Source organism: Pantoea sp. GL120224-02, from assembly GCF_900215395.1.
Taxonomy (GTDB): Bacteria; Pseudomonadota; Gammaproteobacteria; order Enterobacterales; family Enterobacteriaceae; genus Pantoea; species Pantoea communis.
In genome coordinates, this window is sequence record NZ_OBEC01000001.1 from 1015838 (window position 1) to 1066399 (window position 50562).

Annotated in this window: 42 protein-coding genes (1 of these 42 running past the window's edge); 22 read left to right on the forward strand and 20 right to left on the reverse strand. The window is 55.4% G+C overall.

The annotated features are described in order from the left end of the window. Positions 1-671, reverse strand: partial view of an ABC transporter substrate-binding protein gene (locus CRO33_RS04665; RefSeq protein ID WP_097117206.1) — the 5' portion only. The gene continues 262 nt to the left of window position 1, outside the view; only the first 671 of its 933 coding nucleotides appear in the window; the start codon lies at positions 669-671; its stop codon lies beyond the left edge, outside the window. 299 nt (positions 672-970) lie between these two features. On the opposite strand from CRO33_RS04665, the gene leuA reads away from it, so the two are divergent. Then, entirely contained in the window at positions 971-2656 is a 1686-nt protein-coding gene (leuA, locus tag CRO33_RS04670; RefSeq protein ID WP_097117207.1) for a 2-isopropylmalate synthase, read from the forward strand. Here the strand turns inward: leuA and CRO33_RS04675 are convergent. Together CRO33_RS04675 and CRO33_RS04680 are read right to left on the reverse strand one after the other, a co-directional pair. Further along, on the reverse strand, positions 2607-3389 hold the full coding sequence (locus CRO33_RS04675; protein ID WP_097117208.1) for an AraC family transcriptional regulator: 783 nt from the start codon (positions 3387-3389) through the stop codon (positions 2607-2609). The genes leuA and CRO33_RS04675 overlap by 50 nt on opposite strands. Beyond that, positions 3390-4253 (reverse strand): NAD(P)-dependent oxidoreductase, encoded by an 864-nt coding sequence (locus CRO33_RS04680; protein WP_097117209.1) that lies wholly within the window; start codon positions 4251-4253, stop codon positions 3390-3392. Positions 4254-4553: 300 nt separating this feature from the next. Between CRO33_RS04680 and CRO33_RS04685 the strand changes: the two genes are divergently transcribed. The 4 genes from CRO33_RS04685 (at position 4554) to pqqU (ending at position 8445) form a co-directional block, all read left to right on the forward strand. Further along, entirely contained in the window at positions 4554-5171 is a 618-nt protein-coding gene (locus CRO33_RS04685; RefSeq protein ID WP_097117210.1) for a TetR/AcrR family transcriptional regulator, read from the forward strand. A gap of 89 nt (positions 5172-5260) precedes the next feature. Next, the gene (locus CRO33_RS04690) at positions 5261-5500 is read left to right on the forward strand and encodes a hypothetical protein (protein WP_097117211.1); all 240 of its coding nucleotides are present in this window, start codon (positions 5261-5263) and stop codon (positions 5498-5500) included. A 278-nt stretch (positions 5501-5778) separates the two neighbouring features. Further along, the gene (locus CRO33_RS04695) at positions 5779-5985 is read left to right on the forward strand and encodes a DUF3606 domain-containing protein (protein WP_072017020.1); all 207 of its coding nucleotides are present in this window, start codon (positions 5779-5781) and stop codon (positions 5983-5985) included. Between the two features lie 336 nt (positions 5986-6321). After that, entirely contained in the window at positions 6322-8445 is a 2124-nt protein-coding gene (pqqU, locus tag CRO33_RS04700; protein ID WP_176505724.1) for a TonB-dependent receptor PqqU, read from the forward strand. A gap of 110 nt (positions 8446-8555) precedes the next feature. Here pqqU and CRO33_RS04705 read toward each other — a convergent pair whose 3' ends face one another. From CRO33_RS04705 to CRO33_RS04715, 3 genes are all read right to left on the reverse strand, one after another. Then, positions 8556-9110 carry an isochorismatase family protein gene (locus CRO33_RS04705; RefSeq protein WP_097117212.1) on the reverse strand — a complete coding sequence of 185 codons (555 nt, stop codon included), beginning with the start codon at positions 9108-9110 and terminating at the stop codon, positions 8556-8558. A 17-nt stretch (positions 9111-9127) separates the two neighbouring features. After that, positions 9128-9553, reverse strand: a complete 426-nt coding sequence (locus CRO33_RS04710; RefSeq protein WP_097117213.1) for a MarR family winged helix-turn-helix transcriptional regulator — start codon at positions 9551-9553, stop codon at positions 9128-9130. A gap of 88 nt (positions 9554-9641) precedes the next feature. Further along, positions 9642-10187 (reverse strand): helix-turn-helix domain-containing protein, encoded by a 546-nt coding sequence (locus CRO33_RS04715; protein ID WP_097117214.1) that lies wholly within the window; start codon positions 10185-10187, stop codon positions 9642-9644. Between the two features lie 97 nt (positions 10188-10284). Between CRO33_RS04715 and CRO33_RS04720 the strand changes: the two genes are divergently transcribed. The 4 genes from CRO33_RS04720 (at position 10285) to CRO33_RS04735 (ending at position 18304) form a co-directional block, all read left to right on the forward strand. After that, a complete protein-coding gene (locus tag CRO33_RS04720) occupies positions 10285-11463 on the forward strand; it encodes a benzoate/H(+) symporter BenE family transporter (protein ID WP_101749436.1) in 1179 nt (392 codons plus the stop codon). Between the two features lie 153 nt (positions 11464-11616). After that, positions 11617-12960, forward strand: coding sequence for an SrfA family protein (locus CRO33_RS04725; protein ID WP_097117215.1), 1344 nt, complete (start codon positions 11617-11619; stop codon positions 12958-12960). Positions 12961-12962: 2 nt separating this feature from the next. After that, positions 12963-15935, forward strand: coding sequence for a virulence factor SrfB (locus CRO33_RS04730; protein WP_097117216.1), 2973 nt, complete (start codon positions 12963-12965; stop codon positions 15933-15935). Beyond that, positions 15932-18304, forward strand: coding sequence for a virulence factor SrfC family protein (locus tag CRO33_RS04735; protein WP_097117217.1), 2373 nt, complete (start codon positions 15932-15934; stop codon positions 18302-18304). The genes CRO33_RS04730 and CRO33_RS04735 overlap by 4 nt, the downstream gene beginning before the upstream one ends. Here the strand turns inward: CRO33_RS04735 and CRO33_RS04740 are convergent, their stop codons facing one another. The 3 genes from CRO33_RS04740 to CRO33_RS04750 form a co-directional block, all read right to left on the reverse strand. Beyond that, entirely contained in the window at positions 18305-18571 is a 267-nt protein-coding gene (locus tag CRO33_RS04740; RefSeq protein WP_058959999.1) for a barstar family protein, read from the reverse strand. It abuts the gene before it with no gap. 2 nt (positions 18572-18573) lie between these two features. Beyond that, complete coding sequence (locus CRO33_RS04745) at positions 18574-19008, reverse strand: ribonuclease domain-containing protein (RefSeq protein ID WP_097117218.1); 435 nt, start codon at positions 19006-19008, stop codon at positions 18574-18576. An 88-nt stretch (positions 19009-19096) separates the two neighbouring features. Next, positions 19097-19444, reverse strand: a complete 348-nt coding sequence (locus tag CRO33_RS04750; protein ID WP_034827340.1) for a helix-turn-helix domain-containing protein — start codon at positions 19442-19444, stop codon at positions 19097-19099. A 295-nt stretch (positions 19445-19739) separates the two neighbouring features. On the opposite strand from CRO33_RS04750, the gene CRO33_RS04755 reads away from it, so the two are divergent. Both CRO33_RS04755 and oqxB read left to right on the forward strand, forming a co-directional pair. Further along, the gene (locus tag CRO33_RS04755; RefSeq protein WP_058960001.1) at positions 19740-20894 is read left to right on the forward strand and encodes an efflux RND transporter periplasmic adaptor subunit; all 1155 of its coding nucleotides are present in this window, start codon (positions 19740-19742) and stop codon (positions 20892-20894) included. An 18-nt stretch (positions 20895-20912) separates the two neighbouring features. After that, a complete protein-coding gene (oqxB, locus tag CRO33_RS04760) occupies positions 20913-24065 on the forward strand; it encodes a multidrug efflux RND transporter permease subunit OqxB (RefSeq protein ID WP_097117219.1) in 3153 nt (1050 codons plus the stop codon). A gap of 45 nt (positions 24066-24110) precedes the next feature. Here the strand turns inward: oqxB and CRO33_RS04765 are convergent, their stop codons facing one another. Both CRO33_RS04765 and CRO33_RS04770 read right to left on the reverse strand, forming a co-directional pair. Further along, positions 24111-25553 carry a sensor histidine kinase gene (locus tag CRO33_RS04765; protein ID WP_097117220.1) on the reverse strand — a complete coding sequence of 481 codons (1443 nt, stop codon included), beginning with the start codon at positions 25551-25553 and terminating at the stop codon, positions 24111-24113. Continuing rightward, on the reverse strand, positions 25550-26269 hold the full coding sequence (locus CRO33_RS04770) for a response regulator transcription factor (RefSeq protein WP_237449323.1): 720 nt from the start codon (positions 26267-26269) through the stop codon (positions 25550-25552). Before CRO33_RS04770 ends, CRO33_RS04765 begins: the two co-directional genes overlap by 4 nt. A 137-nt stretch (positions 26270-26406) precedes the next feature. Between CRO33_RS04770 and CRO33_RS04775 the strand changes: the two genes are divergently transcribed. Genes CRO33_RS04775 through CRO33_RS04785 form a run of 3 tightly spaced genes read left to right on the forward strand, consistent with a single transcriptional unit; the run spans position 26407 to position 28081 of the window. Continuing rightward, positions 26407-27021, forward strand: coding sequence for a cytochrome b/b6 domain-containing protein (locus tag CRO33_RS04775; protein WP_097117222.1), 615 nt, complete (start codon positions 26407-26409; stop codon positions 27019-27021). A 2-nt stretch (positions 27022-27023) separates the two neighbouring features. Beyond that, entirely contained in the window at positions 27024-27812 is a 789-nt protein-coding gene (locus CRO33_RS04780; RefSeq protein WP_097117223.1) for a molybdopterin-dependent oxidoreductase, read from the forward strand. A 29-nt stretch (positions 27813-27841) separates the two neighbouring features. Then, the gene (locus tag CRO33_RS04785) at positions 27842-28081 is read left to right on the forward strand and encodes a pentapeptide MXKDX repeat protein (RefSeq protein WP_097117224.1); all 240 of its coding nucleotides are present in this window, start codon (positions 27842-27844) and stop codon (positions 28079-28081) included. Between the two features lie 45 nt (positions 28082-28126). On the opposite strand, the gene CRO33_RS04790 is transcribed toward CRO33_RS04785, so the two are convergent. Then, positions 28127-28612, reverse strand: coding sequence for an RrF2 family transcriptional regulator (locus CRO33_RS04790; protein ID WP_097117225.1), 486 nt, complete (start codon positions 28610-28612; stop codon positions 28127-28129). Positions 28613-28771: 159 nt separating this feature from the next. Continuing rightward, positions 28772-29971, reverse strand: a complete 1200-nt coding sequence (locus CRO33_RS04795) for an MFS transporter (protein WP_097117226.1) — start codon at positions 29969-29971, stop codon at positions 28772-28774. Positions 29972-30126: 155 nt separating this feature from the next. Between CRO33_RS04795 and tus the strand changes: the two genes are divergently transcribed. Beyond that, positions 30127-31053: a DNA replication terminus site-binding protein gene (gene tus / locus CRO33_RS04800; protein WP_097117227.1), complete on the forward strand. Its 927-nt coding sequence runs from the start codon at positions 30127-30129 to the stop codon at positions 31051-31053. A gap of 82 nt (positions 31054-31135) precedes the next feature. Here the strand turns inward: tus and fumC are convergent, their stop codons facing one another. Further along, the gene (gene fumC, locus CRO33_RS04805; RefSeq protein WP_034827360.1) at positions 31136-32533 is read right to left on the reverse strand and encodes a class II fumarate hydratase; all 1398 of its coding nucleotides are present in this window, start codon (positions 32531-32533) and stop codon (positions 31136-31138) included. Between the two features lie 196 nt (positions 32534-32729). Between fumC and manA the strand changes: the two genes are divergently transcribed. Both manA and CRO33_RS04815 read left to right on the forward strand, forming a co-directional pair. Beyond that, entirely contained in the window at positions 32730-33905 is a 1176-nt protein-coding gene (gene manA / locus CRO33_RS04810; RefSeq protein WP_097117228.1) for a mannose-6-phosphate isomerase, read from the forward strand. 128 nt (positions 33906-34033) lie between these two features. After that, a complete protein-coding gene (locus CRO33_RS04815) occupies positions 34034-35533 on the forward strand; it encodes a YdgA family protein (RefSeq protein ID WP_097117229.1) in 1500 nt (499 codons plus the stop codon). 34 nt (positions 35534-35567) lie between these two features. On the opposite strand, the gene malI is transcribed toward CRO33_RS04815, so the two are convergent. After that, positions 35568-36593, reverse strand: a complete 1026-nt coding sequence (gene malI, locus CRO33_RS04820; RefSeq protein ID WP_097117230.1) for a Mal regulon transcriptional regulator MalI — start codon at positions 36591-36593, stop codon at positions 35568-35570. A 179-nt stretch (positions 36594-36772) separates the two neighbouring features. Between malI and malX the strand changes: the two genes are divergently transcribed. From malX to add, 3 genes are all read left to right on the forward strand, one after another. Next, positions 36773-38362 (forward strand): maltose/glucose-specific PTS transporter subunit IIBC, encoded by a 1590-nt coding sequence (malX, locus tag CRO33_RS04825; RefSeq protein ID WP_097117231.1) that lies wholly within the window; start codon positions 36773-36775, stop codon positions 38360-38362. Next, entirely contained in the window at positions 38359-39537 is a 1179-nt protein-coding gene (locus CRO33_RS04830) for a MalY/PatB family protein (protein ID WP_097117232.1), read from the forward strand. The genes malX and CRO33_RS04830 overlap by 4 nt, the downstream gene beginning before the upstream one ends. Before the next feature lie 118 nt (positions 39538-39655). Further along, entirely contained in the window at positions 39656-40654 is a 999-nt protein-coding gene (add, locus tag CRO33_RS04835) for an adenosine deaminase (RefSeq protein WP_034827380.1), read from the forward strand. A 112-nt stretch (positions 40655-40766) separates the two neighbouring features. Here add and CRO33_RS04840 read toward each other — a convergent pair whose 3' ends face one another. The 5 genes from CRO33_RS04840 to CRO33_RS04860 form a co-directional block, all read right to left on the reverse strand. Continuing rightward, the gene (locus CRO33_RS04840) at positions 40767-41807 is read right to left on the reverse strand and encodes an oxidoreductase (protein ID WP_034827382.1); all 1041 of its coding nucleotides are present in this window, start codon (positions 41805-41807) and stop codon (positions 40767-40769) included. Positions 41808-41884: 77 nt separating this feature from the next. Beyond that, positions 41885-42802 carry an arabinose operon transcriptional regulator AraC gene (gene araC, locus CRO33_RS04845; RefSeq protein WP_097117233.1) on the reverse strand — a complete coding sequence of 306 codons (918 nt, stop codon included), beginning with the start codon at positions 42800-42802 and terminating at the stop codon, positions 41885-41887. 87 nt (positions 42803-42889) lie between these two features. After that, positions 42890-43876, reverse strand: a complete 987-nt coding sequence (araH, locus tag CRO33_RS04850; RefSeq protein WP_097117234.1) for an L-arabinose ABC transporter permease AraH — start codon at positions 43874-43876, stop codon at positions 42890-42892. 17 nt (positions 43877-43893) lie between these two features. Beyond that, entirely contained in the window at positions 43894-45414 is a 1521-nt protein-coding gene (gene araG / locus CRO33_RS04855) for an L-arabinose ABC transporter ATP-binding protein AraG (protein ID WP_097117235.1), read from the reverse strand. A gap of 144 nt (positions 45415-45558) precedes the next feature. Further along, the gene (locus CRO33_RS04860; RefSeq protein ID WP_034827390.1) at positions 45559-46542 is read right to left on the reverse strand and encodes an arabinose ABC transporter substrate-binding protein; all 984 of its coding nucleotides are present in this window, start codon (positions 46540-46542) and stop codon (positions 45559-45561) included. A gap of 366 nt (positions 46543-46908) precedes the next feature. Here CRO33_RS04860 and CRO33_RS04865 point away from each other — a divergent pair, with 366 nt between their 5' ends. Together CRO33_RS04865 and araA are read left to right on the forward strand one after the other, a co-directional pair. Next, a complete protein-coding gene (locus tag CRO33_RS04865; RefSeq protein ID WP_097117236.1) occupies positions 46909-48594 on the forward strand; it encodes a ribulokinase in 1686 nt (561 codons plus the stop codon). Positions 48595-48605: 11 nt separating this feature from the next. Further along, entirely contained in the window at positions 48606-50096 is a 1491-nt protein-coding gene (araA, locus tag CRO33_RS04870) for an L-arabinose isomerase (protein ID WP_097117237.1), read from the forward strand. Positions 50097-50562 lie beyond the last annotated feature (466 nt).

Below are 50562 nucleotides of genomic sequence, written 5' to 3' on the forward strand. Positions count from 1 at the left end.
ACGTAATCCTGCAGCGCTGCACGTTTGGCCTCGTCATTGATTGCCGCATCGGTGGCCGCGAGGAAGCTGTTGCCGCTGGAGAGGCCAACGCCATTGATCAGCACACGTCCAGTATGCGTGACTTCCGCCAGCGCGGTATAAGGATCCCAGGTTGACCAGGCATCTACCGATCCATTGGCTAATGCGATGCGCGCATCGGCGGGTGTCAGGAAACGAAAGTTGGCGTCCTTATCCGTCAAACCGGCCTTTTCCAGTGCTTTCAGCGCTTCAAAATGGCCGATGGATCCACGCCCGGTGGCAATATTTTTCCCTTTGAGATCGGCCACGGTTTTAATTTTTGAATCCGGGCTAACCAATACCGCTAAGCCTTCAGGCACAGATTTACTTACCGCCACCGCTTTCACCTGCGAACCGGCCGCCAGCGAGAACAGCAGCGGCGCATCACCAATAATACCCGCATCGACGGCGCCCGCATTCAGTGCCTCCGCCAGCGGTGCCGCTGCCGGGAACTCCGCCCATTCGATTTTATAATTGAGATTATTGAGCTGCTGCGCCGCTTCCATCTCGGCATGCATATTGCCCTTCTGGTCGGCAATGCGCAGTGTGACGGTTTCCGCCGCAGCGGTTCCACTGGCAAGCATCACTAACAGGGCTAAAGCTTTTCTTTTCATTCTATTTTCTCTTATAGCGCAAAACCCCAGACTACCCTGTTGTGCTAAAAGCCCAGATGCCGATTTCGTCTGAGGAAAATCATCCTGCGCATAAGCAGCACAACGCTTTTGGCCGTCGATTCTCATCATCCCACATTTGTTGTGAACGGTTGGGATAGCGAGGGTTCACAGAATGTGGGCCCGGCTGCTGCGGCAACTTCGCAACGAAATGTCAGTTACGCAATGTGGCTTGTCAGTTATGCGTGAGCAGCGTGCGGCGATGTGGTCCAGACTGAGTACAGACCCATAAGGAGAACCTCATGCTGAACCACCCTGCTGAAAAATACCGCCCCTTTCCGGTGATTGAGTTGCCTGACCGTCAGTGGCCCTCGCGCCAGCTCACCCAGGCACCGCGCTGGCTGTCCACCGATCTGCGTGACGGCAACCAGGCGCTGGCGACACCCATGGACAGCGCCCGCAAGCTGGAGTTTTGGCAGCTGTTACTGCGCTGCGGCTTCAAAGAGATTGAAGTGGCGTTTCCTGCCGCCTCACAAACTGATTTCGACTTTGTACGCCTGCTGATTGAGCAGCATCATATTCCGCAAGGCGTTGCGATTCAGGTACTGACGCAAGCACGCAGCGATCTGATTGATCGCACCTTTGAAGCCCTGCGCGGCGCACCGCAGGCGATTATTCATATGTACAACGCCACGGCACCGTTGTTCCGCGAACGCGTATTCCGCCAGAGCAAAGCAGAGATCATTGAGCTGGCCTGCGCTGGGGCACGGCAAATCCGCGCCCAATGTGAAGCACAAAACGACACCGCCTGGACCTTCCAGTATTCACCTGAAACGTTCTGCTTTACCGAACCTGAATTCGCGCTGGAGATTTGTGAAGCAGTCGCAGCGATCTGGCAGCCGGGGCCTGAACGCCCGATGATTATTAACCTGCCCGCCACGGTGGAAGTGAATACTCCGAACGTGTATGCGGATCAGATTGAGTATTTCTGCCGCCACTTTAGCCAGCGATCGCAGGTGGCGATTTGCGTGCATCCGCATAACGATCGCGGCACCGGCGTGGCCTGCGCCGAACTGGCGATACTGGCCGGAGCCGATCGCGTTGAAGGCTGTTTGTTCGGTAATGGTGAGCGCACTGGCAATGTCGATATCGTGACGCTGGCTCTGAATTTATATACTCAGGGCGTAGCGCCGGAACTCGATTTCAGCGATATCCAGCAGGTGCTGGAAGTGGTGACACGCTGCAACCAGTTGCCGGTGCATCCGCGCCATCCGTACGCTGGTGAGTTGGTGTTTACCGCGTTTTCGGGTTCGCATCAGGATGCGATTCGTAAGGGCTTTGCCGAACGCAATGAGCGTCAGGAGGCGATCTGGCAAATGCCGTATCTGCCACTTGATCCGATCGACATCGGTTGCAGCTACGAAGCGGTGATTCGCGTCAACAGTCAGTCCGGTAAAGGCGGTGCCGCCTGGCTGCTGGAGCAAAACCATGGCCTGCAGTTACCGCGCGGGTTGCAGCAGGAGTTCAGCCGCATTGTGCAGCAGCAAACCGATGCTCACGGACAGGAGATGACGCATCACGCACTGTGGCAACTGTTCTGCCAGCATTACGGCTTAACGCAGCCTGCACGCCGCTTGCTGGACGCGGAAAGCCATAGCGATGAGAAAGGTGAAACACGATTTAAAGCGCGCCTGCAGGATGGCGGACAAACGCTGACGCTGGAAGGCAAAGGCAACGGACTGCTGTCGGCGGCGGTCGCGGCACTGCGTCAGCGCTATGATCTGGCAATCAGCATTGAGGATTACCACGAGCATACGCTGGGTAAACGCAGTGATAGCCGCTCTGTTACCTATATTAGCTGTACCAATGCACGCGGCGAACGTGCCTGGGGTGTGGGCATCGATAATGATGTGACACGCGCCTCATTACAGGCGCTACTCAACGCAGCCCACGCTTTTCTGCCGCAGGAAAGTAGTTTGCCGGTGTAACGCCGAGCACGCGGCGGAACATCGCACTGAAGGCGCTCGGGCTGTCATAACCGAGTTCGAGCGCCACCGTTAACACCGTTTCGCCCTGCGCCAGCCGCGCCAGCGCCACGCTGAGGCGTGCGCGGCGCACCCAATCGCTGAACTGCAAGCCCGTTTCGCGGTTAAAATGACGCGCCAGCGTGCGTTCAGCGACACAGAGTTCGCTGGCCGCTCTCGCGAGTGTCCAGCTCTCGCCCGGTTGCTGATGAATTTGCTGGCACAGTGCACGCATCCGCTCACTTTCCGGCCACGGCAGGCCGAAGGGCAGCACATCCATTACGCGAATTTCATCGAGAATCAATTCATAAATGCGTTCCGCACGACTGCCAGAGGCGTAAGCGTCCGGCAATGCCAGAGCACTGACGATCAGCTCTCGCAGTAGCGGGGAAATCTGCACCACCTGACAACTGGCAGGCAGATCCGCTCGTGCGAGCGGATCGACAAACAGCGTGCGTGCCGCCACGGCACCCACAATCTGCAGTGCATGCCCGGTGCCCGCCGGTAACCACACGCCACGACTCGGCGGCACAATCCAGCTGCCCTGCCGGGTTTCGACTTTCACTACGCCGCTTAAGGTATGGATCAACTGTGCACAATCGTGGTGATGCCATGACTCAGCATCACCGTGCACATAATCGTGCGCATAAGGCACCAGCGGACGCTGGCTAAAATCGAAGTTGAGGCGCTGGCTCATTTAGCGCTTCAGGTATTGGTAAACCGCCGCCAGGTCCTGCTCGCCGTAACCGGCATCGACCGCCTGCTGCCAGACATCGACGATGTTCTCCAGCGCGGACAGTTTGGTCTCACCCGCAGCATCCAGTGCCAGTCTGGCATCTTTCAAGGCCCACACCAGATGCATCTGCGGGGTGAAATCACCACTGGCGATCATACCCAGTTTCATTTTGGCGTACGGGGCTGCCAGCGGGCCACCATCCAGCACTTTCCACAGATCGTCGGTGCTGAAACCAAACTGCTCCGCCAGGCGTGTACTCTCCGCCAGACTTTGCATCAGGCCAATCAGCCAGCTGTTGACCACCAGTTTCATACGCGAGCTGGCACCCGCCTCACCCAGCCACTGTGTGCCTTTTCCAATTGCAGCAAACACCTGCTCAGCGGCCTGCGCTTTGCTTTGATCGCCGCTGGCCATCACCAGAATCTGCGCATTTTCGGCAGGCGCTTTGGTACCGGAAACCGGCGCATCGATAAAGAGCACGTCCGGACGTGCGTGTTGCAGGTCGGCAATCAGCGCATCAGTCGCTTCCACGCCAATAGTCCCCATCTGGCAGACGGTCGCGCCCTGCCTCAGTGCGCTGCTCGCTTCGGTCAGGGTCTGGCGCGTGGTGTCGCCGTCAGACAGCATGGCGATCACCACATCTGCGCCTTCCACCGCCTGTGCCGCGCTGTCGCTAAGCTGCAAACCAGCATCCAGCAGGTCTTCACCTTTGGCACGCGTGCGATTCCAGCCACGCACCACGAACCCTTTTTTCAGTAAGTTGGCGGCAAAAGCGTGCCCCATTGCGCCTAAACCTAATACCGCGACAACCGGTTGCTGACTCATCTTGATTCCCTTTTATGCATTCAGACAAAACAGTCAGACTGACAGAAATTTCTGCGCGCAGCCAGGCGAGAGGTGCGCCGAAAGGCATTTTTTAATCTCAACCCCGACAAGGCACAGGGTTAATCAGCATGCTTTTAAACAACCCTGGGCGCTTTCTGGCGAGTAGGATGGGATAACGATTTACCGGGTTAATTTTATCATTGCGGCAATGACACAAGAATTCGTATTCATCGCTATTCGATTATTGGAAAAAGTTCGCATATGATAAATGGGAAACTAACACTCTATAAATAATTACCGATGTCATCAGAAAACCAAAGTTTAAAAGTCACTCGAGAACGTGGAAGACCCCGAGTCTTCGATATGGACGACGTTTTAGATAAAGCAATGATAGTATTCAGAAAGAAAGGTTATCACGCTTCATCAATAGCCGACCTGGGCGAAGCCATGAGTTTAACGGCTGGAAGTATATATAAGGCGTTTACTGATAAGCGCACCCTTTTTTTGCGGGTATTTGAACGCTACATTGCCCTCCGTAATGCCGATTTACGTCAGCGGTTGCAACATTTCCCGGATGGCAGATCGCGGATTGAGGAATTACTGCAATTTTATTTAGACTCTGCGGTTGAGATTGAAGGGCGTAGAGGTTGTTTGGTTGTTGGGAGCACGGTTGAACTGCAAACGCTGGATGAAGAACTTTCAGCGTTAGTCAGGCAGGCCGTGTTGCGTAATCAAAACTTTCTCGTTTCGCTTATTATTGAAGGCCAGAAAGACGGATCTATTTCCTCTCAACTGGATGCTGAAACTGCGGCAGGCTTATTGCTGTGCGTGGCATTCGGCATGCGTGTGGTAGGTAAAGTTCAGGATGTGACTAATGGGAAAAAAACCATTACTATGGTGATGAAGGTTCTGGAATGATTCATTTGCCATATTAGGAAATAGTCATTTCCTAATTAAATTTAATCATAGCGCTCTCCTGACGCCTGTGATCCCTAAGAGGAATTGATATGTGCATCAATGATGTAGCGAAGAATCACAGAATGGCTATGGAGCAGGATGTGGCACCTCCAAAAGATATTTCAGAAGAGGAAGCCCTGGGGCGCGTTGTGGGCGAAATTTTAAGCGCGGGAAAAACGCTCAGTCGTAAAACACTGTGTTTTGAATTGCTCAAAAAGCTGGATGAAGCTGAAGAATCATCAGTTAAAAGGCACTATTCAAATATTTTTAAGAAATTATTGTCTTGTTAGCTTATAAATAAAAAGCGCATCCGTTTGATTGCTTTTAATATCTCTATTTTGAGCAATCATCGTTTCGTGTCGCCGACATCCTTTTTGTATTCGATAACATCATGAGCCAGTGCTTGCCGTTACGCTTATTCTTCTCGTTTCTGTATAAGAAACATCTCAATCATGGCTCAAACAAAGTAATAGGGAATAATCTGCTTTCCCCAGCGCAGAAAAAAAACAAAATCACCTCCTCATCAGATAAGAATTAATTATGTTTTTAAGTCATGAGGATAATAAAAATGAAAGACCCTATACAGCGTCGCATCCCGTCAAATTTGTCGCGCATTGAATTATCTGAACAGTGGCAAATCACTTACTGGACGCTCACTCTGCATACGACTCAGGAAAGACTTACCCGGGCGGTGCGAGAAGTAGGATCAGAGACCGAAGCTGTTCGCCGATGGCTCACTGAGCATCCTCCTGCCCGACAACCTCAGTCTTATTAAGGTGATAGGCCATCGTCATGACACTGGCGGGATAGACGCATAAGGACAACGTGAGCGCAGTTTCATTATCGTTATGGCTTATGAATCCATCCGGCAGCCGCTCAGTCGTTTGCGTTGTCCCTGTTCAGCCCATAGCCAACAAAATAGCCATGAGTCAACGGCCTTTACACATCAAACGTCACAGCCCTCTCCCTGCCTGAGGTATAAAACGCTAATAACAGCATTTATTTAATATAATGCGTGAAAATGTAATACCATTTATCGGCAAAACTATTAACATATGCGCGATTAATGTTCCATTTGGTTCATTCCACGTCTTTTATACGGTCTTTCATAATGAAAATTGCTTTACTGCGACAGGCACCGTTGCTGATGCTGCCTGCATTATTCCCTTTGCAATTGATGGCGGCGGATAATGCCAGCAATACCATGGTCGTCAGTGCCGCGCCCGCGGACACCGGTTTGTCAGAGCTGGATACGCCCGCGGCGGTGAGTGTGGTGTCTGGCGAGGATATGCGTCATGCAGCACCACGCGTCAACCTCTCGGAAAACCTCGCCAGCGTGCCGGGCATGCAGATTCAGAACCGTCAAAATTATGCGCAGGATTTACAAATTTCCGTGCGCGGATTTGGCTCGCGATCAACCTTTGGCCTGCGCGGTATCCGTCTGTATGTCGACGGTATTCCCGCCACGATGCCAGATGGTCAGGGACAAACCTCAAATATCGACATTGGTTCGATTGATCACGTTGAAGTACTGCGCGGCCCCTTCTCAGCCCTGTACGGCAACTCGTCGGGCGGTGTCATTAATGTTGAAACCCAAACCGGTCAGCAACCCACCACGCTGGAAGCCAGCACCTGGTACGGTAGCTACGGCAGCTGGCGCAACAGCGTCAAAGCCAGCGGTGCCACCGGTGATGGCACGCACGCCGGTGACGTGAATTACACCGTGTCGGCCTCGCGCTTTACCACCCATGGCTATCGCGATCACAGCTCGGCAGAGAAAAACCTCGGTAACGCCAAACTCGGTGTGCGCATTGATGATGTCAGCACCCTGACGCTACTGTTTAACAGCGTTCACGTGGATGCGCAGGATCCCGGCGGTTTGACCGAGGCGCAATGGAAAGATAATCCGCGTCAGGTTGCAAGTAACGTGACGCTTTACAACGCGCGCAAAACCGTCGACCAAACGCAGGCTGGGCTGCACTATCAGCGCCAGATGAGCGAGAATGACGATCTCAGCGTGATGATGTACGCCGGTGAGCGTGAAACCACGCAGTATCAATCGATTCCGATGGCGACCCAGCTGAAAGCAGGCTATCCCGGCGGCGTGATTTCGCTGGCTCGCCACTATCAGGGGATTGATACGCGCTGGACCCATCGCGATACCGTGTTCACCCTTCCTGTGACGCTGACCGCCGGTCTCGACTATGAAACCATGACCGAAAAGCGTAAGGGTTATCAGAATTTCACCACCAGCAATGGCGTGACGGATTACGGCGTGCAGGGTGATATGCGCCGCAATGAACGCAACCTGATGTGGAACCTCGATCCTTATCTGCAAACGGCGTGGCAGTTCACCGATAAGTGGTCACTGGATGCTGGTGTGCGTTTGAGCACGGTGAATTTCGACTCCAACGATTATTACGTCACTTCCAGCGATCCCGATGACAGCGGTAATCGACGTTATCACCGCTGGCTGCCTGTCGCCTCACTGAAATATGCGATTGATAATAGCTGGAATGCCTATGTGTCTGCGGGCCGTGGCTTTGAAACGCCTACGCTAAATGAGTTGTCTTATCGCTCAGCCGATCAGTCTGGCCTGAACCTCAATCTGAAGCCGGCGACCAGCGATACGGTTGAGCTGGGCACTAAAAAGCGTATCGGTAACGGTTTAATTACCGCCGCCGTGTTCCAGACCGATACCAAAAACGAAATCGTCTCTGACAGCAGCTATGAAGGTCGCACCAGTTATAAAAATGCCGGTGAAACCCGTCGTCGCGGGCTGGAGTTGGGTCTGGATCAGGAGTTTGGTTATGACTGGCACCTGAAAGCGGCGTGGACCTTGCTGGATGCGCGCTATCGCTCTAACGCCTGTGGCACTGAAAGCTGTGACGGCAACCGTATTCCAGGCATCGCACGTAATATGGCCTATGCCGGGTTAGCCTATGCGCCGGATCATGGCTGGTATGCCGGCGGTGATGTGCGCTACATGAGCGACATTGCAGCGGACGATGAAAATGATGTCAAAGCACCCTCTTATACCGTATTTGGCCTGAACTCGGGTTATAAGTGGCTGGTACAGAACTGGACGCTGGACTTGTTTGGTCGCGTGGATAACCTGTTTGACCGCACCTATGTGGGTTCAGTGATCGTCAATGAGAGCAACGGTCGCTATTACGAGCCGGCGCCAGGACGCAACTACAGTGTTGGTCTGACGGTAAGTTATGCGTTTCAGTAACTGACATCGCGCCTGATAAAAAGCCCTGCAACCTTATTCGGATTGCAGGGCTTTTTTTATGCCGTTTTGACAATGCGCATGCAGTGCATGAGCATGCCTGACCAGTCGTTTTACTTCAGCAGAGCCAGCACGTCGGTGGTTGAGCCGGTTTCGCCCAGACGCGGGAAGATACGCTCAACGCTGTTTTGGTGGGTATCAGCGTTCAGACAGGTCATCGCATCTGTTGCCAGCGTGACGTTGTAACCTAGCTCGTAAGCCTGACGCGCAGTGGATTCCACGCCAATGCTGGTGGCGATACCGCACACCACCACCTGAGTGATACCACGCTGCTGCAACTGATCGTGCAGATCCGTATTGTGGAAACCACCCCAGGTCTTTTTCGTCACGGCAATTTCATCGGCTTTCAGCGCCATTTCCGGTACCAGCACAGCCCAGTCGGCTGGCAGTTCGCCACTATGACGCGCCTGCTCGTTACGGCCTGGTGCGCCACCGGCGACATTTACTTTCACCACCGGCAGGTTTTTGTCATGAAACGCCTTAACCAGCTGTGCACAACGCTCAACCACGACATCGGCTGACAAAGGCGCAACAGGAAGACGGACAATACCGTGCTGCAGGTCAATCACAATCAGGGCGGTTTTTGCGTCTAAGGTCGTTAAAGCCATGGGAATTCCTCTCAGGATTATTGGTCGGCAATACGTTGCAGTAAGGGAATAGCGGCCATTAAAATTTTCTGCTCCGCACTATTAAGCGTGGTTGCCATGCTTTGGAGTAGCCAGTCATCACGTTGTGCACGATTGGCGGCGATCAGCCTCAGGCAGCTTTCGGTCGGTAGATAGCGGGTTTTACGGCCGTCCAGCGGATCGGCTTCCCCTTTCACTAACCCCTGCGCCTGCAAGCTGGCAACGGTCGCACCCATCGACTGGCTGCGCACGCCTTCTAACCCGGCCAGTTCAGTTACTGTCATTGCGCCATCGCGCACCAGATATCCCAACACAGAAACCTGCGGCCAGGTAAGATCGCCCGGTGGGGCCGATTCGCGCAGACGTCGCGCCAGTTTGCCATTCACGCTGCGTAGAGTCGCAGCCGCGCTATTCAGGTCGCTCATGGCACCTTCTCCTTACTGATGAAGCGCGAGTATATAAATACGAAGGCAAACTGTGTAGTTTACCTTCGTATCAATTTGTAATTGGCACTCACGGCCGCTTGATGTAATGAATCAAACTGTGAAAACGCAGAGGTGTGCTGAGGGGATTGCGATAACTGTGCGCGACATCCGCCGCAAACTGGTGCGCTTCGCCGTTGAGCAGACGACGCCAGGTTCCCTCCACGCACAGCAGCAGCTCACCTTCCAGCACCACCACCTGCTCAATCACGCCACTTTCGTGTGCGGAAGAGTCGCTTTGTGCACCGCCAGCAAGGGTGACTTCCAGCAGATCAAAACGCAACGCGGCATCATATGGCAGCAGCGGCTTCACCTGCATTAGCGCATTGGGTTGGCTAAAAGTCGCGGCGATACCCGGCGGTTGATCGCTACCCTGAACAAAAAACGAGAAAGGCACATTGAAACCGGTAGCGATTTTCCACAATGTCGCCACCGTCGGGCTGGATTCACCGCGTTCGATTTGGCCCAACATCGCTTTGCTGACACCGGTGCGATCCGCTGCCAGTGTCAGGCTCCAGCCGTTCGCCTGACGCAATTGTTTTAACGCCTGGCTCAAATGTTGATGCAGATTTTCCATGATATCTCCTGGCAAATTCGCGCGCAGTGTAGCACTTGTGCGTTATAACACACTCGTGCGATAGTGTGCGTTATAACGCACAGCAGGATGCAAACCGATGATCACCGCCACTTCGCGCAACGCTTTCTCTTTCCCTATGCTGGTTTCCGGCTTTATTGCGGTGCTGGTGGGATACAGCAGCACTGCCGCATTGATTTTCCAGGCCGCTCAGGCTGCAGGCGCCTCGCCGGAACAGATCGGCGGATGGCTGTCGATGCTCGGCATTGGCATGGGTCTCGCCTCTTTCGGTCTTTCGGTGTGGACACGCATGCCGATTCTCGCTGCCTGGTCGACGCCGGGCGCAGCACTGTTGGCCACCAGCGTGCAGGGCCTGACCTTAAATGAAGTGGTCGGCGTGTTTGTAGCCACCAATGCGCTGATCGTACTGAGTGGCGTGACCGGACTGTTTGCCCGCTTGATGAACCACATTCCGCAATCTTTGGCAGCAGCGATGCTGGCGGGGATTTTACTGCGCTTCGGGATCGGCACCTTCACCGGTTTACAAGGCAACTTTGCGCTGTGCGGCAGTATGTGTCTGGTGTGGCTGTTAAGCCGACGCTGGCTGCCGCGCTATGCCATCATTCTGGCGCTGATCGCTGGCGTGCTGGTGGCGGTGGGTCAGCAGGCGATTCATTTCCCGCCGCATGCTCTGACGCTGAGCGTGCCGGAATTTATCATGCCGCAGTTCACGCTGGCATCGCTGATTGGGGTTGGATTGCCCTATTTTCTGGTCACCATGGCCTCACAAAATGCACCGGGCATTGCGACCTTACAGGCGCATGGCTACCAACCGCCGGTTTCCGCTCTTACTGGCTGGACCGGTTTTATTGCGCTGATCTTGTCTCCTTTCGGCGGCTTTTCGGTGTGCATAGCGGCCATTACCGCTGCCATTTGCATGGGAGAGGATGTGGATGCCGATCCGAAACGACGCTGGATGGCCTCCGCGATTGCCGGGATTTTCTATCTGCTGACTGGCTTTACCGGCGCGCTGATTGCCATTCTGTTAAGTGCCTTGCCGCAGGTGCTGATCGCCACGCTGGCCGGGCTGGCGCTGCTGGCTACCCTCTCCGGCAGCCTGCAACGCGCTCTCGCCGAGCCCGATCACCGTGACAGCGCCATCGTCGCTTTTCTGATCACCGCCAGTGGTATCTCTCTGCTGGGGATTGGTTCTGCCTTCTGGGGATTAATCGGCGGCATGTTCACCCATCTGGTGCTGAGCCACCGCGCACGCGCTTAAAATTTCAGCAACCGACGCTTACACGCGGGAAAAACACCCTGTTTTTCCCCCTTTATCAGCCGTTTGATTCCCCTGCATTTGGCTTAAGATCACCAGTATCGCCAAATACACACACTATTTTGCTTCAGGCAACCACCGATAAGGGCCCTACGAGTGGCAAAAACTTTTCTGCGCAGCGGCAATCTGGATTCGGTACTGGCACTGGGTGAAAACGGCCAGCCGGTCTGGGCTTCTGCCCTGCAAATCCGTGAAACACTGCGTTTACGTCGCCAGACGGCGCTGGCAAACTGCCTTGCCATTCCCCAGGCTAACGAACGTGGGGACCGCCTCGACTGGTATGCGCCCTTTAACGGCAAAGTAAAATCCTGGCGCGGTGCCAGCGATCATGAGCGGCAAAAAGCGCTGGAACTCCTGACGCTCAACCAGCAGGATTTACTGGCCGCAAGTTTACGCGCGCGTGACGCGGAGAATCCGGCGATGCGCCTGTTTGGCGCTTTACTGAGCAAGACGTTGCAGTTCCCGGATCAGCAATATGTTTATCTGGTTGATGGCAAACCCGTCATCACCTTCTGGGGCTTTGTCGATCCGCAGGCGCGCTCACGCGATGACGCACTGGCCTGTCTGCGCGACAGCCTCGAAGAGGATTTACCGCCGTTGCTGCCAGAACCACCGGCTGCGGTTATCGTGGCGCCGGTTATTGCGCCTTTGATTGAAGTGCCTGCCGTTGTGGCTGCACCCGTGGTGGAAGAGCCCGTTGAGATCGCCCAGCCTGAACCCGAAGCGCCACAACCCGCACCTGAGCCTGAGCCTAAAGTTGAACAGCCGCCTGTTCTCCGCCCTTCCGCATTGCGTCCATTGGCATTGCTGCTGCCGGTTGCCGCCGTGGTTGCGGCTGGCGTAGCGTTCTGGGTGCACAGCTCAGCGCCTGAAGCCACACCGCCAGCCCAGGTTGCCGATGCACCGGCTCCCGTTTTCACGCCACCGCCAGTGGTCGCGAAAGCTGAGAAACTGGCCGCCACGCTGCCGCAAAAAACCGCCACGGTCACTGCTGCGCCTGTGCCTGCCGCGCCTCCTGCGCCGCCTGAGGTGATTGCTGAACATACGGAACCGGCCAAGGCCGATGACCTGGTGATGACCACCGAAGATGCGCGTATTGGCTCCGTGAAGTTTATCAACGGCACCTGGCGCGTGATATTACGACAAACTAACCTGCCAACCGGTAAGCCACCGAGCCTGCGTTACCAGCTGCGTAACGGTAAAGGCATCGCTACCATTACACAGGGCGACAATATCCGCTGTAAAGCCGATGTGACTGCCGCAATGACGGTGGACGGCACCATGGTGGTTCGCAGCCGCTATACTGCGACCTGCAGCGACAAATCGCGCTACCGCATGCCGGAACTGGTGTGTAAAGCCGGTGATGGCATTGCCAGTTGTACTGCGCAGTACGGCGCAGATCAGGTCTTCCCGTTGACGATTAAGCGTGAGAGTAAGTAAACATGTTGGCTCCCCTCATCGATGACAAACAAAAAATCACGCTGATTGAAGATAGCGGTGTGCAGTTTCTCGATTTTGGCTTACGTCTGCCTGCCTTGCAGGCGCGCCGCCAGTTCGTTCGTCAAACCGCTAACGGTCCGCTGCTGCGTCTGAACGTGGACGGTAACAGCGGCAAATTTTTGCTCTATCCCGAAGATGGCGGTGCAGCAGAGGTGGTACGTCCCGAGTCGGACATTGCACTGGCAGATTCGTTAACGCTGCTGGCACACCAGTGGCTGCCGCTGCCGGTGCTGCGCTGCACCAGCGGTCGCCGTTTTATTGGCGGCCCGGATAACTGGGCACGCCTGCACCTGGCACCGCTGGCACAGCCCGATGCCGCAGGTAACACCCATCGCATTACGCTGGCGTTTGACACCCGTATCGTGCCGGAACAGGACGGCGGCGAACAGCACGGTCTGAGCAAAGCCGATGCGCAAAACGGCGTGAGTTTCGCCCTTGCCTGGCACAACTATGAACTGGGTGAGTTTCTGGACCACACCTGGGTGGATGGCTGGCTGCGTGAAACCTTTACTCAGCAGGTCAACGCGCTGGAATCTCGCCGCGAGCAGGAGCTGAATCAGGCGCTGCGTGAGTTTGAGTATCAGGCACACTATCTCAACCTGCTGGAGCTGCTGGGTGAGCAGTTGGATCTGGCCGAGATCTACATTCAGGCCACCTCGCTGCAAACCCCGGCGGTGAATGTCGATATCATCCTCGACGTTGGCAACTCGCACACCTGCGGCATTCTGGTGGAAGACCACGCTGAAGAGAGCAACGGTCTGCGCCAGACTTACGAACTGCAACTGCGCGACCTTTCTGAGCCACATCAGGTCTACAACGAGCTGTTTGACAGCCGTCTCGAATTCGCAGAAACCCGCTTTGGTAAAGCAAACTTCTCACTGGAAAGCGGCCGCGAAAACGCCTTTATGTGGCCATCGCTGACGCGCGTTGGCCGTGAAGCCAGCCGCCTTGCCCTGCTGCGCGCGGGTACCGAAGGCAGCACCGGTCTCTCCAGCCCGCGCCGCTATCTGTGGGATGAAGCACGATATCAGCCAGGCTGGCGCTTTAACGCCCATGGCAGCAGTGATGAGCCACAGGCAACTGCGCTGCCTTTCACCCTGTTGCTGAATGACGAAGGCCAGCCGCTGCACGCGCTGGCGGAAGACGATCGCCTGCCGGTGTTCTCTGCCAGCTACAGCCGCAGTTCGCTGATGACCTTTATGCTGTGTGAGCTGCTGGCTCAGGCGATGATGCAGATGAACAGCGTGGCACAGCGTCAGCGCATGCCGCAGAGCCAGGCTCCGCGCCAGCTGCGTCATGTGATCCTCACGCTGCCTTCCGCGATGCCGAAACCGGAACGCGAGATTTTCCGTCGTCGCATGCAGGAAGCCATCGCGCTGGTGTGGAAAGCCGAAGGCTGGCATCCGGCTGAGGAAGATTTCAGCGTGCAGAGTCAGGCGAAAAGCCTGCGCCCGGTGCCGGATGTGCAGATGGAATGGGATGAAGCCACCTGCGGACAAATGGTGTGGCTGTTCAATGAAACCCAGGTGAACTTTGCCGGGCGTGCGGAAGATTTCTTCAGCAGCATGGCGCGTCCGGATCGTCCACGTGAAGTCGACGAAGTACCAGGCAAAAGCCTGCGCATCGCTTCTATCGATATTGGCGGCGGCACCACCGATCTGGCCATCACCCAATATCGTCTCGATGACGGCCAGGGTAATAACGTTAAAATCACCCCGCGCCTGCTGTTCCGTGAAGGCTTTAAAGTCGCAGGCGACGATATTCTGCTGGATGTGATTCAGCTTTGGATTCTGCCTGCACTGCAACAAAGTCTGCAGAAGGCTGGGCTGACGCTGGCTGAACCGCTGATGAACAAGCTGTTTGGTCACGACAGCCGCATGGATGGGCAAGCCACGCTGCGTCAGCAAGTCACCCTGCAGCTGTTCATCCCGCTGGCGCAGGCCGTGCTGGAACGCTACGAAAATTGGGATCCGCTCGACAGCCACAGCGAAATCAATGCGCTGTTCGGTGAGCTGGTGCCACAAAAACCGGCCAGCAGCGTGCTGGCGTTTGTTAACGGTGAGATTCAGCGCACGCTGGGCGGCGACAACCGCTTCGATCTGCTGGATGTGCCTTTGGTGGTCAGCATGGCGCAGCTGCACGGTGAGTTCCTGCAGCATCGTATGGCGATCATCCCGGCCCTGCGTGCCATGTGCGAAGTGGTGTCGCTGTATCAGTGCGATGTACTGCTGTTAACCGGCCGTCCTTCGCGCTTCCCCGGCATTCAGGCACTGGTACGCCATCTGCAGCCGCTGCCGGGCAGCCGTATTTTGTCGCTGGAAGGCTATCACACCAGCGACTGGTATCCGTTCAACAAACAAGGCCGCATTGATAACCCGAAATCCACTGCTGCCGTCGGCGCGATGCTGTGCCTGCTGGCGCTCGATCTGCGTCTCAGCAGCTTCTGGTTCCGTGCGGGTGATTTCGAGCCTTACTCCACCATTCGCTATCTCGGCGTGCTGGATGAAACGGCCACGCTGAGCGATGACAACCTGTGTTACAGCGAGATCGACCTCGACAAAGGGGATTTCGCACTGGATCGTAAAAGCGGCTTCCGCATTCGCGGCAATGTCTGCCTCGGTTTCCGTCAGCTGGATAATGACCGCTGGCCAGCTTCACCGCTGTACAGTCTGAGCATCACCGATCCGCATCTGGCACGTAAAGTCGCCGGCGAAAGCATCCTGCGTATCAAGCTGGCGGTACAGCCGGGGCCGGACAACTTTGGTCCGGAGCGTCTGGTGCTGAGCGATGCCCGCATGGATGACGGCACTCGCGTGCCGCTGGAACAACTGAGTCTGAAACTGAATACGCTGTCAGCGACCGGCAATGCCAACGCGCAGTATTGGATTGACAGCGGGAGTGTCTGCAAACGATGAGAACTGCCAAGAGAGCCACCTCTGTTACGCCCGCCAAACGTCTGAGCCTGATGCAGGAGACGCTGGACGGCGCACTGAACTGGATTGAAACCCATCAGGCGCAGGCACCGCGTCTGGCACTGGAAGCGGATACGCTGCGGCTGCAACTGCGCCGCGCGCGCGTGGAAAGTCATGCGCTGGCGCGTCAACTGGCACGTCCGGTGACGCTGGCGATGTTTGGCCAGTCACAGGCGGGCAAAGCCTGGCTGTTGAGTGAAATGGTGGGCGATGCGCAGGGCCAACTGATGGCGCGTCTGGGCGATAGAATTGTGAACCATTTCCAGAACATTAATCCCGGCAATCTCGATTTTGCCATTGCCACCCGCTTCAGCCACCAGCGTGAAACCCAGTCCAGCGCCTGGCCACTGGAGATGACGCTGCTCAATGACGTGGAGCTGATTCGTCTGGTGCTGGCCTGTGCCAAAACTGAAGCACAGCCAGACAGTGCGGTGATCGATGCCGCGCTGCAGCGTTTACAGCGCCATCGTCAGGACGAGCCACAGCCGGGCCTCGACAGCGATGCTTTGATTACATTGTGGGCGTGGAGCCGCCGCCAGCATCGTCACGCCGAGGTACTCGATCGTCACTTCTGGCCACAGGCGGTGGAACTTGCTCCGTGGTTAAACGTCGATGACCGCATTCAGCTGTTTGCGTTGCTGTGGCCTAATCAGGTGGCACTCAACGAACAGCTGCGTAATCTGATGCACCTGCGTCATCAGCTGCGCCAGGCACCGCGCCTGCTGGCACCTCTGAGCCTGTTAACCGATGACGCCTCGCTGCCTGCGGAAAAACTGATCAGCAACGATGCCGACTGGCAGGAAATGATTGAAGTCTGCCCGATTGTCGCCAATCGTGTCGCTAAACCACAGCAGGTGCCGTTGGGCCTGCTGGCGTTGCTAACGCTGGAAATCACCGTTCCGCTGAATTCAACGCCGCGTCAGGCACTGTATGACGAAGCCGATATGCTGGAGCTGCCAGCGCCCGGCCAGCCTGCCGACGTGGGTCAGCAAGAAGATTTAGCCCAGCTGCGCAAACGCGATCCTCTGCGGGCGGCGCTGCTGGAGCAGAAACGCGCACTGCTGCCGGGACTGTATGCCGCGCGTCAGGGCATCGACCTTATGCTGATCTGTACCGCCGCCAGCCAGCGTCAGGATACCGACATTGCGGTTAACGCACTGCGTGAATGGCATATCCATCAAACCGTAGCGGCCAGCGGCGAGAAGCCACGCCTGATTTGGGCGATTACCCCGCACGATGCGCGCTATCAGCAGCAGCAGATTAATGTTGATGAAGCCGTACAACGTCAGATCGGGCAACCAGGACAGAGCTGGGGTTCCATGCTGGCACTCGATCGTGCCGGTGTCGATCGCATGGGCAGTTGGTTGCAGGATGAAATGCAGCCAGAAGCACGTCGTGATCGTCTGGCCCAGCAATTAAGCACTTTGCAGCAAAAGCTGGTAGAGCGTTTGCAACCGTGGACCGAATCCACTGCCACGCCAGAACAGGCGGCACGCAAGCAGGCGATTTCCGATACCTTGCTGAAATGCTTGCAACATCGCACTGGCCTGCACGGCGAACTGCTGGAGCGCTTGCAGCCTTCGCGCGAAGCGGTGCGTCAGCTGTGGCTGAGCCAGAGCAGTGGCACTGTCGTGCAGCACAGCGCGAAAACCGCTGCGGCTGAGCAGAGCTATTTTGGTATTGGCTTTGAGTTTGACCTGTTTAAAGATGAACCGGTGGCCCCTGCGGAACCGCGTAACAGCAGCGGCCAGCGCGATCAGCAATTCCCGCAGCAGGTGTTTGCGCTGTGGCTTGAACATCTGCGACAGTTGCCGGAAAGCCGGAGTTTGCTGACGCTGCTGAACGTGGATAAGCCGACCATGGAATTGCTGGTAGAAGAGCTGATTACCGCCAGCTTCCGCCTGAAGGTATTAAGTAAGCTGCAAAGCGCGCTTAACGAACCGGATGCGCAGGCCAGCGCGCATGAAGCGCGTACCGATCGTCAGGTCTCGCGCGCGATGACGGTGTTGGGTGATTTTGTCGCCTGGCTCGGCTTCCTGCAGCGTCCGGAGAGCGAGCGGCCTGAGAGTCGTGTTAATCGCGGACAAACTATCTTCGCCCGACCACCTGCGCCGAGCGTGAGCTTCTCGCCAGGTCAACGTTTAACACGTTTGTCAGCCGCACCCGCCAATCATACCGCCTATTATATCTATGACTGGCTGGTGGGATTAAATTCGGTCATTGTGGAAAACAACGGCTATACCGGCGGCAGCGACCTGCCCGCCAATGCCCGTCAGATGCTGGCGATTCTACTGCTGCCGCTGCACGCGTAATCAGTCATGAATCAGGCGCAGCTCGCCTCGCAGCTGCTGCGCCGCCTCTTCCATCAGCGCCAGCACCGGCGCAAATTCCGCCTCACTGGCCAGTGCAACATGACGTAAATGCAGTTCAGCCGGCAACGCAATCCCGCCCGTCAGCCAATCCCACAGCGCATCCAGATTACAGCCAAACTCCCCGCTGCAGCCGCTTTGCGCCACAAACTCACTGTAAAACGCCTGGCGATCGGCCAACTGCTGGAAATCAAAAGAGAGGGTCAACATGGTTAGTTCACCTGTTTGAAGCTGCGATAGTGATCGGTGGTGAGAAAGATCAGCCCATCTGAAGAGTAAAGCAGACGATCGGCATCGCGGTGGCCGCAGTCGTAATTCACATCGGCTTCATACCACTGACGCCCTTGTTTCATCGGCAGACGCTGCTCACGATTGCTAAAACGATCGCCACCAATCGCCCGGCCAGGCAATACGTTGCACAAGTCGCCTTTGCTCGGGTTCCAGCCCTGACGACGCGCTTCATTTTTGGTGAGATAAAGATCCGGCAACTGATGATTTTGCTGTAACCACTGCGCCACCGTGTGGGCATCGGTGAGTTTGGCAATATCTGTGCCCTGTGCGGCGGTTTTACCGGTGAAATGCGGCTTAAGCCCGGCCCATGTGGCGGCCAGCGCGAGAATGAGTCCAATCCAGAGTTTCTTTGACATAGTGACATCCCGAAGTGCAGGACGCCGATAATAGCAGGATTATCGTGAAGAAGAACGCGGGCCAGCATGGCTGGCCCTGGCGGAGGTGTTACTGCATCGCACTCGCGGCTGGCACGGCATGTCGACGCCATGCGCCTGGCGCCACGCCATACTGACGTTTGAAGCTGCGATTAAACGACTGCTGCGAATCAAACCCCAGTGAAATCGCCACATTAAGGATCGGTTCGTTGGTGGTCGTTAAACGATCCGCCGATTTTTTCAGTTTCTTATTACGAATGTACTCGCCCAGCGGATAGCCGGTGTGCTCTTTGAACATACGCTGCAGGTGCCATTTCGAATAACCGGCGCGCCCTGCTACGGTGTCCAGATCCAGACGTGCTTCAATGTTGTTATCAATCCAGTCGATCAGATCGTGAATAAATGCGTCGCTCATCATCCCATTTTCTCCCGTCGCCTTAACGAACAGTATCAGTATCAGTTGCAATTACACTTTAAGGGTGACTGACTATGACATTTAATGCAAGTTTTATTATTGCATTAAATGCCGCACTCGCCGTAGGGGCTTTCCCCTACTGAAACGAATCGATCAAAACAGCACATAAAGTGTATCAGATATTCTTGCAGATGCAGTTTGCAGCAGCCTACACTCATCGCGTTTTAATGCAATCTTAAAAGTTGCAGATTTTTCGTACATGTCCTTTCTTTTTTCACACCAACGCGGAATAACAACAATGCATCTGCAAACATATGGGGTTCGTCGGGCAGTAAGCCTGTCAGGAGTGATGTTGCTGGGAAGCCTGCTGGCCGCTTGCGATCGGGGTGTGGCGCAAAACGCCCCGCCACCGCCGCCCGAAGTGAGTGTCGCGCAGGTGGTCGAACAAAAAGTCAGCCAATGGGATAGCTTCAATGGTCGCTTTGAAGCGGTGCAAAGTGTGCAACTGCGCCCTCGCGTTTCCGGCTATATCGATCAGGTTAACTATCGCGAAGGCGATGACGTGAAAAAGGGTCAGGTGCTATTTACCATTGATGACCGCACCTATCGCGCGACGTTAGAGCAGGCACAAGCTGAACTCGCGACCGCGCGCAGTCAGGCATCGCTGGCGCGCAGTGAGTCGGCACGCACCGATAAACTGATTGGCACCAATGTGGTATCCCGTGAAGAGTGGGAACAGCGTCGTTCTGCAGCGAGTCAGGCGCAGGCCAATGTGCTCTCCGCGCAGGCCGCCGTTGATATGGCGCAGCTGAATCTCGATTTTACCCGCGTCACTGCCCCGATTGATGGCCGTGCCAGCCGCGCGATGATCACCACCGGTAACCTGGTGACCGCCGGTGACAGTGCCAGCGTGCTGACCACGCTGGTGTCGCAGGATCGTATGTACGTCTATTTCGACGTCGATGAAGCCACCTATCTGCAGTATCAGGCGATGGCACGTCAGGGACAAAATCGCGGTTCGCTGCCGGTGGAAATCGCGCTGACCGGCGAGCAAGGTTATCCGCATCGTGGCACCGTTGACTTCCTCGACAACCAACTCACCGCCAGCACTGGCACCATTCGCATGCGTGCCACGCTGGATAATCATGAACGTCAGTTCACCCCAGGTCTGTTTGCCCGCGTGCGTTTACCCGGCAGCGCCGCGTTTAACGCGCTGTTGATCGACGATAAAGCGGTGCTGACCGATCAGGATCGTAAATACGTGTATGTGGTCGATGCGCAGGGTAAAGCCGAGCGTCGCGATATTCAGGCTGGCGAGCTGGCTGATGGCCTGCGCATTGTGCAATCCGGTTTGAAGCCGGGTGACAAAGTGATCGTCAATGGCCTGCAGAAAGTCTTCATGCCTGGCATGCCGGTGAAAGCTCAGCCGGTGGCAATGCGCTCCGCTCAATAATAATCGAGACTGCCTGTTATGGATTTCTCCCGCTTTTTTATCGACCGACCGATCTTTGCGGCGGTACTGTCGATTTTGATATTTACCACCGGACTGATCGCCATACCACTGCTGCCGATCAGTGAATACCCCAACGTGGTGCCACCCAGTGTGCAGGTGCGCGCAGAATATCCTGGCGCCAACCCCAAAGTGATTGCTGATTCGGTGGCGACACCGCTGGAAGAGGCGATCAACGGGGTCGAAAACATGATGTACATGAAGTCAGTGGCCGGTTCGGATGGCGTGCTGGTCACCACCGTGACCTTCCGTCCAGGTACCGATCCAGACCAGGCACAGGTTCAGGTGCAAAACCGTGTGGCGCAGGCAGAAGCTCGCCTGCCGGAAGAGGTGCGTCAACTCGGTTTGACCACGCAGAAGATGTCACCGACGCTAACGCTGGTGGTGCACATGTTCTCGCCGAAGGGCAAGTATGACTCACTCTATCTGCGTAACTACGCCACCCTGAAGGTGAAAGATGAGCTGGCGCGCCTGCCAGGCGTTGGTCAGATTCAGATCTTCGGGGCGGGCGAGTATGCGATGCGCGTCTGGCTCGATCCGAATAAGGTGGCCGCACGTGGCATGACCGCTTCTGATGTGGTCAGCGCCATGCAGGAGCAGAACGTGCAGGTGTCTGCCGGTCAGTTGGGCGCAGAACCGACCAAAAAGGCCAGCGACTTCCTGCTGTCGATCAACACCCAGGGTCGTCTGGAGAGCGAAGAGCAGTTCGGCAACATCATTCTGAAAACCGCCGATGACGGCTCGCTGGTGCGCCTGCGTGACGTGGCGAGCATCGAGATGGGTTCCGGTAGCTACGCCCTGCGCTCGCAGTTGAACAACAAGGACGCGGTCGGCATCGGTATCTTCCAGGCACCGGGTGCCAACGCCATCGATCTGTCTAACGCCGTGCGTGACAAGATGGCCGAACTGGCCACCCGCTTCCCGGACGATGTGCAGTGGGCGGCACCGTACGATCCAACCGTGTTCGTGCGTGACTCGATCCGTGCCGTGGTGCAAACGCTGTTTGAAGCGATTGTGCTGGTGGTGCTGGTGGTAATCCTGTTCCTGCAGACCTGGCGTGCATCGATCATTCCGTTGCTGGCCGTGCCGGTTTCGGTGGTGGGAACGTTCAGCGTGCTTTACCTGCTGGGTTTCTCGCTTAACACCCTCAGTTTGTTCGGGCTGGTGTTGGCGATAGGTATCGTGGTGGATGACGCCATTGTGGTAGTGGAGAACGTTGAGCGTAATATCGCGATGGGACTCTCTCCGACGGCGGCTGCGCATCAGGCGATGCGCGAAGTGTCGGGGCCCATTATCGCGATTGCGTTAGTGCTGTGTGCGGTATTCGTGCCGATGGCGTTCCTGTCCGGTGTGACCGGTCAGTTCTACAAGCAGTTTGCGGTGACGATTGCCATCTCCACGGTGATCTCTGCCATTAACTCATTGACGCTCTCTCCGGCGCTGGCGGCCAAGCTACTGAAGTCGCATGATGCACCGAAAGATATGCCGACGCGTCTGATTGATCGCTTACTCGGCTGGATTTTCCGTCCGTTTAACCGCTTCTTCCAGCGCAGTTCGGATGGCTACGAGTCGATGGTCGGCAAAACCCTGCGTCGTCGTGGTGCGGTGTTTGGCGTTTACGTCATACTGCTGGCGGGCGCGGGTTTTATGTTCCACACCGTGCCGGGCGGCTTTATTCCAACGCAGGATAAGCTGTATCTGATTGGCGGCGTGAAAATGCCAGAAGGTTCGTCACTGGCGCGTACCGATGAAGTGATTCGCAAGATGAGCGAAATCGGCATGAACACCGAAGGCGTGGCCTATTCGGTCGCCTTCCCTGGCCTGAATGCCTTGCAGTTCACCAATACACCGAATACCGGCACCGTATTCTTCGGCCTGAAGCCGTTTAATGAACGTACCCGTACGGCTGCGGAGATAAACGCTGAAATCAACGCGAAAATCTCCAAAATCCAGCAAGGCTTTGGTTTCTCGATTATGCCACCGCCGATTCTGGGGCTGGGTCAGGGTTCGGGTTACTCGCTGTATGTGCAGGATCGTGCGGGCTTAGGTTACGGTGCGTTGCAAACCGCCATTAATACCCTTTCCGGTGCGGTGATGCAGACGCCCGGCATGATGTTCCCGATCTCCTCGTATCAGGCCAACGTGCCGCAACTGGATGTACAGGTGGATCGTGATAAAGCTAAGGCGCAAGGCGTTTCGCTGACCGATCTGTTTAGCACCTTGCAGGTGTATCTGGGTTCTTCTTACGTCAACGACTTCAACAAGTTTGGTCGTACCTGGCGTGTGATGGCGCAGGCAGACGGGGATTTCCGTAACAGCGTGCAGGATATTGCCAATCTGCGTACCCGCAACAATCAGGGCGAGATGGTGCCAATCGGCAGTATGGTCAACATCACCACCACCTATGGCCCCGATCCGGTGATTCGTTATAACGGCTATCCGGCGGCGGACTTGATAGGTGATGCCGATCCACGCGTGCTCTCTTCAGCGCAGGCAATGGAGAAGCTGGAAGCGATGTCGGGCCAGGTGCTGCCGAATGGCATGAACATCGAATGGACCGACCTGAGCTATCAGCAAGCCACTCAGGGCAACACGGCGTTTATCGTCTTCCCGGTTGCGGTACTGCTGGCGTTCCTGGTACTGGCGGCATTGTATGAGAGCTGGACGCTGCCGCTGGCGGTGATCCTGATTGTGCCGGTCACCATGCTGTCCGCGCTGGTTGGCGTGTGGCTCACCGGCGGCGATAACAACGTGTTTGTGCAGGTTGGTCTGGTGGTACTGATGGGACTGGCATGTAAGAACGCGATTCTTATTGTCGAGTTCGCCCGTGAACTGGAGATGCAAGGCAAAGGGATTGTCGAGTCGGCGCTGGAAGCCTGCCGCCTGCGTCTGCGCCCGATCGTGATGACTTCGATTGCCTTTATTGCCGGTACCGTTCCGCTAATTCTGGGTGAAGGTGCCGGTGCCGAAGTGCGTGGTGTCACTGGGATTACCGTGTTCTCGGGTATGCTGGGCGTGACGCTGTTTGGTCTGTTCCTGACGCCGGTGTTCTATGTGACGTTACGTAAACTGGTGACGCGAAAGCAGCCGGAAGCGGAAGTGCAGACGGTGTAAATCTGTTTTAGGTTAAATTGCGGCGGCCAGAGATGGCCGCCTTTTTTATAAGGGAACGAAGAGCTGGAAGCAGGCCCCCGGCGCGGGTTTCAGGGCAATATCACCGCGATGCAATTGCAACATACGACGAACGATGACCAACCCCAATCCACCATTGTCACGACGGTCAGGATCGATAATGGAGGGGCGTTCAAACAGGGTCTGACTGACTTCCGGTGAGATACCTGGGCCGTTGTCTTCCAGCTCCATCATCACGTTCTCCCCTTCCAGCCATAAACGCAGGGTAATGTTCCCACCCGACGGCGTATGACGGATGGCATTATCCACCAGGTTGGTCAGAACACGCTCTATCATCGACATATCCGCGTCGATCATGGGCAAACCCGACGCGATATCAACCGACAAATTCAGGCGGGATTTCTCCAACGCCAGCTCAAATTTCTGTATCACGTCCTGAACCAAATCCGGCAGCGAAAACCGTTCGTACTGTGGCGTGACAACACCATGTTCCAGCCGCGCTAACTCAAACAGTTGCTGTGCGAGCATGCCGACCTTTTCACTTTGCGTCAGGGCAATCTGTAAATATCGGCTGCGCTCCGCTTCGGTCAAGCTGCCAGCTTTGACTGCCAGCGTCTCCAGATAACCCTGAATCGACATCAGCGGCGTGCGCAAGTCATGCGAAATGTTGGCGACAAACTCACGACGCTGCTGGTCTTTCAGCTCCAGCGTCTGTACCTGAGCGTCAATACGCTGCGCCATATCGATAAAGGCGTTTTGCAACTGCGCCACTTCATCCTGTTGCGGGGAATGAGGTAGCGCGGCAAGGCGTTGTAGCGCATCCGCACCCGCTGTCACCTTTTGTGTCAGCTGTCGCACCGGTCTTGTGACCCAATAATAGGCCGCTGCACCCGCCATCAATCCAAGCAGGACGATAACCACCACCGACCAAAGCATGGCGCTGCGCAGCACGGACATTTTAACGCCCTGCTGCAGATGTTGATAATTCTCCCCCTGCAAAATCACATAGAGATAACCCACCGTTCTGTTGCCATCCAGAATAGGCGCAGCGCTGAACACTTTGAGCGCGGAAGATGAACGAGGATCGTCACCATACACCGGCAGTGGCGCCCCATTCAGCCACTTTTGCAGTGGACGCACGTCGACCCGATCGCGATGGACATGGCCGGCTGGCGCATCATTGGCCAGAATCTGTCCCTGCGCATCCAGCAGGTAAACTTCAACGCTCGGGTTGTAGGACATCATCTGGCCGAACAGCTGCTTGAGTGCCGGAGCATCGGTGTTTCCGGCATTCATCAATGCGCTACTTTTGGCAATAGAAGCGGCCAGATCTCGCGATAAATTCTGCATCATGGCATCACTGTATTGCTGGCGGTTGTTGTCCTGAATCAACAGGATCAGCGCACTACTGATCAGTAGCATCAGGGCAAAGACCAGCGTCAAACGCTGAGTGAGTGACAGACGTTTCATGTAACCTGATCTCCCTCACCCGGCACCACGAATTTGTAGCCCTGTCCCCACACCGTAAGAATCCAGCGTGGCTCAGCTGGCGTCGCTTCAATTTTGAGGCGTAATCGGTTGATATGGGTGTTAACCGTGTGCTCATAACCTTCGTGCTGGTAGCCCCACACCAGATTCAGCAAGCTAAGTCGCGAAAAGACCTTTCCTGGATGACGGGCAAAATGGTAGAGCAACTCGAATTCACGAGGCGTCAGCTCAATTAGCGTCTGAGCCAGCCGAACCTCTCGGGCAACCGGATCAATACTCAGGCTGCCAAGACGCAGGTTTCCCGCATCCTGACGCAAATTTTGGCTCATCGCTTCCTGGCGGCGGAAAAGTGCTTTAACGCGCGCCACCAGTTCCAGCATCGAGAAGGGTTTGGTCAAATAGTCATCCGCGCCCAGTTCCAACCCCAGTACGCGATGCACTTCACTGGCGCGAGCGCTGATCATCACAATGGGCGTGTAGTGCGGCATATTGCGTGCACGACGGCACAGTTCCAGCCCATCAACACCAGGCAACATAATGTCAAAAATCAAGGCATCCCAACGCTGGCTTTCCAGCAGTTGACTGCCACTATCACCATCCGCAGCATGCGTAATATCAAAGCCCTCGTCACGCAGATGAATGTGCAACAGCTCGGCAATATTGCCATCGTCTTCAACGATTAAGATCTTCTTCGCCATGTTGACCGCCTCAATGAACATCCTTTAAATCTTATACAGAATTGCCCCCCGGAGTTATCACATTTTGTTTAACTCTGCGTGAGGACTCTGTGATCAATATCGGCGCAAAGTCTCTTCATTCCAGACGGCATAGCAATATGCAGAGGTGCAGAGTGAAATGTGCTCCCGATAAAAAGGTTCATCCGTTGTGGTTGAGATTGACTCACTGGATCAATGCCGTTGCGATGACATTAATGATTCTCAGTGGCTTGCGGATTTATAACGCGTCTCCTTTATTTCCATTTGATTTTCCCAATAGCTATACCCTGGGAGGATGGCTGGGTGGCGCACTGCAATGGCATTTTGCGGCAATGTGGCTTTTTGCCGGTAATGGCGTGCTCTATCTGACGCTTAATCTTCTGAGCGGACGTTTTCGCCAACGTTTTCTGCCCTTAAGCATGACTCAATTAATAAAAGATGGCCTATCTGCATTAAAAGGACATCTTAGTCATCACGATTTACGCCAATATAATATGGTGCAAAAATTTGCGTATTTGCTGGTGGTCATTGATGGCATGTTATTAGCCTTTTCAGGGTTAGTCTTGTGGAAGTCGGTGCAATTTCCGTTATTGCGAGAAGTATTGGGCGGCTATGACACGGCTCGCTTCATTCACTTTTTTGCCATGGCCTTTTTATGTGCCTTTGTTGTTATCCATCTGATCATGGTGGCACTGGTACCTAAAACATTATTATTGATGACACGCGGACGCTAAAAATGACGATTAAAAAGATTGAACGTCCCAGCAGTGAAACTGACGCCCTGTTAAAAGACGCCACCACTATTCTGGCGAAAAAAATGTCTGGCCATTCACGACGTCAATTTCTGCGCATGGGCTTGACTGCGGGCGGTGTGGCGTTACTCACCGGATGCGACATCGACAATAATCCTGACATCGAAAATATTTTAAGCCGCATGTCACGTTTTAATGACCGTATTCAGGGATGGTTATTCAGCGGTTATCAAATGGCGCCAGAATATACCCTGAAAGATATTACGCGGCCCTTCCCGTTTAATGCCTTTTACGGTGAAGAGGATATTCCGCAGGTAAACGGTGATGATTACCAGTTGCAACTGAGCGGACTGATACGTGATAAACGCAGCTGGCGACTGCCTGAGTTATATAAATTATCTCAGCATGAACAAATCACCCGCCATATTTGTGTAGAAGGATGGAGTGCCATTGGCCGCTGGGGCGGCGTTCGATTCAGCGACTTCCTGCAACTGATTGGGGCTGACACCAAAGCGAAATATGTCAGCTTTCGCTGTGCCGATGATTATTACACCAGCATTGATATGGCGACGGCATTGCACCCGCAAACCTTATTAGCACTGAGTTGGGATGGTCGGATATTACCGCCGGAATACGGTTATCCCATGAAATTACGGATTCCGACCAAACTGGGCTACAAAAACCCCAAGCATATTATTTCAATTGAAATCACCAACCGCTTTACCGGTGGCTACTGGGAAGACCAGGGCTATAACTGGTTTGGCGGCAGTTAATCTCCCCAAAACCCTGTAAGGAAATGAAGATGAAAAAGATTATTGCAACTGTATTCGCTGGCGCACTGTTGATGGCTTTCTCTGGCGCTTATGCTGCTGACAATATGGCCAAAGATGGTATGCAGAATGAAAGCGGTATGTCGCACGACGGCATGAAAAAAGACCACATGAAAAAACCGATGAAGAAACATGACAGCATGAAGAAAGATGGCATGGCTAAAGACGGTATGGCGAAGGATGAGATGTCTAAGGACGGGATGTCTAAGTAACAGTGTCAGTTACCGGGCGTATGCCCGGTAACTGTTTTACTGATATCAGCGGGATTTTTTACAAAGGTCTTCGATTTCGAGATCGGGCAGTTCATCGCAGCTACTGGTGTCGTGTTTTTTCAGCTCAGCCAGTGCGTCAGCCACCGTACGCGTCTCCAGCACTTTCAACGAGGCTTCTTCCGCCTCTTCAGCAATCGATTTGAAGTACCAGCACAGGTTGGCACTCACCAGACAACGCGGTGCGACATCAGGGCGTGAAGCCCAGAGCTTTTTGTCTTCAATCACAGAGATATAAATATCGCGCAGCGTGATCTCTGCGGCCGGACGCCCGAGGTGAATCGAACCAGTACGGCCAAGCGTAGAGACAATGATGCCATCGCGAGTTAACGGAACCATCAGTTTCCGAATGAAACTGGGGTTCGCTTCAAGACCATACGCCAAAATAGCACTGGTCGAGCGTTTGCCCAGTTGCTCCGCCATCGCTACGCTCAAAACCATCTGCAAAGCTGTCGGGAAGCGGTAATCAAGCATTTCTGTATCCTGAGTTGCGGTTTATCTTATTATTTTTTTGCCGCGGCAGTGAGTAATCAATGAGCAATAAATATAACAAACACTGTTGCTTTTTAGAAGCGAGCTGCTGTGATCAAGGCACGTATTCATCATTTGATCAGGCAGAAGCGCACAGGCTGCTTAGTTTACGGCTCCCTTTTGCGGTTGCGGATTGGGCGCGGGCAATTTTTGCTTTAGCACTCCCACCAGCACCACATTCACTAACGCCAACAGGCACAACAGCCACAATGTGGCATTCGCCCCGAGCTGCTGAAAAACATATCCCCCTACCAGCGGCGTTAATGCCTGACCAATCAGAGCCGGACGCGCCATGCGCCCTACCACAATGGCGTAGGCCTCTGGTTTGACCATGACCAGCGGTAAAGTTCCCCGCACTATCGCCCGCAAACCGTTTCCAGCACCGTATAGCACCATACTGACCAGCGCGAACTGCGGAAACAAGGTCAACAACAACAATCCGATGGCCACCAGTCCTACCGAGAAAAACGTCGTCCAGATCGGATGTCCCCGTTTGAACGCGATATCCACAATACGTGACCCAACCTGACAAGGACCCAGAATCGCGCTGATGGCTAAGGCGGCGGTCAATGAGTGGCCGCTGGCTTGTAATAGACTAATCAACTGCACCGAAATAGCGGTCATGATCACTGAAGCAAGGGTAAAAATGCTGCATAGCAGCCAGAATAGCGCCGGTGCCAACTCACCACTGGCGTTATGCTGCTTTTTCGCCGTTTTCACGATGGGTTTAATCGGCGCAGGCAGTGCATACCAGTAGGCTGGCAACACGGTGAGACATAACAGCGCGGCAATGGCGAAACAGGCGCCGCGCCAGTCAAGCCAGTGAATCAGCAGCGCAATCCCCGGCCACACCAGCGTGGTGCAAAAGCCGGAGATTAAGGTAATGCCGGTAATCGCGCCACGAGCCTGTCCACCATAAAGCGTTCCGAGGGTGGCAAACAGGGCGTCATATAAACCCATCGCCATTCCGATGCCGATAATCAGCCAGGCAAACAGAAACAGCAGCAAATGGTGACTGAATCCCATAATCACCAGGCCCAGCGCCATCACCGCCCCGCTCGACGCCAGCAGCGCGCGGCCATAACTGCCGGCAATCAGGCGGCCACTTAAGGGTGCTAGCAGGCCAGAAACCAAAATACCTAAGGATAATGCGCCATACACCCACTGCTGCGACCAGCCGGTTTCCGCAACGATCGGATTCGCCATCACGGCCATAAGATAAAACGAACCGCCCCACGAAAGGATTTGAACGCCTCCCAGTGTCACAATGGCAGGAACCGCAGGTTTAGGGTGATGCTCCACGACAGGTTTCCGTTAGCAGGCAAAGCATTGTTATAACATGTTCATCCTGCTGGAAAAATGTTTGTGTGCCCTGCTTAGCGAAATCACGTTTCAGAGTGGAAGATTGGCACCAAATACGATAAGGTAAATGGTATGTTGTAACTATGGAGCGTAACATGTCTCGCTATGATCTAGTGGCTGATTTGCACGAGTGCGTCAACGCACTGGAACGCGGTTTAAGTAGCCTGCGCCAGCAAGTCGAACAGCAGCCGTTGCTGATCGCGCGCGCATTCAGCTTGCCCGAAATCGAGAAAGGCCACGAGAATGATGAAATTGAGCGTATCGCAGTGACTCAACATCTCGGGCAGAAAGCGCGAGACATGGCGCTGGCTCACTACTGTCGTCTGTTTATGCAGCATCAGTCGGAAAAACTCAGCACCAAGGCTGCGGTGCGTTTGCCTGGCGCCATCTGTATAGAAGCGGATGAAGCCGTCAGCGAGCACATCAGTCAGCAGGTGGCCAATATCAATGCGCTTAAGCTGCGCCTGGAACACCTGATTACCGTGGAGTCGGGGCTGCCGAGTGAGGCGCGCTTTGAATTTGTTCACCAGCATTTGCGCGGTTTAATCACCCTGAACGCCTATCGCAGTGTGACCCTGCTGCACGCGCCGGATAGCCTGCGCTTTGGCTGGGCCAACAAGAACATCATTAAAAACCTGACCCGTGAAGCCGTGGTCGAGCAGCTGGAACGCAGCCTAAAGGCAAACCGTGCGCAAGCGCCCTGGACGCGCGAACAGTGGGCCGAGAAGGTGCAGCAAGAACTGGAGATGATTTTGTCACTGCCCGTCGATGCCAAACTGAAGATCAAGCGCCCGGTTAAGGTCCAACCGATTGCCCGCGTCTGGCGCGCCAGTAATAAGAAGCAGGTGCAACTCGCCTGCCCTTCACCGCTGCTGGTGCTGTGTCGGGATAAAACTCAGGTACCGATTCTAGGGGAATTGCTGGACTACGATGCCGATAACGTCACGCATCGTCATAAGCCGCTAGCGCAGCCGCTGCATCTGGTCATCCCACGGCTGCACTTGTGGAGTGACAAGCTTTAATGAAGAAGCGGCCCTCAGGCCGCCTCTGTCATCGCCAATCATCGCTGAACCGAGCGGCATTACCCCTCAGTTATCGCAATAATTATTGCTTCATGCTGCCAACCATCTCTTCAGGACGTACCCACTCGTCAAACTGCTCTTCAGTCAGATAACCGAGCTTCAGCGCCGAGCCTTTCAGCGTCAGCCCTTCTTTATGGGCTTTCTTGGCGATTTCCGCCGCTTTGTCATAACCGATATGGGTATTCAGCGCCGTCACCAGCATCAGCGACTCGTTCAGCAACTGATCGATACGCTCGCGCACCGGTTCGATGCCCACTGCACAGTGATGGTTGAAGCTGTCCATCCCGTCGGCCAGCAAGCGAATGGACTGCAGGAAGTTGTGGATCACCATTGGACGGAACACGTTCAACTCAAAGTTGCCCGAAGCACCACCAATATTCACCGCAACATCGTTACCCATCACCTGGCAGCACAGCATGGTCAATGCTTCGCACTGGGTTGGGTTCACTTTACCTGGCATGATGGAGCTGCCCGGTTCGTTCTCTGGAATGGCAAGTTCGCCAATACCACAACGCGGACCCGATGCCAGCCAGCGCACGTCGTTAGCGATCTTCATCAGTGAAGCCGCCAGACCTTTCAATGCGCCATGTGCATGCACCAGCGCATCACAGGTTGCCAGCGCTTCAAATTTATTCGGCGCAGTCACAAACGGTTGCTGTGTCAGATCGGCCAGCGCTTTCGCCACGCGTACCGCATACTCGGGATGGGTGTTTAAACCGGTGCCTACGGCGGTGCCACCCAGTGCCAGTTCGGCCACGTGTGGAATGCTGTGTTCGATGTGCTTGAGGTTATGTTCCAGCATTGCCACCCAGCCAGAAATTTCCTGGCCCAGCGTCAATGGCGTGGCATCTTGCAGGTGGGTACGACCAATCTTCACGATGTCTTTAAAGGCTTCAGACTTCTCGCTCAGGGTCTTTTTCAGCACATGAATCTGCGGAATCAGCTGCTCCCGCACGGCGATGACCGCGGCCACGTGCATGGCGGTGGGGAACACATCGTTGGAGCTTTGGCTCTTATTGACGTCGTCGTTTGGGTGCACCAAACGCGACATGCCACGCTCGCCGCCGAGAATTTCACTGGCGCGGTTGGCCAGCACTTCGTTCATGTTCATGTTGGTCTGGGTACCGGAACCGGTCTGCCAGATGGCCAGCGGAAACTCTTCACTGTGTTTATCAGCCAGCACTTCGTCAGCCGCTTTCAGAATCGCTTCTGCACGCTCAGCCGGAAGCAGGCCGAGATCGCGGTTCACCTGTGCTGCAGCGCGTTTGGTCAACGCCAAAGCATGCACCAGTGCAACGGGCATCTTCTCGGTTGAGATACGGAAATGCTCCAGCGAACGCTGGGTTTGTGCCCCCCACAACTTATCTGCCGGTACTTCGATCGGTCCCATTGAATCTTTTTCAATGCGATTCGCTGCCATGACTACGTCTCCTTAGCTCAGATTAGAGGTTTCCGCTCAGGTCGTTTTCCCGCGACGCCGTTGAGCGAGCAAGATTGTCACACACAAGAAATTAACATTATGCGAGCCCATCGCGTTTATTGCACTTGTTGATGTATTTTGTATGGCACTTTCTGCTTTAATAAGCCTATTTACTTACGGTTATTAAGGGTAAACGATGCAAAAAATGAACAATTCGCTGCAAAATTACGCTTGGGGCAGCAAAACTGCGCTGACCGAACTTTACGGCATTGAGAACCCACAAGGATTACCGATGGCGGAACTGTGGATGGGCGCCCATCCGAAGAGCCCGTCAACCGTTGAGATCAAAGGTGAAACACGTTCCCTGCGCGATGTCATCAATGATGACCAAACCGCAGCCTTAGGCGCGGCCGTCGCACAGCGTTTTGGTGAGTTGCCGTTTTTGTTTAAGGTGCTGTGTGCCGATCAGGCCTTATCGATTCAGGTTCACCCAAGCAAAGCCGCAGCCGAAGAGGGATTTGCGCGCGAGAATGCCGCCGGTATTCCGATTGGCGCTGCTGAGCGCAACTATAAAGACGCGAATCACAAGCCGGAACTGGTGTATGCCCTGACCCCATTCCAGGCGATGAACGGCTTCCGCGAGATGCACGAAATCGTCTCACTGCTTGAGCCGGTGGCCGGTGCCCATCCGCAGATCGCTCACTTCCTCGAAAAACCTGATGAGGTAAGCCTCGCCAAACTGTTCTCCACCCTGCTGTCGTTAAAAGACGAGCCTAAATCACTGGCGTTGGCGGTGCTGAAATCTGCACTTAACTCGCGTAGTGGCGAACCCTGGCAGACCATCAAAAGCATTGCGGCTGATTATCCGGACGATACCGGCTTGTTCTCGCCGTTGTTGCTGAACGTCATCACCCTGCAGCCTGGCGAAGCCATGTTCCTGTTTGCCGAGACGCCGCATGCCTATTTAGAAGGGGTGGCACTCGAAGTCATGGCGAATTCCGATAACGTTCTGCGCGCGGGTCTGACACCGAAATTCATCGATATTCCAGAGTTGATGGCGAACCTGAAGTTTGAGGCCAAACCGGCTGCCACGCTGTTGACGCAGCCTCAGCAAGTGGGCGACACGCTGAACTTCCCAATTCCGGTGGACGATTTTGCCTTTGCCATCCACGCTCTTTCCCCCACACCACAGCCGTTAGCGCAACAGAGTGCGGCGCTGCTGTTCTGTATCGAAGGTCAGGCGGTGATTGAGAAGTCAGGTGAGCAACTGCTGTTGAAGCCCGGTGAATCATGCTTCGTTGCCGCCAATGAATCCCCGGTTAATGCCGCAGGTACAGGACGCCTGGCGCGGGTTTATAACGCGCTCAGCTGATCCGGCTGACGATACCAGCATTAACTGCTATTCTTTCAAACTATTACTTTAAAACGCCTGCGGGCGTTTTTCTTCACCGCCGCCCCCAAGCAGCGGCGTGCGGACCCAAGGATAAGGACGACTCAGCGATGAAAAAGACCAAGGTTGCCGTAGGTGTAATTGTAGCGATCGGCGTGATCTGGACAGGCGCGGCCTGGTTTACCGGCAAGCAGCTGGAAAGCCATATGGATCAGATGTTGCAGAACGCCAACACCCAGCTTAATGCCTATGCACCGAACGCTCGCCTGACGCTTAGCTACCAGGATTACCAGCGCGGCATCTTCAGCAGCAAAACTAAGCTGGTGATTCAGGCCAGTTCACAGACGGAAGACAACCCGCTGCTGAAGCCGGGTCAAAGCATCGTGCTGAACGAAACCATCGACCATGGTCCCTTCCCCTTTGCACAGTTGAAGCGCGGCAGCCTGATTCCGAGCATGGCTTCGGTGCATACCGAGCTGGAAAACACCGATGCGGTGAAGAAACTGTTTGAACTCACCAACGGTAAATCGCTGGTGACCGCTGATACGCGCGTCGGGTACAGCAGTGCCACTGACACGGCACTGGATCTGCTGGCGGTGGATTATAACAACGCGCAGACCGGCGACCGCTTTGCCACCAACGGCGGCACCCTGGAAATCAGCGCCGACAGCAAGGGCGATAAAGTCAGTCTGAATGGCGATTTCTCCAGCATCGCTGTTACCAGCAAAAACCAGGTTGAGCAGCCGGTGCTGTTTACCCTTAACGGCCTGAAGCTGAAGGGTGATACCCATCTCAGCCCGGAAGGTGTGCGCGTGGGGGATCAGTCCATCAGTCTGGATAAACTCGACGCCAGCATTAACGGTCAGGAAGGTTTGTCATTGCAGAAGCTGGACACCCAATCCTCCTTCGATAATAAAGATGGCAAAATCGGCGGCGATCTGAATATGAACGTCGGCAACATCAGCCTGCAGAAGCAGCCGTTCGGCGAAGCTAAGCTGGCGATGAAGTTTGCGCAGTTTGATGCGCAAGCGGTGAAAACCTTCTCGGACAGCTACAACGCGCAGATGCAGGCACTGCTGAACCAGCCAGGTTTAGTCGAGGATCCCGTCCGCTATCAGGCTAGCGTGCAGACCATCCTGAAGAATAACCTGCCGACGCTGCTGAAGGGTTCACCGACCGTCAGCATCGCGCCGCTGAGCTGGAAAAACGATAAAGGGGAAAGTACCTTTAACCTCAGCATCGGCTTTAACGATCCCGCTACCGTCACCGGTGAAGCGCAGACGTTGGGCGCAGCAGTGGATCGCGTGCTGAAAACCCTGGATGGCAAACTGAACATCAATATGCCAATGGCTACCGAAGCGATGCGTCATGTGGGGCTGGCTGAAGGTTATCAGAGCGACGATGCGCAGAAGCTGGCGGACCAGCAGGTGAAAGGTCTGGCGGCAATGGGCCAGATGTTCCGTCTGACGCAGCAGCAGGATGATAACATCACCACCAGCCTGCAATATGGCAACGGTCAGGTGACTATGAACGGCGACAAGATGTCACTGGAGCAGTTCCTGTCACGCTATATGCTGGGCGCGCAGACCAGCGAAGGGATGCCTGAGTAACAGCGATATACCCGCGGCGCGAGCTATCGCGCCGCTAAACGCCCCGCACCAACTGCGGCGGCACAATCAGCGTTTGCACTTCCGCATCCGGTTTCGCCAGTCGTTGCAGCATCCTTTCCCCCGCTCGCCTTCCCACATCACGCGCTTCACTACTGACAAACGTTAGCGAGGAGTCATACGACTCGCGTAGCGGATCGTCATTAAAGCCGACCAGCGCCAGCTTTTGCGTGAAGTAGCTGTCCACCGCATCTTCGCCCAGCGAGCGTCCGCTGTGGATCGCACCAAAATAGCAGCCGAGCGTGGTACTGGCGTTATGGGCAATGATAGCGGTGATGCGCGGATGGTGATGCAGCAGGTCCTGCGTCAATGCCGATACGCTCTGCTGCCGATCGTCGCACTCAATGATCCAGTCTGGACGAAACGGTAAGCCGTATTGCAACAGGGTCGCACAATAGCCGCCAATACGTTCCGCGCGCGTTAGAGAAGAACCCAATCCGCCGACCCACGCGATACGCTGATGCCCCTGACGGATCAGATATTCGGTGGCGATGCGCGCCGCCTGGCTGTTATCCGGACGCAAGGAATCGACCTTATCGAGGCTACTGGCCCGCGCGGCGCAAATGAGTGCAATCTGTTGCTCATGCGCCTGCGCGACCAGCGTATCCGCCTGCGCAACGGCACCACCCAACACAATGCCATCCGCGCCCTGTGCGGCCAGGGAATCGAAGCAGCGTTGCAGATGCTGCCCGTGTTGTCCGCTTTGCGTCAGAACCAACACTTTTCCCTGCTGCTCCAGCACTTCACTCAGCCCCGCCGTCATCGCCGCATAAAACGGCTGGCTGAGATCGCGCACAATCAAACCTATGACACCACTCTCACCGCCACGCAGGATGGAAGCTGAACGGTTACGTACGTAACCCAACTGTTCAATCGCCTGATTAACCCGCTCGGCCGTGGCGGAAGAGATACGTCCTTTACCGGACAGCACCAGAGAGACTGTCGATACCGATACGCCAGCCGCCTGCGCGACATCGTGAATAGTGGTTTTAGGCTGTGACATCCGGTTCCGTTTCCAACAACTGATGAAGAAACAAAGAGGTAAATCGTTACACTGATTCACGCAAAAATAAAGCCTGGGATTAGTCACGCTTTGTGACTATAGCCGCAAAACTGCTTGGTAAAACGTTTTATCATTCTTTACCATTTTGATAATTTGCCGCTTTTTAACCAGGAGAGACTATGTCCGCCAGCCGACCCAAAATGTCACTTTGGGAATTTTTCCAGAGTCTGGGTAAAACCTTTATGTTGCCCGTTGCCCTGCTGTCGTTCTGCGGCATTTTGCTCGGGATCGGTAGTTCACTGAGCAGCCACGATGTGCTGACGCTGATTCCGATGCTCGATCAGCCGTTCCTGCAATATCTGTTTATCTGGATGGCGAAGCTGGGTTCATTTGCCTTCAGTTATCTGCCGGTGATGTTCGCGATTGCGATTCCACTGGGCATGGCGCGGGAGAACAAAGGCGTCGCTGCCTTTGCCGGTTTTGTCGGCTACGCAGTGCTAAACCTGAGCGTGAACTTCTGGCTCAATATCAATGGCATTCTGCCAACCACCGACGCAGCGGTGCTGAAAGCCAACAACGTACAAAACATCCTTGGCATTCAGTCGATCGACACCGGTATTCTCGGCGCGGTGATTGTTGGTGTGGTGGTGTTCTGGCTGCATGAACGCTTCCACAATATCCGTCTGCCGGATGCGCTGGCCTTCTTCGGCGGTACGCGCTTTGTGCCGATTGTCACCACCGTGGTGATGGGCTTACTCGGCTTAGTGGTGCCTCTGATTTGGCCATTCTTTGCGCGCGCCATCACCGGCCTCGGCTGGATGATCAACAGTGCGGGTGAATTTGGCCCGATGATCTTCGGCACCGGCGAACGTCTGCTGCTGCCGTTTGGTCTGCAACATATTCTGGTGGCAATTATTCGCTTCACCGATGCGGGCGGCACGCTCGACGTCTGTGGAAAGAGCGTCAGCGGTGCCCTCACCATCTTCCAGGCGCAGCTGGCTTGCCCGGATACCCACGGCTTTGCGGAAAGCGCCACGCGTTTCCTGTCGCAAGGCAAAATGCCGGCCTTCCTCGGTGGTTTGCCGGGTGCCGCACTGGCGATTTATCACTGCGCACGTCCTGAAAATCGTCACAAAATTAAAGGGCTGCTGATTTCGGGTGTGGTGGCTTGCGTGGTCGGCGGGACTACTGAACCGATCGAATTCCTGTTCCTGTTCGTGGCTCCGGTACTGTATTTGATCCACGCCCTGTTGACGGGGCTGGGCTTCACCGTGATGGCGATACTCGGCGTGACCATCGGTAACACCGACGGCAACGTTATCGACTTCTTCGTGTTCGGCGTGCTGCACGGCCTCTCCACCAAATGGTATTGGGTGCCGGTGATTGCGGCAGTGTGGTTCGTGGGCTACTACGCCATCTTCCGTTTTGCTATTACCCGCTTCAATATCAAAACACCGGGTCGCGAAGCAGAAACCAGCAGCGTGGAACAGCAGGTCAGCCGCGCAGGCGTGGGGAAATCAGGCTACAACACCCCGGCGATTCTGGCGGCTCTGGGCGGTGTGGAAAATATCACCTCGCTGGATAACTGCCTGACGCGCCTGCGTCTTACCATTGCGGACATGAGCAAAGTGAACGATGCCGCACTGAAAGCCAATGGCGCAATTGGTGTGGTGCATCTCAACCAAACCAGTCTGCAAGTAGTGATCGGTCCGCAGGTGCAGTCGGTGAAAGATGAAATGGCACACCTGATGAGCGCGACGGTGTCATGATGCAGAGGTTTGATTTCGACCAGGCCGTGGATCGCCACGGCAGCTGGTGCACGCAGTGGGATTTCGTGGCGGACCGCTTCGGTGTGGAGGGCTTATTGCCCTTCACCATCTCCGATATGGATTTCGCCACGGCGCCCTGCATCATTGAGGCCCTGCAACAGCGGTTAAACCATGGCGTCTTGGGCTACAGCCGCTGGCAGCACAAGGACTTTACCTCGGCCATTCAATATTGGATGAAGAATCGTTTTGCCACAGAGGTTGAGGCGCAATCGCTGGTTTACGGCCCGTCGGTGATTTACATGGTGGCGCAATTGCTGCGCCACTGGACCAAACCCGGCGATGAAGTGCTGATTCATACGCCCGCCTACGAAGCGTTTTATCACACCATCAACGGTAATCAGCGCCGCGTGCTGGAACTGCCGCTACAGCGCCAGGGTAATGACTGGCAGTGTGATATGGCGCAGCTGGAACCGCTGCTGGCGCGACCCGATTGCAAAGTGATGCTGCTGTGCAGCCCGCACAATCCTACCGGCAAAGTGTGGCGGCGTGAGGAGTTGCAGCAAATGGCCGCGCTCTGTGCGCGTCACGATGTGAAAGTGATCAGCGATGAGATCCATATGGATATGGTGTTGGGCGACGCACACCACACCCCGTGGAGCCAGGTGGCGCAATCTTCCTGGGCGTTATTCACGTCGGCATCAAAGAGTTTCAACATTCCGGCGTTGACCGGCGCGTGGGGCATCATTCCGCATGAAGCCGATCGCCAGGCGTGGTTCCACGCACTGAAGCAGCAGGATGGTTTATCGTCACCGGCGGTGATGGCCGTCACGGCGACCATTGCCGCGTATCGTGAAGGTTCAGCCTGGCTGGATGCACTGCGCGATTATTTGCAGGCGAATATGCAGCACATCGCGCAACGACTGAATGCCGCGTTTCCTGCGCTGAGCTGGCAGCCCCCTGCCGCCACCTATCTGGCATGGATTGATCTCACTCCGCTCGGTATTGATGAGCAGGCACTGCAACAGCAGCTGATTCATCAGTACAAGGTGGCGATCATGCCGGGTTCGACTTACGGTGATGCCAGCCGCGGTTATCTGCGCCTCAACGCGGGTTGTCCACGTAGCAAGCTGGATGACGGGCTGGATCGCCTGATTGCGGCTTTAAAATCGTATTAAATGCGCTCGGATGCTGATTAATTCAGCATCCATTTCACGACTTGCGCAAATCACTGGCGCTGTTGCGCAAGATGTTTTTATAATGCTCTGCACTTTATGAAACTTTAGCGAGTGCGACATGATTGACCTGAAACTCCCCCTGACCGACATCCACCGCCACCTTGATGGCAACATCCGCGCACAAACCATTCTTGATTTAGGTCGCCAGTTTAATCTCGCGCTGCCAGCCAACTCGCTCGACGATCTACGTCCGCATGTGCAAGTGACGGCCAATGAACCCGATCTGGTGAGCTTCCTGCAGAAGCTGGATTGGGGCGTGAAAGTGCTGGGCGATTTAGATGCCTGCCGCCGCATTGCGCTGGAAAACGTGGAAGATGCCGCACGCGCCGGTATTCACTATGCGGAACTGCGTTTCTCACCAGGATATATGGCGATGACGCATAACCTGCCGATTGCCGGTGTAGTGGAAGCCGTGATTGATGGCGTGCGCGCTGGCGTAAAACAGTATGGCGTGGATGTGAACCTGATCGGCATTATGAGCCGTACCTTTGGTGATGAAGCCTGCCTGCGCGAACTGGAAGGTTTGCTGGCACACCGCGATGGCATTACCGCCGTCGATCTGGCTGGTGATGAGCTCGGCTTCCCGGGCAGTGAGTTCCTCAGCCACTTCAATCGCGCGCGTGATGCTGGTTTCCGTATTACCGTGCACGCCGGTGAAGCTGCTGGCCCGGAAAGCATCTGGCAGGCGATTCGCGAACTCGGCGCGGAGCGTATTGGCCATGGTGTGAAAGCGATTGAAGACCGCGCGCTGATGGATTTCCTGGCTGAGCAGCGCATTGGTATCGAATCCTGCATGACCTCGAACATTCAGACCAGCACGGTAGCTTCACTGGCCACTCATCCGCTCAAAGCCTTCCTGCAACACGGTATTCTCGCCACCATCAACACCGATGATCCGGCAGTTCAGGGTATTGAGCTGGCGCATGAGTATGAGCACGCTGCGCCGCAGGCAGGACTCACCGCCGAAGAGATGCGCCAGGCGCAGGAAAATGGTGTGACAATTGCCTTCCTCAGCGATGCAGAGAAAGCTGCACTGCGTCAGCGCGTGGCGGGATAACGCGCCTTAAAGTAAAAAAGGTGCGCATTGCTGCGCACCTTTTTAATCAAGCCGCACCTGGGTGAACTGAGCTTTTATAGCATCGGTTCCCGCAGGGTGCGCTTTCGTTTTATCACTTCAGCGACATCGTCTGGCGCTTCTCAGCGGACTGTAAACCGAGTTCAATCAGCTCCATCACCTGAATCGCCTCTTCAGCCTGTACCGGATTATCACCGGTGCCCGCAATCGCATCACGAATTGCCGCGTAGTATGCCGGATAGTTACCCGGCAGCGTCAGCAGCTCTTTCTCCACCATCACATCGCCTTCTGCCAGCGTCAGGGTACCGTTGCGCATGTCGTAGCCCCAGTCTTCCTGCGGTGGACGTTCACCCGCTTTCAGACGATCTTCCTGCGGATCCAGGCCGTATTTGACATAGCTGCCCCGCGTGCCGTGCACCACAAAGCGTGCAGATTCAGCCGCCACCAACATGCTGGCATGTAACACCACGCGACGAGTGGGATAAGTCAGTACTGCGTGGAAATAATCGGTGGTTTGCGCTCCCGGGCGCAGTTCAGCCATATCCACATTGATCGCCACCGGCGGACCAAATAATTGCAGCGCCTGGTCCAACACATGCGGTCCAAGATCAAACCAGATACCGCTGCCCGGGCCTTTCATCTCACGCCAGCGCTGACGAACTTCAGGGCGGAAGCGATCAAAATGCGATTCGAGATAACGCACATCACCTAAGGCGCCATCAGCCAGCAAAGTTTTCAGCGTCAGGAAGTCACTGTCCCAACGACGATTGTGGAATACGGAGAGCAGCAGCCCTTTGGCCTTGGCCAGTGCATCCAGCTCACGCGCTTGTGACAGTGTCACGGTAAACGGTTTATCCACCACCACATGTTTACCGGCATTCAGTGCCGCTTTGGCTAACGGGAAGTGAGTATCATTTGGCGTCGGTATCACAATCAGTTGCAGTGTCGGGTCATCCAGCAGGGCTTGTGGATCAGAGACCACCTGCACCGAGGGCCAATCTGCATGCACCTTGCTGGCATCGCTGCTGGAGACGGCTGCCAGTTCAACGCCTGGCGTACCGACGATCAAAGGAGCATGAAAGGTTTTGCTGGCAAAACCGTAGCCAATCAGGCCGACACGTAATTTATCGCTCATTCTCATTCCTCTTGTTCGTTACCAGACTGATTTAAGACGAATCAGCCAGTAACAACAAGGCGGAATCACCTGAAAACTCAGGAGATAGCACTCCGTGCCGGTTGCCAGCTTTCCTGCGCCACCAGGGCATCGTGCGCATCCTGACTGCGACGGCGGAAATCACTGGGGCTGACGCCGACCCGTTTGCGGAACACGCGAGAGAAATAGAGCTGATCGTCATAACCCACTTCGCGCCCGACCGAGGCAATGGGCTCCTGCGTGGTTTGCAGTAACAGTTTGGCGCGGATGACGCGCTGATCTTCGCGCCAGCGCAGCAGATTAATCCCCATCTGTTCGCGAAACAGATGCGCCAGTCGTGACGGGGAAAGACACACATGCCGCGCCACTTCCTCGATTTTTACTTCGCTTGCCAGATGGTTGGTGACGTATTGGCAGGCTTCAATCACGCGCGGATCGCGAATTTGCTGATGACTGCGCGGATCCTCCTCCACCGCACGCAGCAGCAAGCGCTCCAGCAGATTCATCGCCAGTTCCTCGGCAAAGCGACGGCCTGAATTGTGGGTTTGCTCAATGCTGGCAAACAGACGATCAAACTCGGCACGTTGCGCTTCCGGCAAGCGTAACCGCCCCACGCCCTGGCTCTCATCCTGCCACTGCAACCAGTCCGTCCAGTATGCCCGTGGACGGAAATAGACCCAGCGGTGGAACCAGCATGAGCTGTCTGGTGAACGGCCATAGTAGTGCGGGGTTTTAGGCTGGAACAGCAGCAAGTCACCGGGTTCGCAGTCAAACGCCGATTCGCCATCAAAAATGCGGCCCTGACCTTTGATGGTCAGATTAAGGATGTAACCCTTCATGCCGAGCGGTCGGTCGATAAAGAAGTCCAGCTGATCGTTGGCATTGATCGGTGTTAAGCCCGCCACCAGCCAGGCATTGAACGGATAGCCGGGTAGCAGTGGGTTCTGCTGCTCACCAGGGGGTTCACGATGATACATAGTGCCTCACGGTAACCTGTAAATGCGCAGTGCCGCGCGCCAGAAGGGCGACCCACTGGCCGCCCTGCATCATTTTTACGGCTGGAATCAGGCCGCTTTGTTTTTCTGTTTGTAGCGGTCAAAAATCACCGCCGCTAACAGTATCAAACCGCGCACCACATACTGTGAGAATGGCGAGATATTCAATAAATTCATCGCATTCTCAACCGTACCCAGAATCAGCACGCCCGCCACCACATAAGAGATCTTACCGATGCCACCTTTCAGCGAAACGCCGCCCAGCACACAGGCTGAAATCACGATCAATTCATAACCGAGTGAAGTCATCGGCTGACCACTGGTCATGCGCGAGGCCAGAATAATGCCCGCCGCTGCCGAAACCAGTCCCGAAAGAATGAAGATAATGATGCGGGTACGCACCACCGGCACCCCGGCCAGGCGAGCCGCTTCTTCATTACCGCCAATCGCCAGCGTGTTGCGGCCAAAGGTGGTTTTATTCAGCACGAAACCAAACACAATCATGGTGGCGATGGTGAGCCAGATCGGCGCTGGCAAGCCGAGCCAGTTGGCATAACCGAGGGTGAAGAAGCGTTCATCCTCGATGCCGACCGCTTTACCGTCAGAGAAGATATAGGCCAGACCACGCACAATCTGCATCGTCGCCAGCGTGGTGATCAGCGCATTGATCTTCAGCCGGGCAATCACGAAGCCGTTGATGAATCCGGTGACCATGCCGAGTATCAAACCGGCCGCAACGCCCAGCCACAGACTCTCCGTCATGTTGATCACCACGGCGGTTACCACACCGGCACAGGCGATGACCGAGGCTACGGAAAGGTCAAAATCGCCTGACGCGAGGCAGAACAACATGCCGCAGGCCACCATGCCGGACATCGACATGGCAAGCCCCAGCCCTTTCATATTGATGAACGTGCCAAAGTTGGGTACGAAGATGGCGCAAACGATAAACAGCAGCGCGAAGACCACCAGCATGCCGAAGTTATCCCAAATACGCCCCAGCTGAAGGCCGTTACGCTGCACCGGTGGCGTGTTGGAAGTGGTAGATGAAGCCATTGTTGCTCTCCTTTACATCAGGCCACGGCGGCCGCTTGAGGGGTTTTCGGCATCGCCAGGCTCAGCGTCAGCTGCTCCGTGGCCGCGTCGTGTGGCAGTTCTCCGGCAATTTCTCCTTCACGCATCACCACGATGCGGTCAGCCAGGCCCATCACTTCGGGCAAATCGCTGGAGGCAAACAGCACCGCGATCCCTTTATTTGCCAGTTGGTATATCAGGTTGTAGATCTCATGCTTGGCACCCACATCAATACCTCGCGTCGGCTCATCCAGCAGAATCACGTTCATCTCTTCGGACAACCAGCGACCCAGAATAGCCTTCTGCTGATTGCCCCCTGACAGGTTCATGATCAGCTGCTGCGGGCCTGGCGTTTTGATATTCAATGAGCGGATGTGAAGATCGGCGTTTTTCGCCTCCCAGCCGGGTTTAATCAGACAACCCGCCGTGAGGTTATGGCGGCGCGCGCTGATATTGATGTTGTCGCGCACCGAGTGCACCGGAATAATCCCTTCGGATTTACGATCCTCCGGGCACAGCATGATGCCCGCGCGGATCGCATCGATCGGCTGACGGATGTTGAGCTTTTTGCCATCCAGCGACACGCTGCCGCCGCGCAGTTTGGTGGCTCCAAACAGCCCTTTCATCAATTCGCTGCGCCCCGCACCTACCAGACCAAACAGGCCGACGATTTCACCGGCTCGTACCGTGAGCGAAATCGGCATACGCACGCCCTTGGCTTCGACCTGATCGAGCTGCAAACGCACTTTGCCCAAGGCGCGCGGCGCATAGCCGTAGATATCGCCAAGGTTACGACCGACCATCGCCTGCACCAGGTCGTCATGATGCGTATTCGGCATATCAGTGAAAGTGCGCACATAGCGACCATCTTTGAACACGGTGATGGCATCGCTCAGGGCAAAGATCTCCTCCATACGGTGCGACACATACAGCACCGTACGGCCCTGATCGCGCAGCTGACGAATGACGCGGAACAGATGCTCGATTTCACGCGCTGAAAGTGAACTGGTCGGCTCATCAAAAGCGATAATGCGCGCATTGCGCGCCAGCGCTTTGGCGATCTCCACCATTTGCCACTGGCCGAGCGACAGATATTTCAGCGGCATATCAGGATCGATATCCATGCCGAGATTTTTAAGCTGCAAATCCGCTTCGTAGCGCAGCAGTTTGCGATTCACCAACCCACGTTTGTGCGGCAGCTGGCCGAGATAGATGTTCTCCGCCACGCTCATCTCCGGCACCAGATGCAGTTCCTGATAGATGATCGCTACGCCCGCATCCAGCGCATCCACGGTGTTGTTGAAGCTTTTCACTTCACCTTTGATGCGAATCTCACCTTCAGTCGGCTGATAACTGCCGCTGAGAATCTTTAACAGCGTGGACTTTCCCGCGCCGTTTTCGCCCATCAGCGCATGCACTTCCCCGGCGCGGCACTGGAATGAGATATCCTGCAGCGCCTTCACGCCCGGAAAGGTTTTACTGATGCCATGAAAGGACAGAAAAGCTTGATCAGTTTCCATGGAAACTCCTCTTCGCCTCCATCTTTCGCGCCGTTGCTGGGTTGTCTTCGCGCTTTGCCCCAGCCATCAATGAAACGGGAGCAAACGCGATGGCTAACCTGCTGCAACACCCGGGATGGAGGCTGCGTTTATCAATCAGGCGACTTACATCAGCCCTTTCTTCGCCAACTCAGTTTTGAAGTTGTCGCGGGTAATCAGCACCACATCGGTGACTTCGGTGAATTTCGCGGGCTCTTCGCCTTTGGTCACCCAGTTGTAGAGCATCTGGCTGCTCTTATAACCGTGCACATCCGGGCTGGGCAGCAGCGAACCGTAGAAGCCGGTTGGTGCGCCTTTAGACAGCTCGCTCACCGCGTCCACACCGTTGATGCCAATGCCAATCACGTCGGGCGCTTTAAAGCCCTGGCCTTCGGTCGCGCGCACGCCACCCAGCACGGTGTTGTCATTCATGCCGACAATCAGCCAGTGTTTCACTTCTGGATGCTGCACCAGCAGCGAGTTACCGGCATCAAATGCCCCCGGAATATCGTTAGATTTGGTCGGCACCTGATAGATCTGTTTCTCCGGGAATCCGGCGGCTTTCAGGGCGTCCATCGAACCGCCAGTGCGACGACGCGCAGTGTCCAGCTCATTGGCGGTAATCGCCATGACGCCGGTCTCTTTCGCATCCCAGCCGCGCTTCTGCATCTCTTTGTAGAGTTCCTGACCCTGGCGCTCACCGATTTTGGTTGCGGCCATCATCACCAGCGGCACGGTGTCCATTGGCTTGCCTTTGGCGGTAACAAACTGGTCATCAACCGCAATCACTTTCAGGCCATAGCTACGCGCTTTCGCCACGATGGCTGAACCCAACTTCGGGTCCGGGGTGCAAATCACGAAGCCTTTGGCCCCGCTTGCCGCCAGGCTATCAATGGCATTCAGGGTTTTCTCACCGTCGGGTACGGCAATTTTGATCACGTCAAAGCCAAGATCTTTGCCAGCCTTATCTGCGAACTTCCATTCGGTCTGGAACCAGGGTTCCTCCGGTTGTTTGACGAGGAAACCGAGTTTCATGGTCTCGGCGATAGCGGATTGTGACATAACCGCGGCGAGACCTACCGCCGCCAGCGCTTTAGTGAATTTATGCATGATGCTCTCCGGCACAATGATGTTTTATCGCTGTTAATAACGAATCGGTGTAAACGCTACCAATTGGATTTCACGTTTGGGTACAGCGCAAAATCAGCGCGTTAGCTCAAAGGTTGTACAAAGGCTGTGCAAACGCTGGGCTAGTTGTAGCGGTAATGGCGAAGAAAAATGTAGAGCGGTATCACATCCCAAAACGATGACTAATTCCTCCATATATTCAGCGAAATTAACCAGTCATTAACTTTTGCTGCCGATCACAGAACGGTTCCGATGACAGAAAAGTGCATATTCTCAGCCAGCGATGACTAACCGCTTATGCACCCGCATTCCAGGATAGAGCCAGATAACTCACACAGGAGAATCCCAATGGGTGCTGGCGCCATAACAATTGGGCTGGATTTTGGCAGTGACTCGGTGCGTGCCCTCGCCGTGGACTGCCACAGTGGTAAAGAGCTGGAAAAGGCGGTGGTGAACTACCCACGCTGGGCGAAGGGAGAATTCTGTGACGCACATGCCAACCGTTTTCGTCATCATCCTCAAGACTATATCGACGCGCTGGAGCAGGCGGTGGTCGCGGTGGTGCAAGCGTTAACTCCCGAACAACGCGCTGCCGTGGTGGGGATAGGCGTGGATTCAACGGGTTCAACCCCTGCACCGATTGACCGTGACGGCAACGTGTTAGCCTTGCGCCCGGAATTCGCCACCAACCCCAACGCTATGTTTGTGTTGTGGAAAGATCACACCGCGATTGAAGAAGCGGAAGAGATTAATCAGCTGTGCCGCAACGGTCATTTCACCGATTACACCCGCTATATCGGCGGCGTGTATTCGTCGGAGTGGTTCTGGGCCAAGATTCTGCACGTGTCACGCCAGGATGCAGCAGTGCGTGATGCGGCAGTGTCTTGGGTGGAACTCTGCGATTGGGTACCGGCACTGTTGAGCGGTCGCACTGCCCCGACGCAGCTGCGGCGCGGACGCTGCGCCGCCGGGCATAAATCGCTGTGGCATCCTGAATGGCAGGGTTTACCGCCCGCAGATTTTTTCCGTGCACTCGATCCGATGTTGGTTGAGCAGCTGGATTCTCCATTGTTTACCGACACCTTAACTGCTGATGTACCGGTGGGCACGCTTTCCAGCGAATGGGCGCAGCGTTTGGGATTGTCTGAGCAGGTAATTTTGTCCGGTGGGGCCTTCGACTGTCATATGGGCGCGGTCGGTGCGGGCGCGCAGCCTTATACGCTGGTGAAAGTGATTGGCACCTCAACCTGCGACATTTTAATTGCCGACAGCGAGAAAGTCGGCGATCGCGCCATTAAAGGCATTTGCGGCCAGGTCGATGGCAGCGTGGTACCGGGCGCCATCGGCTGCGAAGCGGGTCAATCGGCGTTTGGTGATATCTACGCCTGGTTTAGCCGCTTGCTGGGCTGGCCGCTGCAGCAGGCGGTGGCGCGCCATCCTGAGTTGCAGCCGCAACTCGCCGAAATGCAGCAGGATTTAATCCGTTCCCTAACTGAAGCCTGGGCCGCCGATCCGCAACTCGATCATCTGCCCGTGGTACTCGATTGGTTCAACGGGCGTCGCACACCGGATGCCAATCAGCGCCTGAAAGGCGTGATCACCGATTTGAATCTTGGCACCGACGCGCCTGCGTTATTTGGTGGTCTGGTGGCCGCCACGGCGTTTGGTGCCCGCGCCATTATGGAGTGTTTCGAGAAGCAGCAGATTCCGGTGGAGAGCATTCTGACGCTCGGCGGTATCGCACGGAAGTCCCCCGCCATTATGCAAGCCTGTTGCGACGTGATGAACCGTCCGCTGGATATCGTGGCTTCTGACGAGTGCTGCGCGCTGGGTGCTGCCATTTTTGCCGCCGTCGCCGCAAACGTGTATGCCGATGTGCCTGCCGCACAGCAGGTGATGGCGAGTCCGATCGCCGTGACCTTGCAGCCCAACAGTCTGCGCGTGGCGGGCTATCAACAACTTTATCAACGCTATCAAAACTGGTGCCAGGCCGCTGAACCTCAGTATGCCGCCCGCGCCACATCCGCTAAGTAAAGGAGCGAGAAATGGAACAGAACGTTTGGTTTGTGATTGGAACGCAGCATCTCTACGGAGCGGAAACCTTGCGCCAGGTTGAACATCACGCACGCCAGGTGATGGACGGATTGAATCAGGCGGGCACACTGCCGGTACCGCTGGTGTTGAAGCCGCTGGTGAAATCACCGGATGAAGCGCTGGCGCTGTGCCGCGAGGCCAATCACGACAATAGTTGTGTCGGCATCATGACCTGGTTACACACCTTCTCACCGGCCAAGATGTGGATTGGTGGGCTGAGTATCCTGAATAAGCCGCTTTTGCAATTCCATACCCAGTTCAACGCAGAAATTCCGTGGGACAGTATGGATATGGACTTTATGAATCTGAACCAGACCGCACATGGCGGTCGAGAGTTCGGCTTTATCGGCGCGCGCATGGGCTTACAGCACAGCGTGGTGACCGGCCACTGGCAGGATAAGACCAGCCAGCAACGCATCGGACGCTGGATCAATGCGGCACTAGCGAAGCAGGCCAGTCAGCAGCTGAAAGTGGCGCGCTTTGGCGACAATATGCGCGAAGTGGCGGTGACCGAAGGCGATAAGGTGGCGGCACAGATTCAGTTTGGTTATTCGGTCAACGGTTGGGGCGTCGGCGATCTCGTTGAGGTGGTGAACAGCGTCAGCGATGGCGATGTGCATGCGCTGATCGATGAATACGAGAGCCAGTATTTGTTCAGCGAGGCTGCCGCCGTGAATGGCGAGAAGCGTCAGAACGTGCTGGATGCGGCGCGCATTGAATTAGGTTTGAAGCGTTTCCTCGATGATGAGGGCTGCAAAGCCTTTACCACTAATTTCCAGACTCTGCACGGCATGACGCAGTTGCCAGGCTTGGCCGTTCAACGTTTGATGGGCCAGGGTTATGGTTTTGCCGGTGAAGGTGACTGGAAGACCGCTGCGCTGCTGCATATTTTGAAGGTGCAAGCCGGGAATCGTGCGGGCGGTACTTCATTTATGGAGGATTACACCTATCACTTCTCACCGGGCAATGATTTGGTGCTGGGTTCACATATGCTGGAAGTGTGCCCATCGATTGCCAAAGAGGTGAAGCCGTTGATTGATGTTCAGTTCCTCGGCATTGGTGGCAAAGCCGATCCGGCGCGCATGATTTTCTCCACGCCAGCCGGTCGCGCGGTGAATGCCAGTGTGATTGATATGGGCGATCGTTTCCGTTTGCTGGTGAATGTGGTAGATGCGATTGAGCAGCCGAAACCGCTCCCGAAATTGCCGGTCGCGCGTGCCTTGTGGCGTGCCCAGCCCTCACTGGCTACCGCTTCCGAGGCATGGATTCTTGCCGGCGGCGCACACCATACGGTGTTTAGTCAGGCACTGGATTTGGATGATATGTACCTGTACGGCGAGCTGAACGGCATCGAGGTGCTGGTAATCGATGAGGATACGCGTTTGCCGGCGTTTAAAGATGCATTGCGCTGGAACGAGGCGTATTACCGGTTAGCGCGCTGATCGTGTTATGACCTGTTGAAGCCGCGTTGAGTCGCGGCTTTTTTGTGGCTAAAACCTGCGATCCAGGCAGCATAGCAACGCCCACCTTTGTCTCCTTTATGCAGGTTCGTTGCGGTTTTTTTGGCGCTGAATTTGAATCGAATTTTCAGGTTTGCACTGACTACAGCAATGACAGTCTCAATTGCACCCTAAAGGCCAGCCCGAAGAGCAAAGCGTTCGCGCCAGGGATGGCGCGGTCGATCTGCATGGATGCGGGGTTCCTTTGCGATCGGGCTGGCCTTTAGGGGGCTTCGCACCGAACCATCAGCAACTCCACCTAACTTACAAAGATGGGTGCTGTGGCTAAAAACGCGCGGTTCAGTCGACAAAGGTGGGCGTTGCGTAAAGTCGGCGTGAATACATCCCTGTAGCCTCGGACGCCGCATCCCTGCGGCGTACGCTTTACTCCACTGCCCACCTTTGTCTC

Excerpts from the sequence above, each read along its gene's own strand:
- leuA (WP_097117207.1), top strand. The coding sequence starts at position 971 with ATGCTGAACCACCCTGCTGAAAAATACCGCCCCTTTCCGGTGATTGAG.
- CRO33_RS04675 (WP_097117208.1), bottom strand. The coding sequence starts at position 3,389 with ATGAGCCAGCGCCTCAACTTCGATTTTAGCCAGCGTCCGCTGGTGCCT.
- CRO33_RS04680 (WP_097117209.1), bottom strand. The coding sequence starts at position 4,253 with ATGAGTCAGCAACCGGTTGTCGCGGTATTAGGTTTAGGCGCAATGGGG.
- CRO33_RS04685 (WP_097117210.1), top strand. The coding sequence starts at position 4,554 with ATGTCATCAGAAAACCAAAGTTTAAAAGTCACTCGAGAACGTGGAAGA.
- CRO33_RS04690 (WP_097117211.1), top strand. The coding sequence starts at position 5,261 with ATGTGCATCAATGATGTAGCGAAGAATCACAGAATGGCTATGGAGCAG.
- CRO33_RS04695 (WP_072017020.1), top strand. The coding sequence starts at position 5,779 with ATGAAAGACCCTATACAGCGTCGCATCCCGTCAAATTTGTCGCGCATT.
- pqqU (WP_176505724.1), top strand. The coding sequence starts at position 6,322 with ATGAAAATTGCTTTACTGCGACAGGCACCGTTGCTGATGCTGCCTGCA.
- CRO33_RS04705 (WP_097117212.1), bottom strand. The coding sequence starts at position 9,110 with ATGGCTTTAACGACCTTAGACGCAAAAACCGCCCTGATTGTGATTGAC.
- CRO33_RS04710 (WP_097117213.1), bottom strand. The coding sequence starts at position 9,553 with ATGAGCGACCTGAATAGCGCGGCTGCGACTCTACGCAGCGTGAATGGC.
- CRO33_RS04715 (WP_097117214.1), bottom strand. The coding sequence starts at position 10,187 with ATGGAAAATCTGCATCAACATTTGAGCCAGGCGTTAAAACAATTGCGT.
- CRO33_RS04720 (WP_101749436.1), top strand. The coding sequence starts at position 10,285 with ATGATCACCGCCACTTCGCGCAACGCTTTCTCTTTCCCTATGCTGGTT.
- CRO33_RS04730 (WP_097117216.1), top strand. The coding sequence starts at position 12,963 with ATGTTGGCTCCCCTCATCGATGACAAACAAAAAATCACGCTGATTGAA.
- CRO33_RS04735 (WP_097117217.1), top strand. The coding sequence starts at position 15,932 with ATGAGAACTGCCAAGAGAGCCACCTCTGTTACGCCCGCCAAACGTCTG.
- CRO33_RS04740 (WP_058959999.1), bottom strand. The coding sequence starts at position 18,571 with ATGTTGACCCTCTCTTTTGATTTCCAGCAGTTGGCCGATCGCCAGGCG.
- CRO33_RS04745 (WP_097117218.1), bottom strand. The coding sequence starts at position 19,008 with ATGTCAAAGAAACTCTGGATTGGACTCATTCTCGCGCTGGCCGCCACA.
- CRO33_RS04750 (WP_034827340.1), bottom strand. The coding sequence starts at position 19,444 with ATGATGAGCGACGCATTTATTCACGATCTGATCGACTGGATTGATAAC.
- CRO33_RS04755 (WP_058960001.1), top strand. The coding sequence starts at position 19,740 with ATGCATCTGCAAACATATGGGGTTCGTCGGGCAGTAAGCCTGTCAGGA.
- oqxB (WP_097117219.1), top strand. The coding sequence starts at position 20,913 with ATGGATTTCTCCCGCTTTTTTATCGACCGACCGATCTTTGCGGCGGTA.
- CRO33_RS04765 (WP_097117220.1), bottom strand. The coding sequence starts at position 25,553 with ATGAAACGTCTGTCACTCACTCAGCGTTTGACGCTGGTCTTTGCCCTG.
- CRO33_RS04770 (WP_237449323.1), bottom strand. The coding sequence starts at position 26,269 with ATGGCGAAGAAGATCTTAATCGTTGAAGACGATGGCAATATTGCCGAG.
- CRO33_RS04775 (WP_097117222.1), top strand. The coding sequence starts at position 26,407 with ATGCAGAGGTGCAGAGTGAAATGTGCTCCCGATAAAAAGGTTCATCCG.
- CRO33_RS04780 (WP_097117223.1), top strand. The coding sequence starts at position 27,024 with ATGACGATTAAAAAGATTGAACGTCCCAGCAGTGAAACTGACGCCCTG.
- CRO33_RS04785 (WP_097117224.1), top strand. The coding sequence starts at position 27,842 with ATGAAAAAGATTATTGCAACTGTATTCGCTGGCGCACTGTTGATGGCT.
- CRO33_RS04790 (WP_097117225.1), bottom strand. The coding sequence starts at position 28,612 with ATGCTTGATTACCGCTTCCCGACAGCTTTGCAGATGGTTTTGAGCGTA.
- tus (WP_097117227.1), top strand. The coding sequence starts at position 30,127 with ATGTCTCGCTATGATCTAGTGGCTGATTTGCACGAGTGCGTCAACGCA.
- fumC (WP_034827360.1), bottom strand. The coding sequence starts at position 32,533 with ATGGCAGCGAATCGCATTGAAAAAGATTCAATGGGACCGATCGAAGTA.
- manA (WP_097117228.1), top strand. The coding sequence starts at position 32,730 with ATGCAAAAAATGAACAATTCGCTGCAAAATTACGCTTGGGGCAGCAAA.
- CRO33_RS04815 (WP_097117229.1), top strand. The coding sequence starts at position 34,034 with ATGAAAAAGACCAAGGTTGCCGTAGGTGTAATTGTAGCGATCGGCGTG.
- malI (WP_097117230.1), bottom strand. The coding sequence starts at position 36,593 with ATGTCACAGCCTAAAACCACTATTCACGATGTCGCGCAGGCGGCTGGC.
- malX (WP_097117231.1), top strand. The coding sequence starts at position 36,773 with ATGTCCGCCAGCCGACCCAAAATGTCACTTTGGGAATTTTTCCAGAGT.
- CRO33_RS04830 (WP_097117232.1), top strand. The coding sequence starts at position 38,359 with ATGATGCAGAGGTTTGATTTCGACCAGGCCGTGGATCGCCACGGCAGC.
- add (WP_034827380.1), top strand. The coding sequence starts at position 39,656 with ATGATTGACCTGAAACTCCCCCTGACCGACATCCACCGCCACCTTGAT.
- CRO33_RS04840 (WP_034827382.1), bottom strand. The coding sequence starts at position 41,807 with ATGAGCGATAAATTACGTGTCGGCCTGATTGGCTACGGTTTTGCCAGC.
- araC (WP_097117233.1), bottom strand. The coding sequence starts at position 42,802 with ATGTATCATCGTGAACCCCCTGGTGAGCAGCAGAACCCACTGCTACCC.
- araH (WP_097117234.1), bottom strand. The coding sequence starts at position 43,876 with ATGGCTTCATCTACCACTTCCAACACGCCACCGGTGCAGCGTAACGGC.
- araG (WP_097117235.1), bottom strand. The coding sequence starts at position 45,414 with ATGGAAACTGATCAAGCTTTTCTGTCCTTTCATGGCATCAGTAAAACC.
- CRO33_RS04860 (WP_034827390.1), bottom strand. The coding sequence starts at position 46,542 with ATGCATAAATTCACTAAAGCGCTGGCGGCGGTAGGTCTCGCCGCGGTT.
- CRO33_RS04865 (WP_097117236.1), top strand. The coding sequence starts at position 46,909 with ATGGGTGCTGGCGCCATAACAATTGGGCTGGATTTTGGCAGTGACTCG.
- araA (WP_097117237.1), top strand. The coding sequence starts at position 48,606 with ATGGAACAGAACGTTTGGTTTGTGATTGGAACGCAGCATCTCTACGGA.